Here is a 57,671-nt window from a genome sequence, read left to right as displayed (position 1 = left end):
CGATCAGGGATTTGGCGGCGGCCAGCAGCAGTTGCCGGTTGCGTGCGGCGTCGGCCCGTTCGGGCCCCGCGGCGGCATCCGGCACGATCTGCAGCGCCAGGATGGGTCCGCGGTCGGAAGTCATGGCCCGAGGATATCCCGACCGGGCGGGTGACCGGACTCACCGTCGCGGCGGGACGACTTCGCGTCGCGGTTTTGTTGTAGGGGGGTCATCGTGTTCGCACGATCGCTGTTCTGCGATCTGTGCATCGCGCCCCTTCGCAACTCTCGAGGAGTTCCCGCATGTCCCTTACCTCCCGCACCGTCGTCGTTCTGGTCGGCAGCCTTCGTCGCGACTCGATCAACCGGCGCATCGCCCGCCTCGTCGCCGAGCAGGCCGGGGAAGGGGTGGACGTGCAGATCGTGGAGGGCCTGGACACGCTGCCGTTCTACAACGAAGACCTCGACGTGGACGGTGTGCGCGGCGCGGCCGTCGACGCGCTGCGCGCACAGGTCGGTGCCGCCGACGCGGTGCTGATGGTGACCCCGGAGTACAACGGCGGGCTGCCCGCGGTCCTCAAGAACGCCATCGACTGGCTGTCGCGCCCGTTCGGCGAGTGCGCGCTGAGCAGCCGGCAGGTCGCCGTGATCGGCTCGGCCCTCGGTCGCTACGCCGGGACGTGGGCCCGCGAGGATGCCCGCAAGGCCGTCGGCATCGCCGGCGCCACCGTGATCGAGACCGTCGAACTCGGCATCCTCGCCGGCGAGGTCCTGGGCGGCGCGGAGGGCGACGAGCTGCTGGCCCAGCAGGTCGCCGGTGTGCTCGACGGACTGCTCGGGGAGCTCGTCGGCGCGGTCTGATCGACGCCGCCGGCGCGGCGCGGTCGGGCGGGTGTGGGCGACACGCCCAACACGCCGAGACACGCCGGGAGGGGCTGTGGATTACTCGTCGTCGACCTGGGTCTTTCACGATTGTTATTCACAAGTTCTTGTGGTGTGAGGAAATGTCGGACACAAGGGGTAGTGTTCTGGTTGTCCGACGGGGGGAACAGCCCGCAGTGCGGATCAGGTGCGCGGAGCACCTGAAACCACACGGTGGTCATTCTTCATGGAGAAGCCGCCGGACGACCTGTCAGTTTCCGCGTTCGAACTGTTTGCGAGGAGTCCGCAATGGCTATCACCGTCTACACCAAGCCGGCCTGTGTGCAGTGCAATGCCACCTACAAGGCGCTCGACAAGCACGGTCTGTCCTACGACGTCGTCGACATCAGCCTCGACGACGAAGCCCGCGACTACGTGATGGCCCTCGGCTACCTGCAGGCGCCCGTCGTCGTCGTCGACGACGAGCACTGGTCGGGCTTCCGCCCGGAACGCATCAAGGCCGTCGCCGCTCGCGCAGCGTAAGGAGGCGATCGTCGTGTCCGTCGTCGCCTCTGCACGGGATTCCGTGCATACCGGCTCATCGAGCCGGGGAGTCGGTGGTGCGGAGAACGCTTCCGGACCGGGAGATGCGATCGGCGGCGCACTGCCGCTGATCGTCTACTTCTCCTCGGTCTCGGAGAACACCCGGAGGTTCGTCGATAAACTCGGCGGTCGGTCGCGGCGGATCCCGCTGCACGACCCCGAGGGTGCCTTCGAAGTCGACGAGCCCTACGTGTTGATCAGCCCGACCTACGGCGGCGGCAAGTCCATCGCCATGGGACGCCGGGCCGGATCCGACACGGGCAAGAGCGGTGGTCACGTGCCCAAGCAGGTGATCCGCTTCCTCAACAATCCCCGCAACCGGTCCTTCATCCGCGGGGTCCTGGCCGCAGGCAACACCAACTTCGGCGAGGACTTCTGCGTGGCCGGTGACATCATCGCCGCCAAATGCGATGTGCCCTACCTGTACCGCTTCGAATTGATGGGCACCGCCGAGGACGTCGAACGCGTCCGCGCCGGTCTCACCGCGTTCGCCGTCGGCCCCGCGTTCAGTCGCTGACCGCTCGCGGTCGTCCAGCTTCAGTCGTCAACTCGCAATATCCCTTCATGCAACATCCAGGAGTCCTCGTGTCGCCTTCCGCAGTTCCCGTGTCCGATCTTCCCGACGTCGAGCCCACCGTGTCGGCCAGCGTCTCCGGCGTGCACGCCGGTCCGGCCGGGCACGCCCCGGGTGACCTCGACTATCACGCGCTCAACGCGATGCTGAACCTGTACGACGCCGACGGGAACATTCAGTTCGAGAAGGACCAGCAGGCCGTCCGCCAGTACTTCCTGCAGCACGTCAACCAGAACACGGTGTTCTTCCACGACCTCGACGAGAAGCTCGACTACCTCGTCGAGGAGAACTACTACGAGCCCGAGGTCCTCGACCAGTACGACCGTGAGTTCGTGAAGCTGCTGTTCGGCCACGCCTACGCCAAGAAGTTCCGCTTCCCGACCTTCCTCGGTGCGTTCAAGTACTACACCAGCTACACGCTGAAGACCTTCGACGGCAAGCGCTACCTGGAGCGTTTCGAGGACCGCGTGTGCATGGTGGCGCTGACCCTGGCCGCCGGGGACACCGCGCTGGCCCGCAATCTGGTCGACGAGATCATCTCCGGTCGCTTCCAGCCGGCCACCCCGACCTTCCTGAACTCGGGCAAGAAGCAGCGCGGTGAGCCCGTGTCCTGCTTCCTGCTGCGCATCGAAGACAACATGGAGTCGATCGGCCGCTCCATCAACTCGGCGCTGCAGCTGTCCAAGCGCGGCGGTGGGGTGGCGCTGCTGCTGAGCAATGTTCGCGAGCATGGCGCCCCGATCAAGCAGATCGAGAACCAGAGCTCGGGCGTCATCCCGATCATGAAGCTGCTCGAGGACTCGTTCAGCTACGCCAATCAGCTCGGTGCGCGGCAGGGCGCCGGTGCGGTGTACCTGCACGCCCACCACCCGGACATCTACCGCTTCCTGGACACCAAGCGGGAGAACGCGGACGAGAAGATCCGCATCAAGACGCTCAGCCTGGGCGTGGTGATCCCCGACATCACTTTCGAGCTGGCCAAGAACAACGACGACATGTACCTGTTCAGCCCGTACGACGTCGAACGTATCTACGGGGTGCCGTTCGCCGACGTCGACGTGAGCGAGAAGTACCACGAGATGGTGGAGGACAAGCGCATCCGCAAGTCCAAGATCAAGGCGCGCGAGTTCTTCCAGACCCTCGCCGAGCTGCAGTTCGAGTCGGGTTACCCGTACATCATGTTCGAGGACACGGTGAACCGGGCCAATCCGATCGACGGCAAGATCACCCACTCGAATCTGTGCTCGGAGATCCTCCAGGTGTCGACGCCGTCGACGTTCAACGACGACCTGTCCTACAGCCACGTCGGCCGCGACATCTCCTGCAACCTTGGCTCGATGAACATCGCCAAGGCGATGGACTCGCCGGATCTGGGCGCCACCATCGAGACCGCGATCCGCGGCCTGACCGCCGTGGCCGACCAGACCTCGATCGACTCGGTGCCGTCGATCCGCCGGGCCAACGAGGAGGGCCACGCGATCGGCCTGGGCCAGATGAACCTGCACGGCTACCTGGCCCGCGAGCGCGTCTTCTACGGCAGCGAGGAGGGCATCGACTTCACCAACATGTATTTCTATACGGTGCTGTACCACGCGCTGCGGGCGTCGAACAAGATCGCCAAGGAGCAGGGCCGTCCGTTCGTGGGCTTTGAGAAGAGCACCTACGCCTCCGGCGAGTTCTTTGACAAGTACATCGATCAGGTGTGGGAGCCCAAGACCGCCAAGGTGCGCGAGATGTTCGCCACTGCCGGTGCGAAGGAGGGCGAGGACGGTCTGTTCGCCACCGCCGGAGTGGCCATCCCGACCCAGGACGACTGGCGTGAGCTGAAGGCCGCCGTGCAGCAGCACGGTATCTACAACCAGAACCTGCAGGCCGTCCCGCCGACCGGTTCGATCAGCTACATCAACCATTCGACCAGCTCGATCCACCCGGTCGCGGCGAAGATCGAGATCCGCAAGGAAGGCAAGATCGGCCGCGTCTACTACCCGGCGCCGTACCTGACCAACGACAACCTGGAGTACTACCAGGACGCTTACGAGATCGGCTACGAGAAGATCATCGACACCTATGCTGCCGCCACCCAGCACGTCGACCAGGGTCTGAGCCTGACGCTGTTCTTCAAGGACACCGCCACCACCCGCGATGTGAACCGCGCACAGATCTACGCCTGGCGCAAGGGAATTAAGACGCTCTACTACATCCGGCTTCGTCAGATGGCTCTGGAAGGCACGGAAGTGGAAGGCTGCGTCAGCTGCATGCTCTAGGCCTCAGGTGGCCGTGAAGCGGCCTCGGGCACCGTTGTTCGCGCGTGGTGCCCCGATGGCCGCTTCGTGCTATTCCGGGCAGCTTCCCGCAATTCGGACGCAGTTCTGTAACTATGAGACCGAGGGACTGTCGGGACTGCTGCACGGATAGGTGACATTTGATCTGGCTTGCCCGGGAGGGCCGGCCTGGAACGATGTTGCTGTGCCTAAGCCCTATCCGAGTGAGTTTCGAGATGACGTTGTGCGCGCTGCTCGGAACCGTGAGGCCGGAGTGACGATCGAACAGATCGCGAGAGACTTCGGTGTCCATCCGATGACGCTGCAGAAGTGGCTGCGTCGCGCTGACATCGACCAGGGCGCGGGGCCCGGCCAGTCGCGCACCGAGTCGGCCGAGGTCCGCGAGCTGTGTAAGCGGAACCGGCTGCTGGAGCAGGAGAACGAGGTGCTGCGTCGGGCGGCGGCGTACCTGTCGCAGGCGAACTTGCCGGGAAAAGGCTCTACCCGCTCGTGGCTGAGATCGCCGAAGCAGGGATCCCTGTCACGTTGACGTGCCGGGTGCTCAAGCTCTCCCGCCAGCCCTACTACCGGTGGCTGGCCGCCCCCATCACCCCGAGCGAGGTCGTGGAGGCCTATCGCGCGAACGGCCTGTTCGACGCCCACCAGGACGACCCCGAGTTCGGGTACCGGTTACTGGCCGACGAGGCCCGCGACAACGGCTAAGCGATGGCGGACCGGACCGCGTGGCGCATCGCGTCGGCGAACGGCTGGTTCAGCGCGTTCGGCAAGCCCAAGCGTGGCAAACACCGCAAGCCCGGCCCACCCGTCCACGACGACCTCTGCTCGGTTGTCGACGAGCATGGCCAGACACCGCACGTGTTCGACGCGGACGAACCGAACCAGCTGTGGCTGACCGGCATCACCGAGCACCCGACCGCGGAGGGAAAGCTCTACCTCTGCGCGATCAAGGACGCATTCAGTGGCCGGATCGTCGGGTACTCGATCGACTCGCGAATGAAGTCCCATCTGGCCGTCCGGGCGCTCGAGAACGCTGCCGCGCTGCGTGGCGACGTCGCCGGCTGCGTGGTGCATTCGGACAGAGGATCTCAGTTCCGAAGTCGGAAGTTCCGGCGCGCTCTCACAGGTCACCGCATGGTCGGATCCATGGGAAGATTCGGGTCGAGCGGAGACAACGCCGCCATGGAATCGTTCTTCGCACTCCTGCAGAAGAACGTCCTCGACCGCCGCTCCTGGACCACCCGGGAGCAGCTGGGCATCGCGATGGTCACCTGGATCGAGCGGACCTACCACCGCCGACGCCGGCAGGCCCGTCTGGGCCGTTTGACGCCCATCGAGTTCGAGACCATCATGACCAACAACGTCGCTCTCGCGGCGTGACTACAACCTGTCACCAATCCGTGCAGCAGTCCCGTCCCGTGACCGAGATAACACGAGGCCTGATTGTGGCGAAACACACCTTTCATGAGGTTATGTCGGTCTTGGATCCGGTGTTCAGGGCTACTCGCTGGTAGGGGCCTCGGCAACGAAGGCGGAGGCCAAGTCCGGATCAGCTCGCGGGCGATTGCGCAGGCGCAGCGGTTGTGAAACGTAACGATTTCATTAAGCATGGACGATGTTGTTGGGGAGACGGAATCCGCGCGAGATTCGGGGGGAAGGCAGACATGCGTGTTGAAGCTCGAGAGGTTGAGCCCGTTGTGGCGGAATCGCCGATGGGCGAGCGGGTCGTGACGTCTGCAGCGAACGTCGAACCTTCCACGCGCGCTGCCGAGCAGGAACCTCAACGCGATTCGTGGTTGGACAGGTATCGGTGGGGTGTCACGATCACGGACTTCGTCGTCATCGCCGCGGCGGTGTTCATCGGGCAGGGGCTGCGTTACGGATTTGGGCGGGGACTCACCGACATCCCGCCCGGCTTCCATCTGCCGGTGTACGCGGTGACCATCGCCTTCATCGTCGGTTGGTTGCTGGCCCTCCGCATCGCCGGGGCTTCGGACCGGCAAGTGCTTGCTGCTGGCCCGACCGAATTCAACCGGGTGATCGCCGCATGCTTCGCGTTCTTCGGCTTCTGTGCGATCCTGGCGATCAGTTTCAAACTCATGGTGCCGCGTGGCTTGTTCGCCATCGTCTTCCCGCTGGGGACGCTGGTGCTGCTGGGCTCCCGATTGCTGTGGCGGCGAGCCATCGACCGCCGCCGATCCGAGGGCAGGTGCATGCACTCGGTGCTCGTGGTCGGTGATCAGGCTTCGACCTGCTCGCTCGTCGAACGGCTGGCGGGGTCGCCGGAGCTCGGTTATCGGGTCGTCGGTGTGTGTACACCCAATCTGATCGACAGTAAGGAAATCGAAGCGCATCTCGCGTGTTCGGCACTGGGTCGGTTCCCCGTCTATACCGGGCTGGAGGCGCTGGGCGACGCCGTGCGCGAGACCGGCGCGGACGCGGTGGCCGTCGCGGGGACCGGTGTGCTGCACGAGTCGTCCGTGCGCGAGCTCGCCTGGACGCTGGATGCCGAGGACGTCGAGTTGCTGATCGCGCCCGGCCTGGCCGGCATCTCCGGTCCGCGGATCACGGTCCGGCCGGAGGCGGGACTGCCGCTGCTCCATGTCGAGGGCCCGCAGCACGCGCAGGCGAACCGGGCCAACAAGGTCGTCTTCGACAAGGTGATGGCCTCCCTGGCGCTACTCGCCGTCAGCCCGCTCATGATGCTGATCGCCCTCGCGGTCAAGCTGGACAGCCGTGGACCGGTGTTCTACCGCGGGGAGCGGGTCGGTGCAGATCTCGAGCCCTTCCCGATGTGGAAGTTCCGCACCATGGTCGACGGTGCGGACCGGATGCGCTCCGAACTGGCGACGCAGGACGAGGGCAACGGCGTCCTGTTCAAGATTCGTGACGATCCCCGTGTGACTCGCGTGGGCCGGTTCTTGCGCCGGTACAGCCTCGATGAACTGCCCCAACTGTTCAACGTGGTGCGGGGAGAGATGAGCATGGTCGGTCCGCGACCGCCGCTTCGTGAAGAGGTCGAGCGGTATGAAGGACCGGTCATCCGCCGCATGCTGGTCCGTCCCGGCATGACCGGGATGTGGCAGGTGTCCGGCCGGAGTGATCTCTCCTGGGACGACTCGGTTCAGCTCGATCTCCTCTATGTGGAGAACTGGTCGATGGCGGGCGATCTGATGATCCTCGCGCAGACGGCCCGGGCTGTACTGGCGAAAGACGGTGCATACTAGAGTGCGCCGATGGCGAGCGAATGCCGGGCTCTGACGGTGTCGACTCGGCAGCCGTCCGCGGACGGCGCGATCGTATGCGGAAGTTCTTCGTGACTCTGGCGGTCGGGCTGGCCTCGGCCATGTGTCTGTTCATCGCGGCCGGATACCAGGTCTGCGTACGCGACCACAGTGATCCGCTGCGGCGCGTCGATGCGATCGTGGTGCTGGGTGGCGAGCACGACGGCCGGGAGGCCTATGCGCTCCGTCTGGCGAGAGAAGGCTATGCCGACACGGTGGTGGTGTCCGACCCGTACTGGCCCCGAGAACCGGATGACGAGTACCTGGATGGTCTCTGCGCCGGGGCGGAGCCTGCGGTGGAAATCGTGTGCTTCCGGCCGGAGCCGTCGTCGACGCGGGGTGAAGCGCGATTCATCGCCGCCCTGGCTGATGAGCGTGGCTGGTCCTCGCTGATCGTCGTCAGTTGGGGCCATCACCTGGTGCGGGCGCGGTACATCCTGAGTCGTTGCTTCGACGGCCAAACGGTGATGCGCGCCATGCCCAGACAGGGTGGCTACGGCCCGGTGCGCTGGGCGCGGATATTCAATCATCAGCTCGGCGGATTCGTCGAGGCGCGAGTGAAAGGCTGCTGACATCGCTACCCAACAACGGCTCCAGTGGGTCGATGCGTTACGCGGACTGTGCGTCCTCGGTGTGGTTCTCTACCATGTGACGCTCTGGGACTTCGTTCCTGCGGTCGGTGCCGATGGTGTGGGCACCGACGCCCTGATCTCGGAGGTCTGGGACCGCGGAAACCGTTTCCTGGGCGTCGTGCGGATGCCGGTGCTCTTGGCGATCTCCGGCTACCTGGTGAGCAACCGCCTCCTGCAGGGCCGGCGCAGCCCTGCGCCTTTCGTTCGAGGGGCGAACTCCTACTACCTGTACCTGGTGTGGACCGCCGTGCTGGCGGTCTTCTACCTGGTGATGGCCCGCCCGGATCTGCCGCACGAATTCTCCGGGGTGTCCGCGACTGCCTTGGAACTGGTGATGCCGACCACGCCGCTGTGGTTCATCTTCGCGCTGGCGGTCTACGCGGTGACCTTCCCCTTTCTGGCGGGAATTCGCCCGTGGATCGTGGTCGCCGGTCTCGGCCTCGCTTCGTGGGCCGCGCTCATCATGGGCGAACAGGTGATGCCGCTGAAGGTGGTTAGCGGTGCGGTGTTCTTCGGGATCGGCGTGTTTCTCGCGCCCCAACTCACGGCACTGACCGAGCGGACCTCGCTTCGGCGTGCGATCCTGTTCGGCCTGGGGGTCATGGTGACCTACGGGATCACCGGCCTGAGTCTTCCGGCGCCCGTCGATCGGCTGGCTTCGCTGCTCGTGGCCGTGCTCGCGGTCTGTTTCGCCTTCACAGTGATCGGACCCGTGGTGCGACGGTTCCGTCGGACCGGAGTGGGTGCGGCGTGGATCGGCCGCCGAACGCTCGAGGTCTATGTTCTGCACGTCCCGATGGTGCTCGTGATCCACGTGTTCGCAGATCAGGTGGCGCAGGGTTTTCACGCGGTGCATCTGATCGTGATCGAACCGCTGGTGACCACCGCTGCGGTGGTGGCCGCAGCCCTGCTCCTGCGCAAGGGGGCTTCGGTCCTCCGGCTGAATTGGATGTTCGTTCCGCCGATCGCCCTCGGCGCGCTGGTCACGAGTGCGCACAAGCGGATCACCGCATCGATCCGGCCGGCTTCGAACGAGGACCCGGCGTCGGCCGGCACGCGGAATTCGGTCTGACCCGGCACTCGGTCTGCCCCGGCACTCGGGTTGAGGCAGGGCGCCGGGAGCGTGGTCAGCCCGCCGTGGAGACCCAGTCCTGCAGGCGATCGATGAAGTTTCCGGTCGAATACATTTGCGCAGCTGCGACGCCGTCGGGTGACGCACGGCCAGCGACGCTGCGCACCGCGGCGGCGATGTCGTCGAGGTTGCTCATGTCGGCAGTCGCGCCCATGCTCGTACCGGACTCGAGAACGGCCTCTGCGGCACCGCCGAGTTCGTTGACGACGATGGGAGCCCCGGCCGCGAGTGCCTCGATCGGCATGATGCCGAAGTCCTCGACGGGTGGGAAGACATACGCCAGACAGCGCTGGTACAGCGCACGCAGCAGTTCGTCCGACACCGCCCCGGCGAAGATCACCGGGGTGTCCTTGGCCGCAGCCTGTACCCTCAGCTCGGATTCCTTGGGGCCGCTGCCGACGATCACCGCAGGAAGACGCATGTGGGCCGCCGTGTTGATCACGACATCCAGGCGCTTGTACGGGACGAGCCGAGACGCGCCGAGCAGGAAGTTGTCGGGCAGACCGTCCAGGAACGCGGCTTCGCGTTCATTCAGGGTCGACGACCAGTCGTCCACCGAGGTGATGATCTCGGTGGCGACCGGTGGGTGGATGACCACGGCGTCGCGATGCCAGAAGCGCTGGATACGCTCGGCGACATAGTTGCTGTTGGCGGCCATCGCCGTCGCCTCCTGCGCCCGCCGGCGGTCGATGCCGCGGAAGAGGGGTAGCAGGGGGCGGGCGAACGCGGCGCGCCGATCGACGTCCGGCTCCCAGATGTACCGAGCGGGGGAGTGGACGTAGACGAACTTGGGGACTTCGGACTGGTTCGCCGCGGGTGGAACCCGGACGTGATGGGCGAAGCAGTGCGAACTGACCAGCGTCCAGTCGTATTCGCCGTCGATCCCGGTCCGCCAACGCAGGGGCATCGCGGGCAGCCGCAGCGCCTTGTTGGGCTCGCGCCGGCCAGCCGGCCACAGCTCACGGATTCGTGCGGCCGGATAACGGTCGGTATCTGTGTTCCACAGGCAGAGGATGTCGGCGTCGGGATAGGCCTCCGCCATCGCATCCAGCACCCGTTCGGCGCCGCCGTGCGGTTCGATCCACTCGTGGACTATCAAGCCCCCCATGTCGACCGGACCTTCCTAGAGGACGGGGACACGAGGCCTCACACCAGGCTGTCGGCGACGTACTTCGGTGCGGAACCGACCACCGACCCGAGTACGACGGCGTCGACCTGCTCGGCGACCGACACGGCAGCATCCAGGCTCGCCAGCGGCGTGCGCCGGTACTGGACGAGCGGCACGACGTGCGTCGTGCGGGTATCGAGCATCGAATCGGCGGGGGACCGTGCCGGATCTCCCACCACGGTCACCGACACCGGTGTCGCGAGGGCTTCGAACCCGCCAGTGGCGTGGCGACCTTCGAAGGTCGCTCCGGCCGTCGCGTGGACGCCGACCTGTCGCAGCTCGTGCAGAAGGGCTTCCACGAAGGGCGGCGTCAGGTGTCCGTCGGTGAGATCCACCAGTGCGATCGACGGTTCGGCGGTAGCCGCGGTGGCGTAGACGATGCGATTCCGTACGGCGGCGGCGGCGGACTGAAGCTGCGCCTGGTCCGGCTTGGCCGGGATGGTGCTGAGGACCGGTCCGGCGCCGGCTTCGGTGACCTTACCGATCGAACGGATACGGGAACTGGTCATGAAGCGGAGGATCGCCGCCAGCATTCCCAGGATCAGACCGAGGCCGGCGCCGATCGCCGTTCCCCGGAGGATCGACACCCCGGTGCGTGATTCCGGTTCCGGAGCGCGCGAGATGATCGTCGCGATGACCGCCGCCCCGGAGTCGGGAACGATCGGCTCGAGCTTGGGGATCTCGTTCGCGAGTTGCTGAGTGACCTCGTTGGCGATCCGACGGGCCTCGGCAGGATCGTCGTCGGAGACCGCGATCGAAAGGATCGTCGTGTTGGGAATGGGGCTCGCGGTGATCTTTCCGGCCAGTTCCTGCTGCGACATGTCGAGACCGAGTGCTTTGATCGTGTTCGACGTCACCGTCTGAGCGGTGGCGATCTTCGCATAGGAGAACAGGCGCCGTTCGGCGAACTGGCTGCCGCCCTGGAAGTCGAAGCCGCTCGCGCCGGCCGTCGACACGAACAACTGGCTGGTGGCAACATAGTCCCGGGCGAGTTGGCTGCTGATGCCGGCGCCGAGGAGAGCACCAATGATCACGGTGGTGAGCAGAAGCACCCATCCGTCGCGCAGCGCATGGATATAGGCCTTGAAATCCATCAGGCGTACTTCCTCGTCTTCGTTCGGTCGATCCGGGCCGGTGCGGCCGATAGGCGCGACCCGGCGGGAGAGCTCTCCACGGTGTCGTGTCTGGGCGCATCACCGCCGCGCCATCGTACCCGGCGTCCTCCAAGCGGACAAAACGAAGGACTCCGGGGCCACCCGATCCACCGCAGATGCGAAGTGGCGAGGAGTCCCGATGGCCTAGTACAGTGCAGGCATCCGCCACCCGGGCGGGCTACGTTCAGGAGGCGCCATGCGCACGACACCGGTCGTCTCGGGCCCCCGCAATGGGCGGCCACGAGGCGCGGTCCTGCTCGCCGCGGTGCTGGTCGCGGTACTCTCCGCCTGCGCGGGTGAGGCCGCTGAAGACGAGGCTCCACCTGCGGAGACGACGCACTACGAAGGGGCGGGACCGGGGTCGCTGGTCAGCTCGGAGAGCTTCCTTCAACTGGACGGATCATTGCGCTCGGATCGCTACCTCAGCAGGCGCGCCTGGTATCGCTCCACGAACAGCGCCTCGCAGGCGCCGACAGAGGTCAGCGGCTCGTTCTTCGCGCCAGCCGGGAAGCCCCCGAACGGGGGCTTTCCAGTGATCGTCATCGCACCCGGTACCACGGGTGCGATGAGCGGGTGCGGCCCGAGCAATTTCCCCGACCTGCGCGGCTACGGGGCCGGGGTTCTGCGGTACCTCAAACTCGGCTACGCAGTGGCGGTGCCCGACTATCAGGGACTCGGACCCGGGGATCCGGGGAAGCATCCGTATCTGGAGGCCGATACCGCGGGTTACAATGTGATCGACGCGGTACGCGCGCTCCGGCAGCTGTACCCGCAGGCGTCCGCCCGCTGGGTGGCAACCGGCGGTTCGGCTGGCGGGCAGGCGACGTGGGCGGCGAACGAACTCGCCGCCCGATACGCACCTGAGCTGAAACTGCTCGGCACGGCGAGCATTTCGCCCCCGGTCGATCTCACGAGTCTCGGCGCGGGACTCGAGAGCACGAAGGCGTCAGCCCGGCAGCGCGCATACCTACCGATGCTCGCGATCAGCATCAGCTCGTCACATCCGGATAAGGCGAAGCTCGAGGACTATCTGAGTCCGCGGGCCATCGATTCTCTGAGTGTCCTGGCGGGATGCGCGGATCCGCAGGGCGCGGCCAAGGATGCCCTGCTGGCAGCCCTGTCAGCGGACGACCTGGGGCCGCGCACGAGGGAGAGTGCGATCGTTCTGCAAGACTGGCTGGCCTCCACCCGGCTGCCGCAGCACAAAGCGTCGGCGCCGATGCTCATCGGCTGGGGTGGTGCGGACCCGATCGTCCCGCCGGCTTCGGTGGAGAAGGCGGTACGGGAGGCGTGTGCCCTCGGATCGACGGTGAGCACCATCTACGCCGCGGATGCCGGCCACGACATGAAGGGCGTCGATCGACAGGTTCAGCGGTGGCTGCGGAATCGGGTCGACGGTGATCCGGCCCCCGATGACTGCCGCGCTCACGAGAACTGATGGTTGTACGAGGAGGAGACGTGGAGTCGAAGGTCGCTTATCTGAAGCAGAAGGGCCGCAAAGGCGTCCTGCGCATCGGCCAGCAGGGATACAACCTGCTCATCACCTACTTCCCGTCGCATCACGTCCGGCTGAATTGGCTGCGATTCTGGGGTGCCAGCATCGGTGCCGGTTCTGCGGTCATGCGCGGCTGCACGGTCCTCGACATCCGTTCGCTCACCATCGGCGATTCAGTGTCGATCGGATCCCGCTGCCTTCTCGATGCGCGTGGCGGCTTGACCATCGAGGACGCGGTCGTGATCGCCAGCGACGTCCATCTCATCGGGGCCTACCATGTGATCGATTCCGATGACTTCGAGTCGGTCGAGAAGCCGATCCACATCGGTGATCATGCGTGGATCGCGAGCCGTGCCACGGTGTTGTGCGGGGTGACCATCGGCCGCGGTGCGGTCGTCGGTGCGTGCTCCCTGGTGCGTCAGGACGTCGGCGAACTCGAGATCGTCGCGGGTGTGCCGGCCAAGCATCGCGGGATGCGGAGGTCGAACCTGACCTACGACCCGAAGTACCGTCCCGTTCTCTACTGAGCGCACTTGCCAGGAATCCACGTGAACCATGACCTGCTGGCGCACAAGCGCCTGATCTACGTCGCCGCCGAGTCGGGGGTGAGCGGTATCGGCGACTTCGCAGACGAATTCCTCGGTGCAGTCGCCCCGTACTTCGGGACGGTGGAAACGCTGCGCCACGGGCCGCCCGGGGAGTCCACGGCACACGATATCCGGCAGGGGAGGTTGGCACTGGCGCAGTTGGTCGGTGCCGGGCCCAGCGGCTCGACGGTGGTGCACTTCGAGCTCAGCGGAGGGGCCGTGGTCCCCTTTTGGACGGTTCCGTCGGCACGTCCGGCACCGGTCACCGGCACCGTGCACGATGCGCCGTGGCCGGTGTGGTGGCCGTTGCGCACCAGGGGAGTGGCGAACCGGACCCTGCTGCATCACGGACTGCACTACCCGGTGCAGCCGGTCATGGCGGCGGTGCAGCGGCGGGTGATCGGCGATTCGAGCCTGTTCGTGATGACCGGTGCCGGTGCGCGGGAGACCCGCCGCCGCTTTCCGCGGGCGCGGATCATCGAGACCGAGCACCACGTTCCCGAGCGGCCGCCGATCCCGGCGCCGGCGGAACGTCCGCTCGCCGTCGGCCTGTTCGGTCACGTCTACAAGGGCAAGGGTTTTGACCAGCTCGTGGCATTGCGGGAGACACTCGACCCGAGCATCGCCATCCGGGTGGCCGGGCGCGGTACGGAGAATCTCGCCCCGGTCGACGGTGTCGAGATCCTGGGACCCGTCGACGGTGCGGCCGAAGATGCCTTCTTCTCGTCGATCCGGGCGATGCTGCTGCCCTACGACAAGCGCAGCCATTACGGCACCGTCTACCCGGCCTCCGGCGTGCTGATGCGCGCGATCGCGTACCGTACGCCGGTTGTCTGCAGCGGCTACGGCGCGCTGGCCGATTATCCGGAGACAGACGGGATCATCCCGGTTCGCGGCGAGATCGGCGACCTGGCCGCGGTGGCCGCGGACGTCATCGGTGATGGGGTGCGACTGCGTGCGCTGACCGCCGGCGTCAGCGGATTCGCCGAGCGTGCCGGCATCGACCAGACCGTCCAGCCGTATCTGGCGGAGTGGGTTCGCCTGCTCTCGTCCGGCACCCGATGAAGCTTCGGATCGATTCCTCCCTCCTCCGCGCCGCGCTGGCCGCGCTGTGGGTGTACGGAGGGCGTGGAATCGGTCTGCTCTGGATCGCGGCGCTGAACTACCGGCTCGGTGTCTCCCAATACGGTCTGTACGCCATGGCGGTGGCCATCGCGCCGCTGATCGCCACTCCGCTGGAGAGCCCGTTCATCGTCCGATCCATCCGGGTCGACGACGACACCTTCCGGGCCGAGCGCTTCACCCGGGTCATCACCGGTACGGCGATCGCCGTGGTCGGCTATCTGCTCGTCTCGGTGTCGTTCATCGCGGGATACGCCCTGATCGTCGCGGGTGGAGAGATCACCTTCAACGCGCTCAAGGCGTACCGACTCCGCAAGGGCCACCCTCATCTGGTGAACCGGATGGACACGGTGCGGCAGGTGTCCAGCGTCGTCACCGGTGGTGCGGTCCTGTTCCTGGTGCAGGATCCCTCGATCACTCTCGTCGCCGCGTCCTACTCGATCCCCTGGGCGATCGTCATCGCGGTCTCTTGGTTCACCCTGCCGGCGGCGCGCCCCCGGTTCCCGGGAGGGCTCAAGGAGTCGTCACTCCTGGCCGGTGAAGCCCTGGTCAACGCCGCGAACATGCAGGGTGACCTGTTGTTGCTCGGCATGCTGACGAACAGCACCGTTGCCGGCTACTACTCCCTGGCTTCGGTGACCGCGTGGGCGCTGGTCGTCCCGGCGCAGGCCTACGGCCAGACCTTCCATGAGCGGTTGCGCTTCGCCGACGGAGTCCGGGGTTCCTGGCCGCCGATGCGGCGGGTCGCGGCGATCTCATTGGCCTCTGCGGCGCTTCTCGCCGCTGTCGGCGCCGCAGTGGTCCTGTCGCCGTTGCCGTCTCCGACGGGATGGGCGATGCTCGCACTCAGTCCCTTCGTGTTCGGCCGTTCGATGACGAGCGTGCTCGCGATCATCATGTACGCACAGCGCCGGGATGTGGAGCGGTTCACCTGGGCGCTTCCGATCCTGCCGCTCAAACTCGGGCTAGTCGGTGTGGCCGTCGCACTGGGCTGGAACGCCACCGGCGCCGGTATCGCCTGCTCCGTGGCGGAGCTCACGCTCCTCGCTGCGTATCTTCGGCTCATGCGGCGGTCGGCTACAATTGTCGCCGACCCGCGGGGCGGGGTTGAATCATCTCCTGCGGATCGGAAGGTGGGGACGGCGGAGTGACACTGTTGAAGAGTACTGTCTTCTTGCTGTCCAAGGACCCGGTGCACGACGCAGGCGGAGACGTCACGATGACCCGATTGGTGATGAATCTGGCGCGCGAGAGCCGGCCGGTGCGCGCCATCGCCTTGTCGACGAAAGGCGTTTCGGACGGGGACGTCATCAGGGTCCCGAAGCCGCCCGTCTCGCGATTCAGCCTGCTTACGTCGAGTCTGCGCTCCGGTCGCAGTCTGGTGCACGCGCGGTTCGATTCGCCCGAACTGATCCGAGCGATCGAGAGCAGCGGATCGGCGGAGTTCGTCGCCGAGCACAGTTACATGGCAGAGTCGTTCTTGCGCTCGGCGGCCCGGCACAGTGCCCGCCTGCACGTGAACACTCACGTCTCCGAATCTCTGGTGTGGCGATCGACCAGATCCCGGCTTCTGAGGTCCGAGGCGCGGCGGATCGACCGCGATGAGTACCGGGTGGCGCAGAGTGCGGACTCGGTGGCGACCTTCGACAAGGCCGACCGCGATCGGTACCGGGCCGCCGGTGTCGGGCAGGTGCACTGGCTGCCGTTGACACTGCCGCCGGCCGACCGGATCGACGTCGCGGACGGGGGGCCGAACCTGGTCTTTCTCGGCGACCGGACCTGGCCACCGAATGCCGAGGCTGCGCAACGACTGCTGCGGCTGTGGCCGCGTGTCCGGGCCGCGGTCCCCGACGCTCGGCTCTACCTGGTCGGCAAGGGCTCCGACACGCTCGACGAGACGCCCGAGGGCGTCGTCGTGACGGGTTTCGTGCCGGACCTCGCAGCGCTCCTGGCGGACTGCCGCGCGATGATCGCGCCGATCGCCACTGGTGGCGGGGTGCGGGTCAAGCTGCTAGAGGCGGCCTCACGCGGGCTTCCCTTCCTGGGCACGGCGGAGGCCCTCGGTGACCACGGGGAGGTACTCGGCGTGGAAGCAGCCGAAACCGACGACGAACTCGTCGAGCGGGCCAGCGAGTATCTGCAGGACGCGGCGGCGGCGGATCGCGAATCGCGCCGACTCTACGAGGCCAATCGCGCCCGCTGGGACGACGGCGAACCCCATCGAATCGTGGAGGCATGGCTCGACTCGGGTCGGGTGGAGGTGGGCATGTGACGGCAACGCTTCCAGAGAACCGGGCTGCGGAGATCCCGCAGGCCCGTCGTCGGCGTATCGCCGGGAATGCGCACTGGATCGGTTTGGCGGTTCTCTTCGCGGCGGTGGCGCTGATCGCCGCATGGGGCCTGGTCGAGGGCTACCGAGAAGTGGTGGTTCTGACGGCTGGCGCGGTCGTCGGGCTCACCGGCTGCATCCTGTTCAGCCGGTGGATTCCGTACGCCTTCGCCTTCGTCTTGGGCGGCTTCCCGTTTATGCAGTTTCCGGGTCTTCCACTGCCGGTGGTCTTCATCCTGGGCGCCGCCGTGTACGTTGCTGCCTTCCTGATCCCGCATGCGGTGTCGGCGATCTCCGGGCTGGAGGTCGCCTACTCGGCCTTCGTCGCACTGTCGATCGTGTCGGCGGTCGCCACCAACTCACACGCGCTCGACATCACGACCCTCATCCGCTGGGTGTTCGCGGCGGCGATCGTGATTCCGCTGGTCCGATTGCCCCGAGATGTCTTCCTGCTGACCGTCCGATGGTTCGGGATCGGGGTGACGGCCGGGGCGGCGATCGCGATCCTCAGTTTTCAGGACCTGGGCGGCGACAAGATCATGGCTCGCATGGGCTATCGGGTGACTGACGAGACGACCCGCTATTTCGTCGAGAACGGTCAACGCGGTGCAGTCCGGTTGGCCGGCACCTACATCGAACCGAATATCGCCGGTCTGTTCCTGGTGATCGGGTTGATCGCGGTCGTCTACACCTTCCGGACGTCGTTCGCCGTCCTGTGTGCGGCGATCATCGGTACCGCGATCGCGCTCACCCTCAGCCGGTCGGCCATGTTCACGGTGATTGCGGGCCTGTTGCTGTTGTTGGTGCTCAGCAAGCTGCCCGTCGGCGCGCGAATCCTCGCCTTCGGGACGATGGCCGTCGGCCTACTCGTCCTTCTCAGTGACGACACGATCGCTCGGCGCCTGCTCGACACCGGTTCGGCGCAGGACTCCGGCGCCTTCGAGCGCATGAACGCCTACGAACGGTTCACCGGCTACATGGACGGACACTGGATCTTCGGCGTCGGCTGGGGGCGGCCGGAGTTCTTCAGCCAGGAGTGGGGCTACACCGTCAACTTCGTGGCCAATACCCCGCTGCTCACCTTCTACCGCGGCGGACTTCTGGTCTTCTTGGCCTTCGTGGCGGTCATCCTGGGCGGACTGGTGCTCAGCTTCCGGATGCTCCGCGCGGACAGCTTCCGTCTCGCCGCGGTCGGGGCCGGCTTCGCCGCGCTCAACGGCATCGCGATCCAGCTCGACTTCCCGATCGTGATCGTACCGATGGTCACTCTCGTCTACAGCTTCCTAGTCGCGATCCTGATCCAGGCGGCCAGAGATCCGGCGATGAAAGCCCGAACCAGCAATCCGACGGACGATCCCGAAAAGCGGGGGACGTCGACGACGCAGGGAGTCGCATGAGCACTCAGATCATCGAACGGGCCAAGGCCATCCACGACGTCCTGGTTCCGGGTGCGAAGGACAGCGACAAGCGGATCCCCGGCGTCGAAGGCCTTCGGGGTCTTGGTTGCATGGGTGTCGCCTTCGGCCATGTGGCGCAGATGAATGCGCCGATCACCGGTACCGAGCTCCGGCTCTGGCCGCTGGGGCTGGCGCTCAACCTGTTCTTCGCCGCCTCAGGCTTCCTACTCTACCTTCAGTTCGCCGCTCGCTTCATGACACACAAGCCGATGCCCGATATGAAGAGGTACGCCAATCGGCGGTTCTTCCGGATCTTCCCGGGCTACATCGTCATCTTCCTGTTGGTGAATTTCCTGTTTCAGGCCAGTTATCTGGAGAATCAGCTGATCGCCACGGCGCAGCAGAAGGCCACCGGGGACTTCGGACTCGGTGTCGGCATGATCACCGATCCGCCGATGCTCCTGAGCCAGCTCAGTCTCACCGCGTCACTGTTCCCGCAGTACATGCAGACCGGGATCAGCCCGGCGTGGTCGTTGACGCTCGAGCTGAGCTTCTATCTGTCGCTGCCCATCTCCGGCTGGCTGCTGTGGATGCTCGCCCGCCGGACCTCGATGCCCAAGGCGTGGATCGTCCTCGTTCCGCCGATTCTCCTCATCGCATTGAGCTCGGTCGGCAAGTACGTCGCCGACCGGCTGTCCGCGGCGCACGGCGGTATCGGTGCCGTCGAGAACGGCTTCGGACCGACCTGGATCGCGGTATTGAGCCGCAGCTTCCTGGTGCTTGCCGACACCTTCGCTTTTGGCATGCTCGCTTCGGTGGTCTTCCTGGCGATCAGTGCCGGCAAGCCCGGGCGTAAGACGATCGGCTGGTTGCGGGTTGGTGCCGTCGTTATGATGATCGGCCTGGTCCCGGTGCTGCTGACACTGCGTGACCTGCACACCAGATTCGACAACATGGCGCTGTCGGCGCTGTCGATGGGCATCATCATTTTCATCACTAGCCCCTTCGCCGCCGGTCGGACTTCGTGGCTGTCGAACGCCATCGACTCTCGATACTTCTATCGGCTGGGTACCATCTCGCTCAGCATCTACCTCTGGCACTACCCGGTCCTGTTGTTCACCCGGCGGATGGGCTGGTATGGCGACGACTCGATCTCCGGTCTCGCCATTAGTGCGGCAATCGTCCTCATTCCGACAATTCTGCTCAGTGAAGTCACGTATCGTCTGGTGGAAGCGCCAGCTCTACGCTGTGAGTTCAAGCGCAGGCCGAATGGATGGCCGACGATCGTGAGGAGTTGAGTGCGTACATCAGCGATTATCAGCGTGCTGAGTGTCTGCGTCGTTCTCGGTGCAGGCCTCGTCGGAACGGCGGTGGAGGCGCCGCGGTCGGCGGCATCGCCTGGCTCAGCGGTATTGGAGGACTCTCGGCAACTCGGCGTGTCCACCGGCGCGGAGGTGCTCGACTACTCCGCTGACAAGGTGAACCGGGTTTTCGCTGAGATGAAGAGTCTAGGGCTGCAGTCGGTCCGGATCGATCTGCCGTGGCCCATGGTGGAGCCGAAACAGGGATCGTTCGACTGGACGAAGACCGACCGGGTGGTGAACAGCGCGCGTGCCCACGGATTGGCTGTCCTGGGCATCCTCGACTACACACCGAAATGGGCTGGCGGGGCCGGGTATTCTAACCTGATGTCCGCCCCGGCGAGACCAGCCGACTTCGGAGCCTACGCCCGCGCTGTCGCCGCACATTACGGGGACCGTGTCGCCGGGTACGAGATCTGGAACGAACCCAACGCCGCGATGTTCTTCAAACCACCGAACGCCAGCGTGTACACGGCACTGCTGAAGGCCGCCTACCCGCAGATCAAGGCGGCGGCGCCGGAGGCGGCCGTTGTCGCCGGCGCCGTGGCATTCGTGGCGAACACGAACGGCACGATCGACCCCGTCACCTTCGTCCAGGGCATCTACGATAACGGCGGGCGGGCGTACTTCGATGCCTTGTCCATTCACCCCTACAGTTACCCGACGGCGTTTACCGACGACGGCGGCTGGCCGCAACGGCCGACCCAGTACCTGGCCAGTATCCGGCGGATGATGGTCGAACGCGGCGATGCGGCGAAGAAGGTCCTGGTGACCGAGTTCGGTGCCCCGACGAAGCAGGGCAAGTCGGAGGACCAACAGCAGCGGATCATCCTGGACATGATCGGGGCCTGGCGTTCTCTGCCGTGGGCCGGGCAACTGTATCTCTTCTCGGCGATCGACAAGAGGACCGGTTCGGCGAACGCGGAGGATAGTTTCGGCCTCCTGCGCTCGGACTTCGGACGCAAACCCGCCGCGACCGCTGTCGCCGAACTGGTCCGGAGCGGTCTCCCGGCCGCCGCTATCGAATCGCGGTTCACGGCGTTCCCGGCGCAAGACGCCTTGACGCCCGCGTACAGCCTCACCCAGAACTGCACCTCCAAGGAGTACTTGGAGGGCGCCGGGTTTCATTCGGCGAAGGGAACATTCTGGTCTCCGCGTCCGGTCGGCGATTACCTGCGACGTGGCCTGGCGTGTGCGGCGGGTCCCTTCGCCAACGGCCAGCAGCGTGCCGGACCCAATGGCGAAGCGCTGGTCTTCTGGTCCGCCGCTACCGGCGCGCACGCGGTGTTCGGCGGCATTCTGCAGGTGTACGATGCTGCGCTGGGTTTCCCGACGTCGGACGAGTATGCCAGTGGATTCGGACGCCGGCAGGACTTCCAGAACGGATACATCACCTGGAACATTCTGGCCGGCGCGAAGGTCTACAAGCGCTGAGAGGCCGGCCCGATCGTCGACTCCGGTGGCTCATCGCTCAGGATTCAGCGCCGGGAGTCGAGGCGGTCACGCAGCAGCGGCATGACGTCCTCCAATGAACGGAGCATCGCCTCCAGGCGAGACACCGGATCGGGTGCGCTGAGGCGGGCAGCTGGCAGCCCGCTCTGGTCGGACCCCGGCGTGGGATAGGGATCGTCGAGGAATCAGCGGGTCACGCGCAACCGCTCCAGTCCGCGGCAGGCCAGCCTGATCTGCCCCGCCGCCCACCTCGCTGCCGCGAGTGATCAAAACGGTGCCGAACCTGCCGTGGTGCTCGTCGTCCGTGGCCGCCAGCACGTCGGCGACGAGTTTGCCGGTACCGGGGCTCGAAGACGGTGAGCGTCAGCGGCTTCGGTCGGCGTATCGCAGCGCCGATCAGCCGCCCAGTCGCCAGGCGCAACCAGCCCAGCAGCAGGCCGGCGAGCATGGTGAACGCGACCGCAGGCAGTGCACCCAGCGGGAGGGCGGCCAGCCCCGCGCCGATCACGACGGCGACCGCGGCGACGATGATCCCGGCCCAGCCGGCGCTGTGCCGCAGGCTCTTCCGGGAGAAGCGGGGATCGTCGTGGCGCCCGCTCCGGTTTCCGGGGTCGGCGCCGCATTCTGCCTGCGGATGCGGATGCGGATGCGGATGCGGTCAGTCGCAGCGTCCGCGGGGGAGCGCTTCGAGGTTCTCCTGCAGCCACTGCGCCACCCGATCGAGTTCGGCGATGCCCTCACCCGTCGTCTCGCCCTCGCGGGAGCTGAGCATCGCCACCGCCAGCTGCCTGCCGTCCGGCCAGGTGATCAGGCCGAGCTGGCGGACCTCGTCGGCCTCGCCCCAGCCGCCCTTCATCGCGGTGTGCACGCCGGGCGCGCTGATCGAGTGCAGGCCCCACTCCTGCTCCGCTGAGACCTCGCCCATGAAGCCCAGGATCTGCTGGCTCCCGGGCATGCACGGCAGCCGCGCGGCGAACCGGGCGCTCCCGGCCAGCGGCCACCGGGTGAGACCGAAGATGTCCTCCGGATCGTCGATCGGGGCGAGCTGCACATCGCCGTCACCGCCTTCGCGCAGCACCGCGGTCACCCGGGCGCGGGCCTGGTCCGGGGTGCCCAGAGACTCCCGGAGGGCCAGGGCGGCGTCGTTGTCGGAGTCGACGATCGCCGATTCGATCGCCGCGTCGATATCCGCCCGCACGTCGGCGGACTCCCCGGCGGCGTGCCGCTGGGCGGCCAGGGCGAGGGGCACCTTGATCGTCGACCACGCGTATTCGGAGGTCTGATCGCCGAAGGTCAGCACCTGAGTGCCGCCGAGCGGAAGCAGTGCGACACCGACGCCGGCGGGCAGTTGTGCGGCGGCGTAGCTCTCCTGCAGGCTTGCGCCGTGGCCGATCGCCGGCTGGCCGTCCACCTGGCAGCCGGCGGCGCCGACGGTCAGGGCGCCGATCGTGGCGAGCGCGGTGATCAGGCGGGCGGGGCTGCGGCGGTTTCTCACGCGCCGAGACGGTCGCGCAACAGCGGGAGGACGTCGTCGACGGCGCGGATCATCGTGTCGAGGCGCTCGGCCGGACCGGGTGCCCGCAGCACGGCGTACCGGTCGGCCGCACCGAGGGGAAGGTTGGCCGCGGTGACGAAGGTGTACTCCGAGGGCGGAAGGTGGTCGGGGGCGCCCAGCGCCAGACTCGGGCGGCCGCTGGCGGCGGCGAGGTCGTCGTACAGGGCCTGGGCCTCGCCGAGGATGGAGAGGAACGGCGCGGATCCGCTGCCACCGGTCGGGCGCGAAATCGACCGGATCGTCGGGCCAGAGCTCGATCTCGGCGCGCGGATAGGGATCGTCGTCGAGCCAGCGGGTCACCCGCAGCCGCTCGACTCCGCGGCAGGCCAACTGAATCTGCCCGCTGGCCCGCAACCGGTGACCGACGATCTGCGCGGTGGTGCCGACATCGAAGCGTTCGTCGCCGCCACCCACCTCGCTGCCCCGCGCGATGAGCACCACGCCGAATCGGCTGTCGGCACTGAGCGCATCGGCGACCAGCTTCCGGTACCGCGGCTCGAAGACATTGAGCGGCATGGCCTCGCCGGGCAGCAGCGGATGCTCGAGCGGGAACATCGGCAAGACGGTCATGCCATAAGAATGGAAGCCCAGCAGCGGAATTGCGATGCGGCGCGCCGAACGGAGTCGCACCGGTGCCGCGCGGCATCGGGCGGCCGCACCGTCGACACGCCCGGAGAGCCGAAAAGCGCGACACGCCGAGCTGGGCCGAGACACACCATCTTGTGGTCGCCGTGGCGCGTCGGCGCAAGGGGTAGTGTTATGCGCACCTGCTTCACCCCCCCATCTACGAACGCCGAGGTGCCATGACTGCGTCCGCTCACAGCCCAGCCGAAGGCGCGCCGATCAAGCTGGTCGACCGCGTCAGCGCTATCAACTGGAACCGTGTTCCGGACGAGAAGGACGCCGAGGTCTGGGACCGCCTGACCGGCAATTTCTGGCTCCCGGAGAAGGTGCCGGTGTCCAACGACATCCAGTCGTGGGCCACCTTGACCGACTACGAGAAGACCATGACGATGCGGGTCTTCACCGGCCTCACCCTCCTGGACACCATCCAGGGCACCGTCGGCGCGATCTCGCTGATCCCGGATGCGCAGACCCCGCACGAGGAAGCGGTGCTCACCAACATCGCCTTCATGGAGTCGGTGCACGCCAAGAGTTACAGCCAGATCTTCTCGACGCTGTGCTCCACCCGTGAGATCGACGAGGCCTTCCGCTGGTCGGAAGAGAACGTGCACCTGCAGCGCAAGGCGCACATCATCATGGAGTACTACCGCGGCGACGACCCGCTCAAGCGCAAGGTCGCTTCGACGCTGCTCGAGTCGTTCCTCTTCTACTCCGGCTTCTACCTGCCGATGTACTGGTCCTCGCGCGCCAAGCTCACCAACACCGCCGACATGATCCGCCTGATCATCCGCGACGAGGCCGTGCACGGCTACTACATCGGCTACAAGTACCAGCGTGCGCTGGAGACCGAGAGCGCCGAGCGTCGCGCCGAGCTCAAGGAGTACACCTTCGAGCTGCTGTTCGACCTGTACGACAACGAGTCCGACTACACCGAAGCGCTGTACGACGACGTGGGTCTGTCCGAGGACGTCAAGAAGTTCCTGCGCTACAACGCCAACAAGGCCCTGATGAACCTGGGCTACGAGGCGATGTTCCCGAAGGACGAGACCGACGTGAACCCGGCGATCCTGTCGGCGCTGTCGCCGAACGCCGACGAGAACCACGACTTCTTCTCCGGCTCGGGCAGCTCGTACGTCATCGGCAAGGCCATCAACACCGAAGACGAGGACTGGGACTTCTAAGAAGCGGTATGTCCCGTCGGCGCCGGCCGGCGGTCACGCGCGGGCGAGTTCCTCAGTGAGGACCAGCTTCGCGAACTCGACCCGATTGCGGGTCTTCGTGACCGCCAGCACGGCGCTGACGTGCTTTTTCACCGTGTCCAGACCGATGCAGAGGGTTGCGGCGATCTCCTCGTTGGTCTGACCGTCGGCCACCAATTCGCCGATCTGCGCCTGCCGCGGAGTCAGCGCCGACCGCCACGACGGCGCGTCGTGCCCGGGCAACGTCTGCGCGAAGGTGGAGAGCTGCCGGGCGAGCAGGCCCAGCCCGGCGAGGCGCTCGGGCGGCACGCTCTTGTCCTCGTCGTCGAAGATCCCCACCATCGCGTGACTGCGCCCGGCCAGTGCCAGGTGCAGCACCGAGGCGCTCTTGAGCCGATGTCGGTACAGGAAGCGGTCGAGGTAGGTGACCGCTTCGGTGGGCAGCTCGCGGAGACTGGTGTGGCAGATCGCTCGGTTGCGCGCGAGTGCCGCGTACGACTGCGGGGTGGCGAACATGTCGTCGGCGTACCACCCGGCGGTGTACTCGTCGATGATCGGCGTGATCCGGCCGGTAGTCACCGGGTGCGGATCCCGGAAGGCGCCTCGGAAGGTCGCGCCGGTCAGGAACGTCGTGTTCGGGAACCGGTAGCGCCGGTGCAGGGCGTCCATCAGCAGGTTCTTGAACTCCGGGAGCGAAGCAGCCTGCGCGCAGTCGTCCAGGACGGCGAAGATCGCGTCGTACTCGCGGCTGGGCAGGGTCGACGACTCGGATCGCTGCACGGGGTCCTCCTGTTCGGGTGGGCTGCCGACGTTGCGTCGATTGTGGGCGTTCGTGCGCTGTGGTGCAAGACACCACTTTGGTGCACTGTGCGTGCAATCACAACGATCTTACGGTGGGGTGACCGTCGAGCAGAACCGGCTCGACGCCGATCACCAACCGAGGAGAATCTCATGTCACGACTGCGTTTCGGCTACTTCATGGCACCGTTTCACCCGGCCGGGCAGAACCCGTCGATGCTGATGGAACGCGACCTGCGGTTCGTCGAACACCTCGACGGCCTCGGCTACGACGAGATCTGGTTCGGCGAGCACCACTCCGCAGGCTCGGAGATCTTCGCCTCGCCGGAGATCATGATCGCCGCGGCTGCCTCGCGCGCCCCGAACATCACCTTCGGCACCGGTGTGACGTCGCTGTCGTACCACAACCCGCTGTGGGCGGCCGACCGCATGATCCAGCTCGACCACCTCACCCGCGGCCGCGTCATCTTCGGCGTCGGCCCCGGTTCGCTGCCTACCGACTCGATGATGATCGGCCTCGACCCGATCGACACCCGCGAACTCCTGCAGGAGAACGTTGACATCATCGTGCGACTGCTCAACGGTGAAGCGGTCACCGCCAAGACCCGCACCCACGAACTGATCGACGCGCGCCTGCAACTGGCGCCGTACCGCCCGACCGGTCTGCCGGTGTCGGTGGCCGCGGTCGCCTCGCCCACCGGGCCGCGTTTGGCCGGCACGCACGGCCTCGGGTTGCTGTCCATCGGTGCGACGCTCTCGGCCGACGGCTTCGACGCCCTCGCCCACCACTGGAACATCATGGAAGAGCGGGCGCAGGAGCACGGCAAGACGGTGAATCGCGACGAGTGGAGCCTGGTCGGCATCTTCCACATCGCCGAGACCGAGGACGAGGCCCGTCGCCAGGTGCGGCACGGCATCGAGCAGTGGTTCGACTACTTCCAGCGGGTGGCCGCGTTCCCGCAGATGGGAGTCTCCGGCGACAAGCTCGACGAGATGATCGACTTCGTGAAGGACTCCGGCATCGGCGTCATCGGTACCCCGGAGCAGGCCCGCAACCAGGTCCAGCGGCTGTGGGACCAGTCCGGCGGCTTCGGTTCCATGCTGCAGATGGCCACCGACTGGGCCACCCCGCGCGACACCCGGCGCTCGGCGGAGCTGTTCGCCGAACAGGTCTTCCCGTACTTCCAGGGGCAGGCGCAGCCGACTCTCGACGCCGCTGAGCGGGCCCGTGCGGTCCAGAGCGGCTACGCCGACAAGCAGATGGCCGCCGTCGACCACATGACCAAGAAGTACGAGCAGGAGCTGGCCGCGAAGGCCTGAGACGACGATGGCCGACACAGCTGTGACTCTCTCGCTGCAATCCCGCTTCCGGGACGCCATGGCCGGTGTGTGCAGTCCGGTCGCCGTCGTGACTTCGCGCGACGGCGACCGGCCGCACGGCACCACGGTCTCGGCGTTCATGTCCCTGTCCATGGAGCCGCCGATGATCGCGGTGGCCCTCGATCACGGCTCCGACCTCCTCGCCGCGGTCCGCGCGCACGGTCGCTTCGGCGTCAATGTGCTCGCCGCGCCGCAGCACGACCTCGCCGGGGCCTTCGCTCGCAAGGGCGCCGCCAAGTTCGACGGCGTGTCCTGGTCGGATTCGCACGGCGTCCCGAAACTGGCCGACGTGGCCGGCTGGGTGGCCTGCGAGGCGACCGAGTTCGTGGTCGGCGGCGACCACACGGTGCTGTTCGGCACCGTCGTCGAGGCCGACGTCGGCGTCGATCGTCCGCTGACGTACTTCGCGCGCACCTTCGGCACCCACCTGCCGCACGAGGTGCCGCTCCCGCAGGGAGCGGTCGGATGAGCCTCCCGCGCCACCTGCTGTCGACGGTCGCCGACGCCGCGGCGACCGTCGCCGCCGGCGGCATGGTGGTGGTGCTCGACGACGCCGACCGGGAGAACGAAGCCGACCTGGTGATGGCCGCCGAGTTCGCCGACACCGACGCGATGGCCTTCTTCATCGAGCACACCTCGGGTCTGCCGGTGATCACCGTCGGGCAGCTGCAGGAGCACCTGAAGGTGGTGCCGACCGGTAATGCGCCGGTGCCCACCGACCGCGGTCGGGCGCACGCGTACGCCTATCGGAGCGGCGGGGTGGAACACCTGGCGATGGTCTACGGCGACATCGCCGAGCGGGCCGAGGTGCTGGTGCGGGTGCACAGCGAATGCATGACCGGCGACCTGTTCGGTTCGGCGAAATGCGACTGCGGGCAGCAGTTGTCGGCCTCGGTCGACGCGATCGTCGCCGCCGGCGGGGGAGTGGTGGTCTACCTGACCGGGCACGAGGGCCGCGGTATCGGGTTGGGGCGCAAACTCCGGGCCTACCGGCGGCAGGCCGAGGGGCTCGACACCGTCGACGCCAATGTGGCGGTCGGTGCGCCGGTGGACGCGCGCGACTACGGTGTGGCCGCGCAGATCCTGGCGCACCTGGGGGTGGAGGAGGTCGCCCTGCTCACCAACAATCCGGACAAGGTGGATCGGCTGACCGACTTCGGCATTCCGGTCGGCCGCCGGATCCCGGTGGAGGTGGCCGCCGGCGCGGAGAACATCCGCTACCTGCAGACCAAGCGGGACCGGATGGGCCACCTGCTCGGTCAGTTCACCGGCTGAGTCGGGCCGGTTCGGTGTCGGGGCTCCAAGGCGGGGCCCCGACACCGGCGATCCGGACGGTCCCCCACGGGGTGAGGTCGGTGAGTCGAGCGTCGACCGGCGCGCCGTCGCGGATGCGAACCTGCACCCGGCCGCGGCCGTCCGGGGCGGCGGCGCGGGCGGCCGCGCCGTACAGGATGCCGGCCCAGCGGAAGCGTCCCTCCGCGCCGTCGGTGCGGCCGCGGGCGCGCAGACGGGCGGTGAACTCCGCGTCGTCGAGCACCACGTGCACCTCGTCGTCGAATACGCCCGCCTCGACGTCCTCGACACCTGACCAGTCGAAATGGGTCGCGTCGAAGTGCTCGAGCGGCCGGAACGCCCGCCGCCACCAGTGCGGGCGCGGTGCTCGATCCGGCCGAGCCTGCACGGACGGGCGCACCCGGACGCCGTGCGCGCCGACCAGGTGCGCCTCGGTGAGCGCGGCCACCACGTAGTCGACCGAGGCGGGGCGGCAATAGAAGACGTCGGGGGTGGCGGCGGCCGCCACCGTCAGGAAGTTCGGTACCGGCGCCGGCTGATCGGTCACCACCAGGTCGGTCTGCGCCGGGTCGTCGACCAGGTCGAACGCCAGCGGAGACCGCTGCAGCCGACGTCGGACCTCGGCGATCGACGGGCCGCGGTCCACCAGCGCGATCGTGGTCACGGCAGGAATCCGGCCCGGTGCCACCGACGCTCGGCGAACGACCCCATGAGTCCGGTCTTGCGGAAGAACGCCGCCAGCGGCGCGAACGAGGTGATCTGCGAGGCGTGGAAGTGCGGATTGGCGCGCGCGATCGCGGCCACCTCGCGCGGGTTCGGCAGTCCTGCCCGCTGGTACATCTCCGGATTGGTGAACAGGAGACGGAAGATGGGCGCGGCCAGGCCGTGCAGATTCGCGGCGAGCACCGTCTCGGTGCGCGAGCGGATCGGCATGCGGCGCACGATGCCGTCGCGCGCGAACCCGATGTGCCGGGACTCCTCGGTCACATGGATCTGCATGAGGCGGGCGACGATCGGCTGCAGCTCGGGATCGTCCTTGATCTGCCGCTGGAGGGCGTCGAACAGTTCCTCGCCGACCAGGGTGATGACCCACAGGAGCGTGCCGCGCATGGCGAACGGGAGCAGGTGCATGACGCCCCGCTCCCAACTCCGCATCGGGTAGGCGCGGGCGCCGACGTGCTCGATCACCTTGCCGAACATCGTCATGTGGCGGCACTCGTCGCCCATCTCGGTGAGCGCGTAGTGGGTGGTGGAGGCGGCCGGGTCCTGCCGCATCAGACGGACCAGCAGCGCGCGGTTGAGCAGGTTCTCGAACCAGATGCCGACCGACAGGATGTTGGCCAACTCCTGCCGGGACACCTCGATCTGCTGCTGCGTGGTCAGCGACTCCCACAGCTCGGTGCCGTAGATGCTGACCACGCGGGGCGGCAGGAAGAACTTGTCCGACGGCAACGGCGCGTCGAAGTCGAGTTCGATGATCGGATCGTAGGAGCGCTGCGCCGATCCCTTGAGCAGTCTGCGCGCCACCACGGCGCGTGCGTCGTAGTCGTACTCGGTGGCGGTTTCGGGGTTGTTTGCGATGGTCACAGGACTACCTCCGGTTATGTCCTGGACCCTATGACGACTCGTGAAAGGTGTCAATGGCCAATGACACGGTTTCCGATGGCGAAGTCGGTGCTCGGCGCTCGGCGGTGCTCACCGATCCCGGAGCGCCGCGTACAGCTCGGCGAGGTCGTCGAGGGCTTCGCCCAGTTCGGTCGCGCCGATACCGGAGGCGCGCAGGGCCGCGCGCAGCGCACCCAGGTCCAACTCGGTGAGCGGATCCATCGGTGCGGCGGTGGGCAGCGCGGGGATGGGGGCCTGATCGCCGTAGTACGTCGCGGCGATCTGCTCGGGCGTCGCGGTGGGGGCGTTCCCCGCGTTCTGGATCGGGGACGCCTCGTCCCGATCGGGCTCGCGGTCGCGGGCCAGTGCCAGCAGGTCGGGGAGATCGGTGCCCAGCACCCGCAGCAGGACGGTCGGGTGGCGGTCGATCTGCGCGGACACCTCGAAGGCGGTGGCCAGCACGTGGATGCAGCGGGGCGCCTCGTCGGGACAGGTGCACGCCGAGGCCACGTCGGCCGATTCGGTGGGCGCGATGAGTTCGCCCAGTGCGGGAGGCTGTTCGCCGCGGGCCAGGGCGAGCAGCGCATCGGTCTCGCCGGCCGCGCGCAGCAGCGTCACCACCGTCGCCGGGTCGATGGGGCGCGGCGTGAGGACCACGTCGAAGGGATCGAGTTGGCTGCCGCGCACCGCGGCGGTGATCTCGCCGGGCGCCACGACGAGGTCGTCGACGTGGTGGTCGCGGAAGTAGCGGCGCGCGCCGGTGAGATGTCGATGGTCGGCGCCGGTCTCGACGACGGCGGCGAAGGCGCGACCCCACGGCGTGAGACCGTAGCCGCGCACCGGCGGCCGAGAACCCTTGCGGCGCGCGCTCATTCGCCCACCGCCCTCATTCGCCGACCGCCTCATCGCGGAGGGAAAGGAGATCGAGAAGTGCGTCGTCGCCGAGATCGGCTAGCCAGCTCTCCCCGGTCGCGACGGTCAGTGCGGAGAGCTCGCGCTTGGCGGCGATCAGTTCGTCGATGCGTTCCTCCAGGGTGCCGACGCAGACGAACTTGCGCACCTGCACCGCTCGGGTCTGCCCGATCCGGTAGGCGCGGTCGGTGGCCTGTTCCTCGACGGCCGGATTCCACCACCGGTCGGCGTGGATCACCTGGTTGGCGGCCACCAGATTCAGTCCGGTGCCACCGGCCTTGAGGGTGGCGAGCATGATCGGCGGGCCGTCGTCGCGCGCGAAGTCGGCGACCAGTTCGTCGCGCCGCGTGCGGGGGAGCCCGCCGTGCAGCACCGGGACGTCGCGGCCGAGGATCGGGCCCAGCCACTGGCTGAGCAGGTCGGCGAAGGCAGCGAACTGGGTGAAGATCAGGCCGCGGTCGCCCTCGTCCACCAGGGTGGTCGCGATGTCGGTCAGCAGTTCCACCTTGCCCGAGCGGTGTCGGCCCTGACGCAGCATGGGGGAGCCGTCGCCCAGGTAGTGCGCCGGGTGGTTGCACACCTGCTTGAGTCGGGTCAGGGCGGCCAGTACGGTCTGGCGTCGTGCGCCGAGGTAGGCACGGTCGTCGAGCGCCTCGTGCAGGTCGTCGAGGATCGCCTGGTAGAGCCCGGCCTGCTCGGCGGTCAGGTTGGTGCGCACCGTCAGCTCGGTCTTCTCCGGCAGGTCGGCGGCGATCGCCGGATCGGTCTTGAGGCGCCGCAGCACGAAGGGCCGGGTGATCGCGTTGAGCCGGTCCAGCGCGCGCGGATCACGTTCGCGCTCAATGGGTTCGGCGAACCGCGAGCGGAACGACGACGCGGTCCCCAGCAGTCCCGGGTTCACCAGGTCGATCACCGACCGGAGGTCTTCCAGACGATTCTCCACCGGTGTACCGGTCAGGGCGATGCGCCGCCGAATATCCAGTGCGCGAAGGGATCTCGCGGCTGCGGTCCGTGAGTTCTTCACGTGCTGGGCCTCGTCGACCACCAGCAGGTCCCAGCCCAGCGCGATGAAAGCCTCCCGATCCCGGGTCAGGGTGGCGAAGGTCGTCAACACCACATCGGTGGCGGCGCTGGACAATTGCGCGTGATCGCGGCGCGGTCCGTGGTGCACCACCACGCCCAGCTCCGGCGCGAACCGTTCCAGTTCGCGCTGCCAGTTGCCGATCACCGACATCGGGCAGACCACCAGTGCCGGCGGCGCGCCGGGTTCTTCGTCGCGGCGGCAGGTGATCAGCGCGATCACCTGCACGGTCTTGCCCAGCCCCATGTCGTCGGCGAGGACTCCGCCCGCGCCGATGCGGCCCAGCGCGTGCAGCCATTCCAGTCCGCGCTGCTGGTAGGGCCGCAGGGCGGCGTGCAGCGTCGGCGGCGGCGTCACCGGCTCGGGCACCAGCGTGCCGCCGGTGGCCACGTCGTCGAGCCAGCCGAGTCCCTGGACGCTGCTCACCGGGACCGGCAGGCGGGACTCGTCACCGGTGATGAGGCGCATCACCTCGGCCAATTCGAGGTCGGTGCCGACGGACTTCCCGGCGGCGAGGAACGCGGCGGCGCGGCTGAGCGCGGCGCCCTCCGCGCGCACCCAGCGGCCGCGGACCCGCACCAGGTCGCCGTGCTGGCGGGCGAGCTCGTCGAGATCGTCCTGGCCGAGGGCGGCACCGCCGTCGCCGAGCGCCAGCCGCCATTCGAAGTCGGAGATCTCGTCGAGTCCCACCAACCCCGGACGGGCCCGCCGCCGGGCACCGCGCTGCCGCGCATCTGCAGCGTGGGCGTCACGGTGGCCACCGTGTGCGGTAGGAGGACGGTGATCCCGGCGGCGCCGACCGCGGCCGCGCCGGTGGCGAAGAAGTCGGCGACCGTCGCGGTGTCGAGCAGGAAGTCGAGCGTGTGCGGGTCGGTGTCGGCGCGGGACAGTCGACCGAACGCGGCGACGGCGGCGGCCAGCTCGGTGGTGAGGTCGTCGAGTTCGTGCGGACCCAGCCGGTGCGGCACCACCGGGGTCACCGCGCCGTCGGGGGAGCGGCGGCACACTTCCAGACGCCAGCGCTCCTGCTCGGGCGGTAGTACGGGGGCGGCCGGATCGTCGTCCGGCTGGTGCAGGCGCAGCACCAGGCTCGGCCCGGGCGGAGCGCCGGTGCTCTGCCAGCCCTGCCACGCGGCGGTCGCGCTCGCCCCGGCGGGCAGGGGCATCGGCGCGGCCTGGGTGAGGCCGTCGACGAGGGGCACCCGGGACCGGCCGCGTTCGTCGATCAGCGCCCGCCGCGTCTCGGCATCGAGTACCTCGGCGACGAAGTCCAGCAGCGCGCCGGTGTCGCCGTTGGCGATCAATGCGGGCGGGGCACTGGCGGCGATGACCGTCTGCCAGCCCAGCCAAGCCGGGCTGGGCAGCAACTCCCACCGCACCTCGTCCTGGCCCGGCCGCACGCCGGGCGCCACCGCGCCCGCATCGCGCAGCCGCCGCGCTCCGGCCAGGAGATAACAGTAGAAGGCGACGTCACCGCCGACCCTCAGGTGCGCGCACCGGTCCAGGAGTTCGACGGCGGTGGGGACACCGAGGGTCACGGCCGGCCGCAGCGCGCGGGTGCCGTCGGGGCCGACGTGATCCACGGTGTGCCGGAGTCTCCGCCGTGACACCAGGTCGGCGACGGCGTCGGGCACCTCGGTCAGATCCCCGAGCGGCAGGGACTTCTCGGCGGCGACCGGTGCGCCGTCCGGCCACAGGGCCAGACCCAGGCCCGGCCGCCAGAGGGCGCGCAGTCCGAGCGTCGGGCCGCGAGACAAGCGGGCGCCGACCTACTCGCCAGCGGAGCTCGAGTTCAGCGAGCTCTTGACGTCGTTGAGGACCAGCCAGGCCGCCGCCAGGCCGGACGAGCGGTACCAGACGTCGTCGTTGATCCAGAGAACGCGCTGCCAGCTCGGTGCGCCCATCTCCTTCCAGCGGTCGCTGTCCAGCACCGAGGTCGCGCGGTTCATGCCCGCCTCGCCTTCGGCGCTGACGTAAATGAGGTCGGCGTCGGCCTCGGTGAAGTTGGCGTCGGTCACCACGACCGGATCCGCACCGCGCTGGCCGGCCGGTCGCTGCACCCCGACTTCGGCGAGGATGGAGGCGCCGAAGCTGTCGGTGCCTTCCAGCAGTTCGTCGTCGGGGGTGAACCGGACCAGTGAGACCTGGCTGTGTGCGGCATCCATCACGGTGCCGATGCGCTTGACTTCGGCGTCGAACTCGCCGAGCCGCTCGGTGGCGGCCGCGGATCGATTCATCGCGTCGGCGACGGCGGTGAACAGGCTGCGCCAATCCTTGCCCGGCTGCACCGTCGCGACGCGCGCGGTACCCAGGGCGCCCGTCTTGCGCAGAGCCGACAGCTCGGCGGCCGTGTTCGGGGTGGCGAGCACCAACTGGGGGTCGGCCTCGCGCACCGCGTCGGCGGTCGGATCGTCACCGAGCGTGGGGACGGCGCCGAGCTCGGGACCGAGATAGGCGGGGATGCTGCCGGGGGCGGCGGTCACCGCGCGCACCCTACTACCGATGCCCAGTGCGCAGAAGGCGTCGAGCAGGCTCGGATCGGTGACGATCACCCGGACCGTGTCACTGCGACCGGGATCCGTGGCGGTGGGCGCCAGACAGGTCTTGGCGTAGTCGCGGTCGGCGTTGACGATGTTCACGCCCGCGATCCGCGAGGTGACCGTGGAAATCACCTTGCCGTCCGGGGTCCGCAACGTGGTGTCGGAATCGCCGCACGCGGTCAGACCGAGGGTCGCGACGGTGGACAGTGCGACCAGGGCGCTGATGCCACGGGAGCGGGCGCGTCCCGGTCCGCGGCGCGGGGAGTTAGCGAGCACCCGACCACGCTAGCAGAGCGCAGCGGCGTCACGGCGACGGGCGAGTCGCTCCGATGGCGGCCCCGACCTGCGAAAACTCGGGGTGGTTAGAATCGAATACGACAGATCGTAGGACCCGTGCGGTGCGCGGCCTACGTCTGGTTTACGATCAGAGGACAGCGCAGGCGGCGGCGTGCCGTTTCGCGCCTTAGATGGTTAGAGTCCAGGCGCCGGTCGGGCGCCCAGGAGGAGGATCTGTGACCGCCCTAGACCAACCGACGACCGAGGTGACTCCGGTTCGTCCGTATCCCGAGCGCTATCAGCGCAAGGGGTCGTTCTTCTACAAGATGATCACCACGACCGATCACAAGCTGATCGGTCAGATGTACATGGTGGCGTCGTTCGCGTTCTTCCTGGTGGGCGGCTTGATGGCCCTCCTGATGCGCGCCGAGCTGACCCACCCGGGACTGCAGTTCCTGTCGAACGAGCAGTTCAACCAGCTGTTCACCATGCACGGCACCGTCATGCTGCTGATGTACGCGACCCCGATTGTGATCGGTTTCGCGAACTTCGTGCTGCCGCTGCAGATCGGCGCGCCGGACGTCGCGTTCCCGCGTCTGAACGCGATGGGCTTCTGGCTCTTCCTGTTCGGCAACCTGGTCGCGCTGGGCGGCTTCCTGACCCCCGCCGGTGCCGCTGACTTCGGTTGGACCGCCTACGCGCCGCTGAGCGACGCCGTGCACGCGCCGGGCTTCGGCGCCGACCTGTGGATCATGGGTCTCGGCGTGGCCGGCCTGGGCACCATCCTCGGCGCGGTCAACATGATCACCACCGTGGTGTGCCTGCGCGCCCCCGGTATGACCATGTTCCGCATGCCGATCTTCACCTGGAACATCCTGGTGACCAGCGTCCTGATCCTGCTGATCTTCCCGCTGCTGACCGCAGCCCTGCTGGGCCTGGAGGTGGACCGCCAGTTCGGTGCCCACATCTACGACCCGGCCAACGGCGGCGTCATCCTCTGGCAGCACCTGTTCTGGTTCTTCGGTCACCCTGAGGTCTACGTGATCGCGCTGCCGTTCTTCGGCATCGTCTCGGAGGTCTTCCCGATCTTCGCCCGCAAGCCGCTGTTCGGCTACTCGGGTCTGGTCTACGCCACCCTGTCGATCGCCGCGCTGTCGGTGGCCGTCTGGGCGCACCACATGTACGTGACCGGCGCGGTCCTGCTGCCGTTCTTCTCGTTCATGACGTTCCTGATCGCGGTGCCCACCGGCGTGAAGTTCTTCAACTGGATCGGAACCATGTGGAAGGGTCGAATGACGTTCGAGACTCCCATGCTGTTCTCGATCGGTTTCATCGTGACCTTCCTGTTCGGTGGTCTGACCGGTGTGCTGATGGCCAGCCCGCCGATCGACTTCCACATCTCGGACACGTACTTCATCGTCGCGCACTTCCACTACGTCCTCTTCGGCACCATCGTGTTCGCGACCTACGCGGGCATCTACCTGTGGTTCCCGAAGATGACCGGGCGCATGCTCGACGAGCGCCTCGGCAAGTGGCACTTCTGGCTCACCTTCGTCGGCTTCCACCTCACCTTCCTGGTGCAGCACTGGCTCGGCAACGAGGGCATGCCCCGCCGTTACGCGGACTACCTGCCGACCGACGGATTCACGGCGTTGAACGTGATCTCCACGATGGGCGCCTTCACGCTGGGTCTGTCGATGATTCCGTTCCTGTGGAACGTTTTCAAGAGCTACCGCTACGGCGAGGTCGTCACGGTCGACGACCCGTGGGGCTTCGGCAATTCGCTCGAGTGGGCCACCAGCTGCCCGCCGCCGCGCCACAACTTCACGGAGCTGCCGCGCATCCGCTCCGAGCGCCCTGCGTTCGAGCTGCACTACCCGCACATGGTCGATCGCATGCGGGACGAAGCGCATGTCGGCTGGGGTAGCGACAAGCACGTCGAAGCGAAGTGATCGCGGCGGGGTGAGACCCCGCACGACAACCACCAGGCCCGCCCGAGTCCTCCTCGGGCGGGCCTGGTGCATCCCGGATTACCGCCACGGCAGGTCGGGCACCATAATCAAGGTGTGGCTAGCGCAGAGATGGATTCGTCGGTACTTCTAACGGTGAGCGGGCCGGACAAGCCCGGTGTGACGTCGTCGCTGATGACCGTCCTGACCGCATGCGGGGTGGACCTGCTCGACGTGGAGCAGGTGGTGATCCACGATCACCTCACCCTCGGGGTGCTCGTCGCCACCGACCTGTCCGCCGAGGCCTTGCGCGCGAGCGTGTCGGCGGCGTTGGCCGAGCACGGCATGGACGTGGTGGCGGCCCAGAACGACGGAGCGGCCGTCCGCGGACCGTCGAGCCACGCGGTGGTGATCCTGGGCAGCCCGATCGCGGCCGAGGCCTTCGCGGCCGTGGCCGCCGCCCTCGCCGAACGCGGCGGCAACATCGACGCCATCCGGGGCGTCGCCGACTATCCGCTCACCGGCCTGGAACTGCTCGTCACCGTCGACGACGGCGACGACGCCGCACTGCGAAAGGCCCTCGGCGCCGTCGCCAGCCGCTATCCGATCGACCTGGCCGTGGAACGGTCCGGACTGGCCCGGCGCGCCAAGCGCGTCATCGTGTTCGACGTCGACTCCACGCTGATCCAAGGCGAAGTGATCGAGATGCTGGCCGCCGAAGCCGGCCGGGAAGCCGAGGTCGCCGCCGTCACCGAGGCCGCCATGCGCGGCGAACTCGACTTCGCGCAGTCGCTGCACCAGCGGGTGCTGGCCCTGGAGGGCCTCGACGCCGAGGTGATCGATCGGGTGGCGCAGTCCATCGAACTGACGCCCGGCGCACGCACCACCATCCGTACCCTCAACCGGCTGGGCTACCACTGTGGTGTGGTGTCCGGTGGCTTCCGCCAGGTGATCGAACCGCTGGCCGCGCAGCTGGAACTGGATTTCGTCCGCGCCAACACCCTCGAGGTGGTCGACGGCAAACTCACCGGCCGGGTGATCGGCGAGGTGGTCGATCGGCCGGGCAAGGCGCGCGCGCTCGCCGCCTTCGCCGCCGAGATGGGCGTCCCGATGGAACAGACGGTGGCCGTCGGCGACGGCGCCAACGACATCGACATGCTGACCGCGGCCGGCCTGGGTATCGCGTTCAACGCCAAGCCCGCCCTGCGCGAAGTGGCCGATGCGACGCTGGATCACCCGTTCCTGGACGCCGTGCTGTACATGCTCGGCGTGACGCGCGACGAGATCGAGGCCGCCGACGCCGTCGACGGCGGGGTGCGCCGGGTGCCGCTCGCCTGATCAGCGCTTGCCGTCGACCGCCACCGCGGGCAGCTTCTGCAGATCGGCGAGGACCTGTGGATCCTGCAGCTCCATCCAGGCGATCACGTCCTGGTAGGTGGCGCAGATGGTCTCGGCTTTGGTGCAGGTTTCGCGCATGAAGTCGGCGGTGGCCGGATTGAAGGCGTTACCGTTCCACTCGTTGAAGTGGTTCGCGATGACCAGCGGAGCACGGTTGCCCTCGTAGGCGCGTCGGTACATGTAGTCGTACGTGGACTTCACCGCCCGGCGGATCTTCGGGGCATCCTTCGGACGATTCACCGCGCCGTTGTACGTGTACCAGAAGTTGTAGTCCAACGCGGTCTGCCGGTGCTTGAGCGCCGGCGAATAGACGTAGGGGATGGGGAACTCCCAGATACCCCGTTCCTTGGCGGGCCAGAACAGCCCGGGCTGCACGGCTGCCATCGACGAGTCCCACGTCATGTCGTGCTTCCGGAGTGCGGGGAACAGCGCCTTCGGGTTGCCCTCCAGGCACTGGGTGCGGCCGCCCTTGACCACCTCCGGGCCGAAGGCCAGGTCGGGACCGGTGGTGATGCCGTTGTTGGTTCGCCAGTTCACCATCAGGGAGAAGAACTGATTGAGCTCGTGGTTCCAGTCGGCGGTGGTCCAGTCCTTGCCCGGATACTTGGTGCCCGCGCAGAAGTGGCTCACGAAGTGCGTACCCATCTCGTGGCCGTCGTACCAGGTCCGGTTGAGGTACTCGATCTCCTCGATCACCTCGGCCTTGGTGCCGCCGAAGGCGATCGCGGCCTCGCCCGCCTTGTGCCCGGGGGCGCGGTACTTCTTTCGCGCCGCGTCGGTGAGGAAGTACAGACCGGTCATCAGCGCGGTGAACCGGGCATTGGTCTCTTTCGCCGTCTCCAGGAACATGTCCCAGTTCGGTCCGACGCCCACGCCGTCGAACGAGAAGAGGATGAACTGCGGCGGCTTCGCGCCCGGGGCGAGCTTGGTCATCGGCACGTTCGACGCCGCGCGGACCGGCTCGGTGGGCGTCGACTCGGCCGGGACCGGCCACCGCACGCCCCGGCCGGTGGTGTCGCTGGAACACGCAGCGGTCCCGACGAACAGGGTGACGGCCACGGTCGTGGCGGCCGCGCGGGCCGCCCATCGGCGCGTGCTCGTCGGCATCGGGTCCCCTGAGTGTGCAAGCGCAGCAGACACGAGTCGAGGACACCGCCTGCGTTACGGTGTCCTCGATGGCACTATCTCAGAATCTTGCCCGGCTTACCCACTATTCGCCCCGTGGCGTCGACCCCGACGACCCGGCGCTGGTGCTCGCCATGCCGCTGGTGCTGCAGATCGAGAAGGCGACCCCGCCCGCGCGGGCCGACCTACTGGCGGCCGCCGCACAGGCGACCGCGCTCGCCTGCCTGGATCCGCGATCGGAACCGGGAGCCCCGTGGGCGGCCGAGTTCGACGCGTGGTGCGCCGGCCGGATCCGCAAGATCGCGCGACGCGCGCGCGGCGCCCAGTGGACGGCGGTCCAGGATCTGCCCGGCGTGACCGCGCAGGTGGGACAGGCCCAGGCCAGGGCCTTCGTGCCCGGCCCGGTGGGGGCCACCGACCGGCGGCTCACCAAGCTGCAGATCGAGGGCACCGACGTGGAGGGCGACCTCCCGGCCGCGCCGATCGTCGACGGCCGCGGTGCCCGCCTGTGCCTGTGGGTGGCGCCGGACCTGCCGATGACCGTCGGGAAGCTGGCCGCGCAGGTCGCGCACGCCTCGATGCTCGGCGCGGTGCTGGTGCCTGCCGATCAGGTGCAGCGCTGGTACGACGATGGCTGCCCGGTGCAGGTGTGCCAGGCCGATCGACGACGCTGGGCGGAACTTCTCGAAGGCGAGACGCGCGGCGCGGCGATCGTGGTCAGGGATGCCGGGTACACCGAGATCGCACCCGGCTCGGCGACGGTCATCGCCGCCCCGCTGCCCGCGGGCTGAACCGCGGGTCCAGTCAGAGTGCGGGGGCCAGCGCCCGCACGGTACCCAGCCACACGCCGCGGTCCGGGGCCATCGGCGCGAGGATGAGCTCGTCCGCGTCCGCGTGCACGGCGAAACGGACCAGCTGGTCGGACACCTGCTGCGGGGTGCCGACGGCGGTGTGGCGCAGCATCTCGTTCACCTGGCGCCCCACCGGCCCGTCGAGGAGCACGTCGGCCTCCTCGTCGGACAGCGACGTGTCGCGCGCGAACAGGAACTTGGCGCGGTGGCGCCGGGTGGCGTCGAACTGTGCGGTGGCGCGGTCCGCGTCGTCGTCCGCGATCACCCCGGCCGCGGCGATCACGTACGGCTCCGTCAAACCGCCGAACTCGGCCTGCAGGGGACGGAACTCGCTGCGGTACACGGCGACCGCCTGCTCCAACGCGGCAGGTGCGAAATGCGAGGCGAACGCGTACGGCAGACCGAGGTAGGCGGCGAGCTGCGCGCCGAACAGCGAGGAACCCAGAATGTAGAGCGGCACGTCGGTGCCCGCGCCGGGGGTGGCCACCACTCCGGACTGCTGCGGCTGCCCGCGCAGGTACTTCTGCAGTTCCACGACGTCGGCCGGGAACTGCTCGGAGGCGGCCGGGCTACGGCGCAGCGCCGCGAAGGTCGCCTGGTCGCCGCCGGGCGCACGGCCCAGGCCCAGATCGATCCGGTCCGGATACAGCTCGGCGAGGGTGCCGAACTGCTCGGCGATGGCCAGCGGCGAATGGTTGGGCAGCATCACGCCGCCGGCGCCCAGACGGATGCGTCGGGTCGCTGCGCCCATGCGCGCGATCAGCACCGCGGGGGCGGCCGAGGCGATGGCCGACATGTTGTGGTGCTCGGCGTACCAGAGGCGACGGTAGCCGGTGGTGTCGGCGAACTCCGCCAGGGCCAGGGAGTGATCCAGTGATTCGCGGACCGTCTCGCCGGGGCCCACCTGGGCCAGATCGAGCAGGGACAGGGGGATCTCGGACAGGCTCACGTTGTAGTTCAAGTCGGCCGCCGCGACAGATATTCCAGTGGGCCTCCCGCACTCGGGCCGCGGAGTGCTCCATCATGGTGGGGTGACTGACGTGCAGACCGATCCGGACCTGATCCTCGATTTCTCCGACGTGCGCCTCGTGCGCGGCGGTAAGACCCTGGTGGGGCCGATCGACTGGAAGGTGGAGCTCGACGAACGCTGGGTGATCATCGGCCCGAACGGGGCGGGTAAGACCTCGCTGCTGCGGATGGCCGGCGCCGTGGAGCATCCGAGCTCCGGCACCGCCTTCGTGCTCGGAGAACAGTTGGGGCGCACTGACACTCGGGATCTGACGACGCGGGTGGGCCTGGTGAGTTCGGCGACCGCCGGCCGGATCCCGGGCGGCGAAGTGGTGTCGGATCTGGTGATCTCGGCCGGCTACGCCGTGCTCGGGCGCTGGCGGGAGGAGTACGACGAGTTCGATCGCGAGCGGGCCGCCGACGTGCTGGAGTCGATGGGCGCCGAACACCTCGCCGACCGCACCTTCGGCACCCTCTCCGAAGGCGAACGCAAGCGGGTGCTGATCGCGCGCGGCCTGATGACCGATCCGGAGCTGCTGCTGCTCGACGAACCGGCGGCCGGCCTCGACCTCGGCGGCCGCGAGGAGCTCGTCGACCGACTCAGCCGATTGGCGCAGGATCCGGACGCGCCGGCGATGGTGCTGATCACTCATCACGTGGAGGAGATCCCGCCCGGCTTCACCAACCTCATCATGCTGTCCGAGGGCGAGGTGACCGCCCAGGGGCCGCTCACCGAGACCCTGACCGCGGAGAATCTCACCACGACGTTCCGGCAGAACATCGCTCTGACGCAGGAGGACGGGCGCTACTTCGCCCGCCGTGCGCGTCGCGCGGGTGGGCACCGACGCGCCGCCGAGGGCTGAGCGATACAGTCGAGAGACGACCACAAGTGAGCGCTTGCTCACACCGGCTGAGCAGGAGGCCGAATCCATGAGTGCTGCCGACAACCCGCAACAGATCGCGCCGCTGCGCGATGCATCGACCGTCGTGCTGGTGCGCGACGGCGCCGACGGCATCGAGGTGTTTCTGCAGCATCGCGTGCAGCAGATGGCCTTCGCCGGCGGCATGACCGTGTTTCCCGGCGGCGGCGTCGACGATCGGGACCGCGATGCGCAGATCCAGTGGGTGGGTCCCGAGGTCGGCTGGTGGGCCGAGCAGTTCTCCGCCGACGAGGCCACCGCGCGTGCCCTCGTCTCGGCCGCCGTGCGGGAGACTTTCGAGGAGTGCGGCGTCCTGCTCGCCGGCACCGAGACGCAGGTGTGCGCCGACCCGACGATCTTCGCCGCCGAACGCGCCGCGCTGGTCAGCAAGGAACTCTCCTTCGCCCAGTTCCTGGCCGATCACGACCTGATGCTCCGCTCCGATCTCCTGACCCCGCTGGCGCACTGGATCACGCCGAAGAACGAACGCCGTCGCTACGACACCCGCTTCTTCCTCGCCCAGGTGCCCGCCGGGCACGACGCCGACGGCGCCACCACCGAGGCCGAGGCCACCGAATGGCGCACGGCCGCCGCGGCGCTGGCCGACTGGCAGGACGGACGCCGTTTCCTGCTGCCGCCCACCTGGACGCAACTGCGGCACCTCGGCGAGTTCGCGACGGTCGCCGACGCGGTAGCCCACCCGCGCGTGCTGGAGACCATCGAACCGGTCGTCTCGGACGGTCAGGGCATCCTGGGCCTCGGATTCGACGACTCCGCCGACTACTTCGCGGCGATGGCGGACGGCCGGCTGGACCGGTTGCGCGACGTGGCCGAGTAGCGCGTTCACCGACCGGTCTCAGTAACTCGGGGGATCGACGACGTCGTCGGCCGCTTCGTCGCGTTCGGCCCACTCGAGCAGGGTGTCCAGTCGGTGCGCGACGAGTTCGATAGGCGCGAACAGGTCGCCGCGGCGGGCGAAGCGTTCAGGCATGGTGGCGACGGTGAAGTCGTCGGGCTCGGCGTCGTCGACCTCGGACCAGTCCAGCGGTGCGCTCACCGTGGCGCGCGGTGTGGACCGCACCGAGTAGGCGGCGGCCATCGTGTGATCGCGCGCATTCTGATTGAAGTCGACGAAGACCTTCGACGGGTCACGGTCCTTGCGCCACCACACGACGGTTGCGTCGTCGGGCACCCGGCGCGTCAGTTCGCGTCCGAAAGCGCGGGCGGCGCGGCGGACGTCGGCGAAACCCCACTCCGCAACGATCCGCACGTAGATGTGCAGGCCGTGACCGCCGGAGGTCTTCGGGAAACCCCGAATGCCCAACTCCGCCAACAGGTCCTGGGCGGCGCGCGCCACGCGGCGGGTGCGGGGGAGGTCGCAGTGCGGCATGGGATCGAGGTCGATCCGCCATTCGTCGGGGAACTCCACCGCGGAGCGCCGCGAGTTCCACGGGTGGAACTCCACGGTGGACATCTGCACCGCCCACAGCACCGCGCCCAGTTCGGTGACGCAGAGCTCGTCGACGATGCGCTCGTAGCGTGGAAAGTAGATACCGACCGTCTCGATCCAGACGGGCGCGCCCGCGGGCAGCTTCTTCTGGTGCACCTTGGGGCCGGCCAGGCCCTTGGGGAAGCGGTGCAGCATGGTGGGGCGATGGTCGAGGGCCGCGGTGATGCCGGGGCCGACCGCGCGGTAGTACTCGGCGAGATCGAGTTTGGTGAGGCCGGTGCCGCGGGGGCCGGGCGCGTCCGGGAAGTAGAGGCGATCAGGGTTGCTGAGTCGGATGGTGCGCGCGGTATCGGTGCCGTCGTCGCCGGGCGGTCCCGGGACGACGAGTTCGACGGCGTCGCCACTCATGCCCGCACTCTACCGACGAGTACATCGCGCCGGGTGCGGTTGGGAGGACGTGACAGTTACCCGGTAACGTGCCTGCCATGGCTGAGTTCGTGACCTTCGAAACCGCTCCCGACCACCCGGGTGTGGGCATCATCGAGCTGCGTCGACCGCCGATGAACGCACTGAACCGACAGGTCCAGGACGAGCTCCTCGCGGCCGCCGCGGAGGCGAATGCCCGCGACGACATCAAGGCCGTGGTGGTCTACGGCGGACCCAAGGTGTTCGCCGCCGGCGCCGACATCAAAGAGATGATCGACATCACCCCCGCCGAGATGACCAAGGTGGCCCGTCGGCTGCAGCGCGGCCTGGGTGCGATCTCCGAGATCACCAAGCCGACCGTCGCCGCGATCACCGGCTACGCACTCGGCGGCGGTCTGGAAGTGGCGCTGGGCGCGGATCGTCGGATCGCCGGCGACAACGCGAAGCTGGGCGTCCCCGAGGTGCTCCTCGGCGTGATCCCCGGCGGCGGCGGCACCCAGCGACTGGCCCGTCTCATCGGACCGTCGCGCGCCAAGGACATGGTGTTCACGGGTCGTTTCGTCGACGCCGAGGAGGCGCTGGCGATCGGTCTGGTCGACGAGGTCGTCGCCCCCGACGACGTCTACACCGCGGCGGTCACCTGGGCCGCCCGCTTCGTCGGCAGTGCGTCGGCGGCTCTGGCCGCGGCCAAGGCCGCGATCGACGAGGGTCTCGACACCGACCTGGAAACCGGGTTGAAGATCGAAGCACATCTGTTCGCTTCGCTCTTCGCCACCGACGACCGTGCGATCGGCATGGCGTCGTTCATCGAGAACGGCCCCGGCAAGGCCGACTTCACCGGAAAGTAGCACCACCTTCATGACGACGATCGACGATCCGAAGCCGAACCCGCACGCCACCGCCGAGCAGGTCGAGGCCGCGCTGACCGACACCAAGCTCGCCCAGGTCCTGTACCACGACTGGGAGGCCGAGAGCTACGACGACAAGTGGTCGATCTCGTTCGACGAGCGCTGCATCGACTACGCGCGCGGCCGCCTCGACCGCATCGTGCCCGACGCCGAGCTGCCCTACGGGCACGCCATGGAGCTGGGCTGCGGCACCGGCTTCTTCCTGCTGAACCTGATGCAGTCGGGCGTGGCCACCAAGGGCTCGGTCACCGACCTGTCGCCGGGCATGGTGAAGGTGGCGCTGCGCAACGCGGAGGGCCTCGGGCTCGACGTGGACGGCCGCGTGGCCGACGCCGAGAAGATCCCGTACGACGACAACACCTTCGACCTCGTGGTGGGACATGCTGTGCTGCACCACATTCCGGACGTCGAGCAGTCGCTGCGTGAGGTGCTGCGCGTGCTCAAGCCGGGCGGCCGCTTCGTCTTCGCCGGTGAGCCGTCGACCCTCGGCGACTTCTACGCGCGCTGGATGAGCCGGGCCACCTGGTGGGCCACCACCACGATGACCAAGTTCGGTCCGCTGCAGTCGTGGCGCCGTCCGCAGGAGGAGCTCGACGAGTCCTCGCGCGCCGCGGCGCTGGAGGCCGTCGTGGACATCCACACCTTCTCCCCGCAGGACCTCGAGGACCTCGCGACCGCCGCCGGCGCCGTGCAGGTGGAGTCGGCCAGCGAGGAGCTCGCCGCGGCCATGCTGGGCTGGCCGGTCCGTACGTTCGAGGCGGCCGTGCCCGCCGACAAGCTCGGCTGGGGCTGGGCGCGTTTCGCGTTCGGCGGCTGGAAGCGGATGACCTGGCTCGACGACAACGTCCTGTCCAAGATCGTTCCGCCGCAGTACTTCTACAACGTGCTGATCACCGGTGTGAAGCCGACCCCGTAGGGGCGTCGACGCACCTGGACGCCGCGACCCATGACCGTCAGTGACGACGACGTCGTCTTCCTGCGTTCCCGGTACGGAAGCAAGGCGTTGGACGTCGCTGCGGAGTTTCCGCTGACCTCGGCGTCGCTGCTGGGCGACCTGACGAAGCTGCGTTCGCGGTACCCGGAGCACGCCGCCGCCCTGGTGGAGACGGTCCGGGCACGACGCCGCGCGGCGGGGAAGCTGGCCTACGCCGACGCGCTGCTGGCCGACGACAACGCCGTCCAGCAGGCCACAGCGACCCCGGTGGCCGCGCTGCGCGCCGCCGAGATCGCCCGCCGGCATCCCGGTGCGCTGGTGCACGACCTCACCTGCTCGATCGGTGCGGAACTGACGACACTGGTCGCCGCGCCCGGGATCGGCGCGGTGATCGGCTCGGACCTGGATCCGGTGCGGTTGGCCATGGCGCAGCACAATCTGGGCCTGGTCGGCGGTACCGCGCCGACGCTGCTGCGCGCCGACGCCCTGACCCCGACGTCGACGGCGGAGGTGTTCATCGCCGACCCCGGACGCCGCAACAGCGGCGGCCGGGTCTTCGGCATCGATCAGCTCGACCCGCCGCTGCTGGAACTGCTCGCCGTGTACGCCGGGCGGCCGATGGCCGTCAAATGCTCACCGGGCCTGGACTATCAGCACCTGCGCACCCGCTTCGGCTTCGAGGGGCAGGTGCAGATCGTCTCGCTCGACGGTGGTGTCCGCGAGGCCTGCCTGTGGACCGACGCCGCCGGACAGCCGGCCAATCGCGCCAGCGTGCTGCGCAGCCGCCCGGACGGCACCACGTCGCTGTACGAGGTGACCTCCGACGACCCGGACGACCTGGGCGCGCCCGGGGTGGGCGAGTGGATCGTCGACCCCGACGGTGCGGTGGTGCGGGCCGGGCTGGTGCGTCAGTACGGGCACCGGCACGGGCTGGTGCAGTTGGATCCGCAGATCGCCTACCTGACCGGTGGCGCGGTGCCCGCGGGCGAACGCGGCTTCCGGGTGATCGAGCAGCTGCCGGTGAACGAGAAGGCGCTCCGCAGTGCGCTCGCCGCCCGCGGCTGCGGCAGCCTGGAGGTCCTGGTGCGCGGCCTCGACGTGGACCCGGACCGGCTGCGGAAACGGTTGAAGCTCAAGGGTTCCGAGCCCTACGCGCTGATCCTCACGCGGATCGGCCGCCAGGGCGTCGCCTTCCTGTGCGAGCCCGGCGTCCGCGCCGCTAGCTGCGACTGACTACTCCCGGCTGACGACGCCCGGCGGAACTACTTCGGAGCGAAGTAGAAGACCTCGCCGGCGTGGGTGGCCACGGCGACGCTGCCCCAGGCCGAGACCGCGACGCCGGTGGTGAATCCGGCGGCCTTCGGCAGTTCCAGGGAGCGCTGGGTGGCGCCGTCGGCGGTGGAGATCTCGGTCAGCATGAGCTTCTGGTCGGCACCGGTGCGCACCACGGTCCAGGCGCGGTCGCCGCCGGTGATGGTCGACAGGCTGACGGTCTGCAGGTCGGTGCGCGTGGCGACCACCTCGGCGCTCGTGCCGGCGTCCTTCAGGATGGTCAGCGGCGCACCGACGGTGCCGGTGGGGATGAGGATGCCGTCGGGCGAGACGGCGAGGGTCGCGAAGCCGAAGCCGCCGAGGTCGTGATTCCAGCGCGGCGTACCGTCGGCGGTGTCGTAGGCGTACAGGCGGCCGTCGCGGCCGAAGGCGTAGACAGTCCCGCCGTCGGCCGACAGCGTCGGCGGGCCCACCATGCCGCCGGGCACCTCGACGTGCCAGCGCTGGACGATGTCGTTGTCGCTGTAGGTCAGCGCGCTCAGCTGCGACTGCTCGGTGCCCTCGGGATGGAAGTTGAGGTAGAAACGCTCGTGTGCCGCGTCGACGGCCGGGGGAGCGGAGACCGCGCAGAGCGGGCCGCCGGTGACGCAGTCGCCGAGGCCGAACAGCGGCTCGTCGGGCCGGGCGTCCGGACGCAGCCGGATCTCGGGTGCCTCGAAGACGTTGGTCTGGGCGTTGATGAGCAGGATCTGGCCCTGCGTGGTGACCATCAGGACGCGGCCCGGGCCGGCGAACTTCGCCGACAGTGGCACACCGATGGCCGGCATCCGCCAGCGGATCGAGCCGCCGCCGTTGAAGGCCAGGAAGGTGCCCGACTCACCGAGGTACGGCTGATTGTTCTGGTCGAAGGCCATGGCGTTGAGCTCGACGCCGGAGGCCATGCGCTTGCAGAAGTTCTTCCGGCCGGCGGCGCGGTCGAAGACGAACGTGTTGCAGCCGTTGGCGGTGTTCGCGGTGACGCCGATGTCGCCGAGGGCGTTCATCGTCAACGGGGCGCTGATCGGTCCGCCGGTGGGGCGAGTCCACGCCAGGGCGAGGTTGTCGGGTGCGGTGACCGGGGTGTAGTTCGCGTTGGCGCCGTCGCCCCCGAACGTGGGCCACCCGGCCGCCGGGATCGCGCGGACCTCCGTGTGCCCGTCGGAGCAGGCGGTCATCACGAGGCCGAGGACGGCGGCGAAGACCACCGACGCAAAGATACGACCCTGCCGCCGACGTCGTCCGACTGACTGCTGCATCCCTGGGGGTACCTTCCTTCGACTGCCCCGACCGCGGCGGTGTCGCGCGTGCGGGCCGTTCGGGCAAGACTCTATCGTGTCCGAAAATCGCGTCGATTAGGGTTTGTCCCCATGACCACCATGTGGAACGCCTCGTACCGTTCGCGCTGGCGTGCCGGGCTGCGCAGCCGCGACCCCCAGCAGGCCCGTTTTCTGACGCTGGACTCGCTCCGCTGGATCAAGAAGAACAAGGCCTGGACGCCCTGGTACCTGGTGCGCTACTACCGGCTGGCGCGGTTCCGCCTGGCCAACCCGCATATCGTGCTGCGCGGCATGGTCTTCCTGGGTAAGAACGTCGAGATCCATGCGACGCCGGAACTGTCGCGCATGGAGATCGGCCGGTGGGTGCACATCGGCGACGGCAACTCCATCCGTTGCCACGAGGGCAGCCTCCGAATCGGCGACAAGACCGTCTTCGGCTGCAACAACGTGGTCAACGCCTACCTGGACATCGAGATCGGCGGCTCCACGCTGATCGCCGACTGGTGCTACATCTGCGACTTCGACCACGTGACCGACCACATCGGGATCCCGATCAAGGACCAGGGCATCGTCAAGGGGCCGCTGCGGATCGGCGCCGACACCTGGATCGCCACCAAGGTCACCGTGCTGCGCAACACCATCGTCGGCCGCGGCTGCGTCCTCGGCGCCCACGCCGTCGCCCGCGGCGTGATCCCCGACTACTCGATCGCGGTCGGCTCCCCGGCCCGCGTGGTGAAGAACCGCATGGAGGCGTGGGAGGCCGGCGCCGAGCAGCGCGCTGAGTACGAGCGTGCGCTCGCCGACATCGAACGGAAGAAGGCGCAGGCCCGGGCAGAGGCGACTGAAGCGGGCTGACCCGCCCCGCCCGCTCACCGTGTGCGCTCACCCTATGCGGGTTCGCGGAGGACGCCGAAGTGCCGTGCGGTGCCGGAGATTCCCGGCAGTTCCTTCGGCGGCGTCCACGTCTTCATGCCGTCGCTGCTGTCGGAATAGAGGTACTTGCCGGCCTTGTAGGCGTCGAAGTAGAGCCGCCAGTCGCCGTTCGGCAGCTGCGTCACGGTGGGGCCCTCCACCAGCGTGCCCCACTCGCCCGGCGGCACGAACGTGTACGGGCCGCGCAGGGCGGGGGCGACGGCGTGCTCGAGCACCTTCTTGGTCTCGTTCTTGGTGAACGCGTGATAGGTCGATCCGGCCTTGACGACGGTGGTGTCGATCCGGTCGGCGTTCAGGCCGTCGAGCGGCACCGGCCAACTCCACCGGGTGAGCGTCGCATCGAGAGCGGTCAGCAGGTAAGGGACGAAGCCGCCGCCGGTCGACATCGACATGATGATGTGCACCCGGCCGTCGTCGATGAACCACTCCGGCGCCCACGCCTTGGTGGTGAACGGCGACAGCGACGGCCCGTCGCGGAAGCCCGCCGAGCCGGTGATACCGAACGGATTCACCGGGCCCTTGCCGTCGCCGGTGCCCGGGAGGAGGGCGCAGCACAGCGGGACCGGCCAGCTCTTCATCGGCGTCCAGGTGATGCGGTCGCTGCTGCGGGCGAAGCCGATGTTCGCGCCGTCGGCCGTGGTGTGGGTGAGGTAGTACTGCCCGTCGGTGTGCCGGAAGATGCTCGGATCCCGGACGAATCCCGCGGGCGGGCGATACGCCGACAGCTTGAGCGGCTGGAAGTCGGTGCCGTCGCTCGACTCGTAGACGTCCAGGTCGCGGGCGCTGGCGTTGCTGAACGCGACCATGGTGTACCGCGCGGCGGCGGGTTCGGCGGCGCTGCCGCCCGGGGTCGTGGCCAGCAGCGCGGCGAGGGCGATCGCGATGCCCGTGACGACCGTGCGGCTGCCTCTCCGGATGACTCTCACCAGACGAGTATCGATGACCACGTGCGCACCATCAATCACTGTGGCCACATGGGCGCCGAGTTGTTACACCGCGGCCACGCGGCTACCAGCGGTTGTGGACGTGTTCGGCGAATCCGACCAGTCCGCTGAACTCGATCACGTCGAGGCCGGTGTCGAAGGTGCCCGACCAGGTACCGAAGCACTGGTCCGTGTTGCCGGCGAGGACGCCGAAGTTCATCCGGCTCCGCTTGTCGTGGAAGGGCACCAGCTCGGCGTCCAAGCCACCGCCGGACACCCGCCAGGGGGCCAGGAAGTCGTCGGTCGAATACTCCCAGCGCAGTTCGGTACTGATCTTGTGCAGGCGACCGTCGATCACCACGCCGTTCTCGGTGACGCCGGTGCCCGCGGTCCACTTGCCGCCCACCTGGAGTCCGATGGTGTGCCCGTGCGATCGGCCCGAACCCGCGCCCCAGTTCCAGGTGATGTCGTACGGCCACCGGCCGCGGCCGTGATCGAGCACCGCCCACGATTCGCCCTCGGGGAGCACGTGCTCGACGCCATCGATGATCAGTGAGCCGGACGCGGGCAGCGCGACGTCCTTCACCGTGTACTGGAAGCGCGTGTCGCTCCACGGCACCACCACGGCGAGGCAGTCGTGGGCCGGCGGGCGCTGGACCACGACGTCGATCACGCCGCCGGGGATGAGAGCGCGCAGTCGGGTGGCGTCGTTCGGCAGCGGGGTGATGTCGATCGCGAGGTCTTTGGCGCGGCCGCTGACGATGCCGCCACCGAGCGAGGCGGGCAGCTCCACGTGGCGCGGGGGGATGACGGTGGCGGCCTTGCCGACCTCCTCGCCGGTGGCCCGATCGAACAGCCACACCTCGTGGACGCCGGCGTAATCGATCGACGAGACCGTGAGCGCCGCGATGTGGGTGGGCGTGATGACGCTCCAGTACTCCCACCGCTTGTTGCGGCCGACGGCCCGGAGTCCGCGACCGATGCCGGAGGTGTCGACGAGGGGCCAGCGCGCGAAGCCGACCGCTTCCCGGTTCAACTGCCCGTCGGGCAGGGTCAGCGAGATGCGTTCGGTGAGCTCGCGCTCGTGCGATGCGTCGGAGTTCATGCCGACGAGCCTACGGACGACGCCGTCGGGCACAAAGAACGCCCTCCACCGTGGAAATCCGCCGTGGAGGGCGTTCTTTCGTGTCTCCCCGAGAGGAGCGGGCTACAACTAGCCCAGGCTGACAGCGGGCTCCGGGGAAGAGGGCGCGCTCTCTGCCGCGGGGGCGTCCACCACCGGATCGGCAGCGGGCTGCTCCACTGCGGGAGCCTCCACTGCGGGCTGCCGCACCGCAGCGTCGTCCGTCTCGGCCGCCGGGGTTTCGGCGGTGGTGTCCGCGACCTCCAGGGGAGCTTCCGAGGTGCTGTCGATCAGCGGGGCGTCCAGTTGCACCGTGACGTCCTGGGTAGCCGGGGTGGTGAGGCCGCCGAAGATGCCGTCGGTGCTCCAGCCCGGGATGTCCAGGCCCGGAATCGGGGTCTGGAACTCGCCGACGCTCAGGCTCGGGATGATGGAGGTGATGTCGTCGAACTGGCCGAAGTTCGAGAAGTCGAAGTTCGGCAGGCCCACGTAGTTGATCTTGCCGTCGCTAGTGACCGGGAACAGCGTCATCGTGCCGCCGAGCCACCCGACCTGGATGGCGCCCGGAACCTGCTTGCCGATCGGCAGGAAGCCGTAGGAGCTGGTGACCTTGAAGGTGTCGGCGCCACCGAAGGTGGCGCGGGCGAAGTCGGCAGTCAGCAGCTCCGACAGGCTGGTGTCGCCGGTGATGGCACCGATGATCTCGCTCGCGTCGATCCCATCGGTGAGCAGGGCGATCGGGTTGGTGAGCGCCAGGGAGAACTCGCCCTTGTCCTTGTCGTTCTTCATGTCGAAGACACCCAGCACGTTGAGGCAGAAGCCCTCGGTCGACGACTGGGCGAAGGTCAGTGCACCCAGGCAGGCGAGCTGCCCGGTCGGCACGTCGATGAAGCCGAGGAGCTTGAAGTCGGTCGAGGCCACCGCGATGCCGAGCAGCGAGAATGCCGTAGCGCTCTCGCCCTTGTCGGCGTACGCCGCAGCGAAGCCCGGAAGGATCGCCGTGGCCGACGTGGTGCCCAGCTGGGTCTTGGCGACACGCCATGCCGCATCACCGATGAGCGGGATGCCCTTGATGATCCCCTCCGGGTCGATGGCGACGCCGCCGGCGACACTGGTGGAAGCCATCAGCGCCGGGTCGGCCGAGACGGTGGTCTCGGGAACGACGGAGGTGGTGGCGACGCCGATCGCGGCGGCGGCGGTGAGTGCGACGGAGGCGGTGATTCCTGCGCGCAGGGGAATGGACGTCTTCTTCAAGGCGGCTCTCCTGTTACGGGGTGAAGGTGCAAGTCACAGCTATTCCTGAGATGAGATGTTCAGGCCGGCTCCCCCGAGACCCTGCGACTCGCAAGGATCGTAGCGGTCTTTGCATGTGAAATGGTATTTGCTACGCATACCGCCCAGGGCGAGGCGACGCGAGACCCGAAGACGACTGAGCCGTGATAACTCGTTGGCCAGATCCGGCGGCGACCCGCAGAATGGCAGCCATGGACGATCTACTCATCACGCCGGGACCGGGGGCGCCGCGCGGCCTCCGGATTCCGGCGTCGGAGTTGATCGAACAGTTCTCCCGCTCGTCGGGGCCGGGCGGCCAGGGCGTGAACACCACCGACTCGAGGGTGCAGCTGAGCCTGGATCTCGCGGCGACCACGGCGCTCGACGACGCCCAGCGCGCCCGCGTGCTGCGCACCCTCGCGCCGCGGCTCAGTGGCGGTGTCCTGACGATCGCCGCCTCGGAAGAGCGGGCTCAGCGACGCAACCGGACCCTGGCCCGGCAACGGCTCGCCGACCTGCTGCGCGAGGCGGTGGCCCCGGAGGTACCGCGCCGTCCCACGCGCCGGACCAAGGGTTCCCAGCGTCGACGGCTCGACGCCAAGACGCGCCGCGGCGCGCTCAAGGTGAACCGCCGACGACCTGCCGCCGACTAGGGATCACTGCGCAGCCTCGCGGGCGTCAGTCGTCAGGCGTCGACGTACACCGTCACCGCGGACACCGCGCGCCCGGCGAACTCCACCAGCGCCACCCCGTGGGCCTGGCCGTCGGTCAGGGTCACCGACACGGTCCGGCCGGCGGCCAGCGTCTTGCCGACCCGCCATCCGGCGAGCTGTCGACCGAGTTCGGCGGGCGACGGCACCGGCCGTCCACCGAACCGGAGGGCAGTCGCGGCGGTGCGCGCCCGCTCGGCGGCGTGCACGTCGCCGTCGCCTAATGCCTGGAGCAGGGCGATCGCCTGCCGCTTCGCGCGGGCGCCGACGCCGACGAAGCCCCGGGCGAAGCCCCGCGCGCCGCCGAGGCGCTGGTTGCGCAGGAGGCCCGCCGAGAGTCGGCCCGCCACGGGCGCGGCGGCCGACCCGTTGCCGAGCAGCTGGCCGATCATCGGACCCAGCTCCCAGTGGGCGGCGAGCGCGTCGATGCGCGCATCGTCGGTCATCGCATAGCGCAGATGGGCGGGCACCCGGAGCGTCACGCGGTCGCTCATCTCGATGACGATGGTGACGTCGCGGAGCACCTCGCGGCCGCAGACCACGTCGTGGGCCACCTCGAAGCGGATGCGGTTCGGGGCGATGAAGGTGTCGTAGAAACGCGCGAGCTGCTCGGAGCCGCGGTGCGGCGCCGAGCCGACCGGATCGTTGACCACCGCGCACGGGTTGAACAACGACAGCCAACGCTGCTTGTCGTGCGCGGCGACGGCGGCCGGCGAGGCGGCGTCCGTCGCGAGCAATGCACGGGGTCAGGTTGGCCGACCAGCACACCGCGGCCTGCGGGTCGACACAGGTCGGCTGCCGGGAGCAGTCGAGGATCATCGGCGGACCGTCGCTGGTGACGCCGACCACGCCCTGCCCGGACAGCGTCAGATTGAACAGGCCGCCGGCCATGATGCCCGCGTTGCCGATGGACGTGATCTTCCAGGCGAGCGAGTCGTCGAAGGCGAGCAGGCTGGAGGTGTTGACCGTGATCGCGTCCTGCGGGCCTTCCAACTGGAGGGTGAAGACGTCCTCGGCGCGGCGGGCGAAGAAGACCTCGCCCTGGCCGTTGACCCGCATCAGATGACCGCCCTCATTGCTGATGGCCTTCTTCAGAAAGTTGCTGACCGAACCGGAACCTTCATGTTTGAAGTCGAAGACGCCCTGGTAGGCCACCATGGCGCCCTTTGCGGCGAGCGCGCCGGGACCGAAGGCGACGCGCAGCATCTTGTTCGACTGCAGCGTCCAGCGCTGATTGGTCTCCTACTCGCGGTTGTTCTGGTCGAACAGGGCACTGCGCATGTCGTTGTCTCGGTCCTCGACCGTCCTGCGACGGCCGACTCAGTTCTCGTGATCGCGCTCCGGGAGGGGACGCAACGGGATCTCCGGCCGCGCGAGGCGGCGCCGGGGATGTCGGGTGGCCACCTGGTAGACGGCCGCCGTGCGTTCGGCGACCACCGGCCAGGTGAATTCCTCGGTCAGCACCGCGCGGGCACGATGCGCCCACACGGCGGCGGACTCCGGTTCGGCCAGCGTCCGGCACACGGCGTCGACCAGCGCGGGAACATCGGCAGGGGCGAAGGTGGCGCCGGTGGCACCGTCGACGACGGCCTCGCCGAGCCCGCCCGCGGTGGAGGTGACCAGCGGAATGCCCGACGCCGCCGCTTCCAGGGCGACGATGCCGAACGGCTCGTAGCGGCTGGGCAGCACGATCGCCGCGCACCGCTGCATCAGGGTCACCAGACCATCATGGTCTTGGCGGCCGGCGAAGACCACCGACTCGGCGACGCCGTGCTGGTGAGCGAGTTCGGTGAGCCAGGTCAGCTGGGTGCCCTCGCCCGCGACGGTCAGGGTGGTGCCGGGGTAAACGCGCTGTACGGCGGGCAGGGCGGCGAGCAGATCCTGCACGCCCTTCTCATATTCGAGGCGACCGGCGAACAGCAGCTCGGCGGGGCCGTCGGCGGGCGGGCGTTCAGCGAAGGCCCACGCGGTCAGATCGATGCCGTTGTGGATCACGGTGATCGGCGCCAGCTCGGGGCCGAAGAGCGCGGTCACCTCCTCGCGCATCGACGACGAGCAGGTGATCAACGCATCGGCGGAGTTGGCGAGCCACCACTCGACCGAGTGGACCTGCCGGTTGACGTGTCCGGCCACCCACCCCGAGTGCCGACCGGCCTCGGTGGCGTGCAGGGTGGCGACCAGCGGCACGTCGAAGAACTCGGCGAGCGCGATCGACGGATGGGCGACGAGCCAGTCGTGCGCGTGCACCACGTCGGGCGTCCAGTCCCGGCCGAGGTGCGCGAGCGCAGCGCGGATGAAGCTGTGCCCCATCGACAGCGTCCACGACATCATGTCGACGCCGAAGTCGAACTCCGTCGGGTCTTCGGCAGCGGCCACCACGCGGACGCCGTTCACCACGGTGTCGGTGGTGGGATGCGTCGACGCATCGGTGCCGGACGGCTGCCGAGTCAGGACGGTCACCTCGAGCCCCTGTGCGGCAAGGGCTTCGGCCAGATAGTGCACGTGTCGACCGAGGCCGCCGACGACGACCGGCGGGTACTCCCACGACACCATCAAGACTTTGCGTCGCATCAGCGGAGACTCCCGTCGCGTGAAGGCAGACGGCGGGCGTCGAGCGCGCCGAACAGATTGTCGGCCCGGCGCCAGCCGGCGGCCAGGCGGGCCGCGTGCTCGGAGCGTCCGGCCGCGGCGGCGGCACAGATCTCCCGCGTGGCGTGCGCGTGCTTGTACGCGCGGTCCTCGGCGTACCCGGCCGCGGTGTCCTTGGAGACCATGAACGGCCAGTCCGACTGCAACGTCATCAGGGTCTCGCGGAGGATCTGGTCGGCGGTGGTGTCCCGGGCGTGGCCGCCTTCGAGTAGCTTGTCCAGGACGTCGAGGGCGGTCTCGGAGACTTCGGCGTTCAACTGCACCAGGTGCGCGACCTGCGGGCCCTCCCAGACGCGCCAATCCTTACCCGAGCCCCAGGAGGAGTCGGCGAGTTCCACCGGCTCGCCGACGAAGCCGTTGCGGCGGGCGCCGGCGAGCGTCCCGACGGTGACGCCGACCTCGGGCAGGCGGCGCAGCACCCGTTCGAGCCAGATCGGCCCCTCGTGCCACCAGTGGCCGTACAGCTCGGTGTCGAAGGCCGCCACGACGAGCGCCGGGCGACCGAGGCGGGCGGACTCGTCGATCATGCGCGTTCGCACGGCGTCGACGAAGTCCTCCACGTGGGCGTCGATCACGGCGTCGACCAAGGCCGGGTCGTACGGCTTCTTCGCGTCGCCCGGGACGTTCTTGCCGGTCACCCGGAACGGCTTGAAGCCGGTCTTGTGGTCGTACGTGTGGAAGTCGCGGTACGCGCTGTGTCCGGGGTAGCCGGATTTGGGTGACCACACGCGGTAGCTGACGGTCAGGTCGCGGCCGAAGGCCACCACGTCGGTCTGGCCCACCGGTCGGCCGAGAGCGGTGTCGCCGCGCAGGGTGGGGCCGTCGACCATGAAGTGCCCGACGCCGGCGTCGTCGTACTCGCGTTCCATGCCCGGGGTGTACGCGCATTCGGGGGCCCAGATCCCGACCGGCTGTGTGCCCCACCGCAAATGGGCGTCGGCCAGGCCTTCGGTGAGGGACAGTCGGCGCAGACGTTCGTCGAGCAACGGCTGAAACGGATGCGCCAACGGGCCGCCCAGCAGTTCGAGGACGCCGGAAGACACGAGGCTGCGGATCTGCGGGCTGCCGCCGTGCCGCCAGTGCTGCTCGAAGTCGGCGAGCGCCGCGGCGGCCTCCCGGTACTCGCGGTGGCCGCTGGCGCGGCGGTCCGGATCGTCGTCGACCGCCGCCTCCATGGCGCGCAACTGCCAGTCGGCGAGCCACTCGTACATCGACGCCGCCGCGTGCGGGTCGTCGAGCTGCGCGGCCAGGACCGGGGTGATGCCGAGCGAGAGCTGATCGGTGAAGCCGTCGGCGGCCAGTCGGCGCAGCATGCCGTAGAGCGGCAGGTAGCAGTGCGCCCACGACTGATACAGCCATTCCTCGCCCACCGGCCAGCGGCCGTGGTTGACGAGCCAGGGCAGATGCGAATGCAGGACCAGTGTGAACTGGCCCGGCACCGGATCGACGTCGGTCACGAGTCGGCCCGGCGGGTGGCGATCGCCAACAGGTCGAGGCTGGTGTCGATGTCGCGCTCGCGGGCGTCGACGATCTCGAAGTCGGCGGCGGTGATGCCCGCGACGTCGGCGACCAACTCGGTCGGCCATTCCTCGCCGGCCAGCGCGCGCTCGATCTGGGCGTCGATCAGCGAGCCGCCCCACTTCGCGTCGAGCTCGCGCAGACGCGGTCCGTGGAAGACGCCGAGCATGGCCTGCACGTCGAAACCGTCGTCGGTCAGCAGCTCGGTCAGCTCGGCGGCGTGCAGCTCGCGGGTGTGGAACGGGTTGAGCGGCGTGTCCAGGCCGGGGGAGAAGGTGATGCGGTTCGGGGTGCTCATCAGCAGTTCGCCGTCG

At 68.4% G+C, this 57,671-nt stretch carries 49 protein-coding genes and 4 pseudogenes (2 of these 53 only partly in view); 30 read left to right on the top strand and 23 right to left on the bottom strand.

Annotated elements, in window-relative coordinates; translation table 11 throughout:
• On the bottom strand, positions 1-124 hold the beginning of the coding sequence (locus tag MUG78_RS01080; RefSeq protein WP_246991390.1) for a TetR/AcrR family transcriptional regulator. Its footprint begins 512 nt before the window's first position; only the first 124 of its 636 coding nucleotides appear in the window; the start codon lies at positions 122-124; its stop codon lies beyond the left edge, outside the window.
• Positions 125-282: 158 nt separating this feature from the next.
• On the opposite strand from MUG78_RS01080, the gene MUG78_RS01075 reads away from it, so the two are divergent.
• The 8 genes and pseudogenes from MUG78_RS01075 to MUG78_RS01040 all read left to right on the top strand — a co-directional run bounded on the left by MUG78_RS01075 (position 283) and on the right by MUG78_RS01040 (position 9,284).
• The gene (locus MUG78_RS01075) at positions 283-840 is read left to right on the top strand and encodes an NAD(P)H-dependent oxidoreductase (RefSeq protein ID WP_246991389.1); all 558 of its coding nucleotides are present in this window, start codon (positions 283-285) and stop codon (positions 838-840) included.
• A 309-nt stretch (positions 841-1,149) separates the two neighbouring features.
• Complete coding sequence (gene nrdH / locus MUG78_RS01070) at positions 1,150-1,383, top strand: glutaredoxin-like protein NrdH (RefSeq protein ID WP_246991388.1); 234 nt, start codon at positions 1,150-1,152, stop codon at positions 1,381-1,383.
• 109 nt (positions 1,384-1,492) lie between these two features.
• A complete protein-coding gene (gene nrdI, locus MUG78_RS01065; RefSeq protein ID WP_246996731.1) occupies positions 1,493-1,960 on the top strand; it encodes a class Ib ribonucleoside-diphosphate reductase assembly flavoprotein NrdI in 468 nt (155 codons plus the stop codon).
• A 68-nt stretch (positions 1,961-2,028) separates the two neighbouring features.
• The gene (gene nrdE / locus MUG78_RS01060; RefSeq protein WP_246991387.1) at positions 2,029-4,281 is read left to right on the top strand and encodes a class 1b ribonucleoside-diphosphate reductase subunit alpha; all 2,253 of its coding nucleotides are present in this window, start codon (positions 2,029-2,031) and stop codon (positions 4,279-4,281) included.
• 202 nt (positions 4,282-4,483) lie between these two features.
• Positions 4,484-5,676, top strand: a pseudogene (locus tag MUG78_RS01055) (IS3 family transposase).
• Positions 5,677-5,879: 203 nt separating this feature from the next.
• Positions 5,880-7,523 (top strand): sugar transferase, encoded by a 1,644-nt coding sequence (locus MUG78_RS01050; protein ID WP_246991385.1) that lies wholly within the window; start codon positions 5,880-5,882, stop codon positions 7,521-7,523.
• Between the two features lie 74 nt (positions 7,524-7,597).
• Entirely contained in the window at positions 7,598-8,152 is a 555-nt protein-coding gene (locus MUG78_RS01045; RefSeq protein WP_246991383.1) for a YdcF family protein, read from the top strand.
• A gap of 1 nt (position 8,153) precedes the next feature.
• Positions 8,154-9,284: an acyltransferase family protein gene (locus MUG78_RS01040; RefSeq protein ID WP_308221390.1), complete on the top strand. Its 1,131-nt coding sequence runs from the start codon at positions 8,154-8,156 to the stop codon at positions 9,282-9,284.
• A gap of 55 nt (positions 9,285-9,339) precedes the next feature.
• Here the strand turns inward: MUG78_RS01040 and MUG78_RS01035 are convergent, their stop codons facing one another.
• Both MUG78_RS01035 and MUG78_RS01030 read right to left on the bottom strand, forming a co-directional pair.
• A complete protein-coding gene (locus MUG78_RS01035) occupies positions 9,340-10,452 on the bottom strand; it encodes a glycosyltransferase (RefSeq protein WP_246991379.1) in 1,113 nt (370 codons plus the stop codon).
• 38 nt (positions 10,453-10,490) lie between these two features.
• Positions 10,491-11,606, bottom strand: a complete 1,116-nt coding sequence (locus MUG78_RS01030) for a YveK family protein (protein WP_246991377.1) — start codon at positions 11,604-11,606, stop codon at positions 10,491-10,493.
• A gap of 256 nt (positions 11,607-11,862) precedes the next feature.
• Here MUG78_RS01030 and MUG78_RS01025 point away from each other — a divergent pair, with 256 nt between their 5' ends.
• From MUG78_RS01025 to MUG78_RS00990, 8 genes are read left to right on the top strand one after another with little or no spacing between them, the layout of a single operon-like run.
• Complete coding sequence (locus MUG78_RS01025) at positions 11,863-13,104, top strand: alpha/beta hydrolase family protein (RefSeq protein ID WP_246991376.1); 1,242 nt, start codon at positions 11,863-11,865, stop codon at positions 13,102-13,104.
• Positions 13,105-13,124: 20 nt separating this feature from the next.
• Positions 13,125-13,688, top strand: a complete 564-nt coding sequence (locus MUG78_RS01020) for an acyltransferase (protein ID WP_246991375.1) — start codon at positions 13,125-13,127, stop codon at positions 13,686-13,688.
• A 21-nt stretch (positions 13,689-13,709) separates the two neighbouring features.
• Entirely contained in the window at positions 13,710-14,813 is a 1,104-nt protein-coding gene (locus MUG78_RS01015; protein WP_246991374.1) for a glycosyltransferase family protein, read from the top strand.
• Positions 14,810-16,021 (top strand): lipopolysaccharide biosynthesis protein, encoded by a 1,212-nt coding sequence (locus MUG78_RS01010; RefSeq protein ID WP_246991373.1) that lies wholly within the window; start codon positions 14,810-14,812, stop codon positions 16,019-16,021. The genes MUG78_RS01015 and MUG78_RS01010 overlap by 4 nt, the downstream gene beginning before the upstream one ends.
• 5 nt (positions 16,022-16,026) lie before the next feature.
• Positions 16,027-17,142 carry a glycosyltransferase gene (locus MUG78_RS01005; protein ID WP_246991372.1) on the top strand — a complete coding sequence of 372 codons (1,116 nt, stop codon included), beginning with the start codon at positions 16,027-16,029 and terminating at the stop codon, positions 17,140-17,142.
• Positions 17,139-18,596 carry an O-antigen ligase family protein gene (locus MUG78_RS01000; RefSeq protein WP_246991371.1) on the top strand — a complete coding sequence of 486 codons (1,458 nt, stop codon included), beginning with the start codon at positions 17,139-17,141 and terminating at the stop codon, positions 18,594-18,596. The genes MUG78_RS01005 and MUG78_RS01000 overlap by 4 nt, the downstream gene beginning before the upstream one ends.
• A complete protein-coding gene (locus MUG78_RS00995) occupies positions 18,593-19,894 on the top strand; it encodes an acyltransferase family protein (protein ID WP_281499759.1) in 1,302 nt (433 codons plus the stop codon). Before MUG78_RS01000 ends, MUG78_RS00995 begins: the two co-directional genes overlap by 4 nt.
• Positions 19,895-21,391, top strand: coding sequence for a cellulase family glycosylhydrolase (locus tag MUG78_RS00990; protein WP_246991368.1), 1,497 nt, complete (start codon positions 19,895-19,897; stop codon positions 21,389-21,391). It abuts the gene before it with no gap.
• 676 nt (positions 21,392-22,067) lie between these two features.
• Here the strand turns inward: MUG78_RS00990 and MUG78_RS00985 are convergent.
• Positions 22,068-22,904, bottom strand: coding sequence for a serine hydrolase (locus MUG78_RS00985; protein ID WP_246997159.1), 837 nt, complete (start codon positions 22,902-22,904; stop codon positions 22,068-22,070).
• Positions 22,905-23,240: 336 nt separating this feature from the next.
• Positions 23,241-23,480: pseudogene (locus tag MUG78_RS00980) on the bottom strand (LON peptidase substrate-binding domain-containing protein); the annotation flags it as partial.
• Positions 23,481-23,767: 287 nt separating this feature from the next.
• Between MUG78_RS00980 and nrdF the strand changes: the two are divergent.
• Positions 23,768-24,769, top strand: coding sequence for a class 1b ribonucleoside-diphosphate reductase subunit beta (gene nrdF / locus MUG78_RS00975; RefSeq protein WP_246991367.1), 1,002 nt, complete (start codon positions 23,768-23,770; stop codon positions 24,767-24,769).
• Between the two features lie 33 nt (positions 24,770-24,802).
• Here nrdF and MUG78_RS00970 read toward each other — a convergent pair whose 3' ends face one another.
• Positions 24,803-25,567, bottom strand: coding sequence for a helix-turn-helix transcriptional regulator (locus MUG78_RS00970; RefSeq protein ID WP_246991366.1), 765 nt, complete (start codon positions 25,565-25,567; stop codon positions 24,803-24,805).
• A 171-nt stretch (positions 25,568-25,738) separates the two neighbouring features.
• Here MUG78_RS00970 and MUG78_RS00965 point away from each other — a divergent pair, with 171 nt between their 5' ends.
• The 3 genes from MUG78_RS00965 to ribA are packed head-to-tail and all read left to right on the top strand — an operon-like array spanning position 25,739 to position 28,240.
• A complete protein-coding gene (locus tag MUG78_RS00965; RefSeq protein WP_246991365.1) occupies positions 25,739-26,905 on the top strand; it encodes an LLM class flavin-dependent oxidoreductase in 1,167 nt (388 codons plus the stop codon).
• A gap of 7 nt (positions 26,906-26,912) precedes the next feature.
• A complete protein-coding gene (locus MUG78_RS00960) occupies positions 26,913-27,434 on the top strand; it encodes a flavin reductase family protein (protein WP_246991364.1) in 522 nt (173 codons plus the stop codon).
• On the top strand, positions 27,431-28,240 hold the full coding sequence (gene ribA / locus MUG78_RS00955) for a GTP cyclohydrolase II (RefSeq protein ID WP_246991363.1): 810 nt from the start codon (positions 27,431-27,433) through the stop codon (positions 28,238-28,240). Before MUG78_RS00960 ends, ribA begins: the two co-directional genes overlap by 4 nt.
• On the opposite strand, the gene MUG78_RS00950 is transcribed toward ribA, so the two are convergent.
• From MUG78_RS00950 to MUG78_RS00930, 5 genes and pseudogenes are all read right to left on the bottom strand, one after another.
• Entirely contained in the window at positions 28,230-28,922 is a 693-nt protein-coding gene (locus MUG78_RS00950) for a DUF4873 domain-containing protein (RefSeq protein ID WP_246991361.1), read from the bottom strand. The genes ribA and MUG78_RS00950 overlap by 11 nt on opposite strands.
• Positions 28,919-29,845 carry an AurF N-oxygenase family protein gene (locus tag MUG78_RS00945; protein WP_372493072.1) on the bottom strand — a complete coding sequence of 309 codons (927 nt, stop codon included), beginning with the start codon at positions 29,843-29,845 and terminating at the stop codon, positions 28,919-28,921. Before MUG78_RS00945 ends, MUG78_RS00950 begins: the two co-directional genes overlap by 4 nt.
• Positions 29,846-29,953: 108 nt before the next feature.
• Positions 29,954-30,736: an SWIM zinc finger family protein gene (locus tag MUG78_RS00940; protein WP_246991359.1), complete on the bottom strand. Its 783-nt coding sequence runs from the start codon at positions 30,734-30,736 to the stop codon at positions 29,954-29,956.
• Between the two features lie 13 nt (positions 30,737-30,749).
• Positions 30,750-33,613: pseudogene (locus tag MUG78_RS00935) on the bottom strand (DEAD/DEAH box helicase).
• 12 nt (positions 33,614-33,625) lie between these two features.
• Positions 33,626-34,672 carry an ABC transporter substrate-binding protein gene (locus tag MUG78_RS00930; RefSeq protein WP_372493071.1) on the bottom strand — a complete coding sequence of 349 codons (1,047 nt, stop codon included), beginning with the start codon at positions 34,670-34,672 and terminating at the stop codon, positions 33,626-33,628.
• Positions 34,673-34,908: 236 nt separating this feature from the next.
• Between MUG78_RS00930 and ctaD the strand changes: the two genes are divergently transcribed.
• Together ctaD and serB are read left to right on the top strand one after the other, a co-directional pair.
• Complete coding sequence (gene ctaD / locus MUG78_RS00925) at positions 34,909-36,624, top strand: aa3-type cytochrome oxidase subunit I (protein WP_246991357.1); 1,716 nt, start codon at positions 34,909-34,911, stop codon at positions 36,622-36,624.
• A gap of 129 nt (positions 36,625-36,753) precedes the next feature.
• Complete coding sequence (gene serB, locus MUG78_RS00920; protein WP_246996724.1) at positions 36,754-37,959, top strand: phosphoserine phosphatase SerB; 1,206 nt, start codon at positions 36,754-36,756, stop codon at positions 37,957-37,959.
• Here serB and MUG78_RS00915 read toward each other — a convergent pair whose 3' ends face one another.
• Positions 37,960-39,126 carry a polysaccharide deacetylase family protein gene (locus MUG78_RS00915; protein ID WP_246991355.1) on the bottom strand — a complete coding sequence of 389 codons (1,167 nt, stop codon included), beginning with the start codon at positions 39,124-39,126 and terminating at the stop codon, positions 37,960-37,962.
• Between the two features lie 68 nt (positions 39,127-39,194).
• Between MUG78_RS00915 and MUG78_RS00910 the strand changes: the two genes are divergently transcribed.
• Positions 39,195-39,935 carry a peptidyl-tRNA hydrolase gene (locus MUG78_RS00910; RefSeq protein ID WP_246991353.1) on the top strand — a complete coding sequence of 247 codons (741 nt, stop codon included), beginning with the start codon at positions 39,195-39,197 and terminating at the stop codon, positions 39,933-39,935.
• Positions 39,936-39,948: 13 nt separating this feature from the next.
• Here the strand turns inward: MUG78_RS00910 and MUG78_RS00905 are convergent, their stop codons facing one another.
• The gene (locus MUG78_RS00905; protein ID WP_246991351.1) at positions 39,949-40,956 is read right to left on the bottom strand and encodes an LLM class flavin-dependent oxidoreductase; all 1,008 of its coding nucleotides are present in this window, start codon (positions 40,954-40,956) and stop codon (positions 39,949-39,951) included.
• Positions 40,957-41,026: 70 nt separating this feature from the next.
• Here MUG78_RS00905 and MUG78_RS00900 point away from each other — a divergent pair, with 70 nt between their 5' ends.
• Positions 41,027-41,866, top strand: coding sequence for an ABC transporter ATP-binding protein (locus MUG78_RS00900; RefSeq protein WP_246991349.1), 840 nt, complete (start codon positions 41,027-41,029; stop codon positions 41,864-41,866).
• Positions 41,867-41,933: 67 nt separating this feature from the next.
• A complete protein-coding gene (locus MUG78_RS00895) occupies positions 41,934-42,761 on the top strand; it encodes an NUDIX hydrolase (protein WP_246991347.1) in 828 nt (275 codons plus the stop codon).
• An 18-nt stretch (positions 42,762-42,779) separates the two neighbouring features.
• Here the strand turns inward: MUG78_RS00895 and MUG78_RS00890 are convergent, their stop codons facing one another.
• A complete protein-coding gene (locus MUG78_RS00890) occupies positions 42,780-43,781 on the bottom strand; it encodes a DNA polymerase domain-containing protein (protein ID WP_246991345.1) in 1,002 nt (333 codons plus the stop codon).
• Positions 43,782-43,858: 77 nt separating this feature from the next.
• Here MUG78_RS00890 and MUG78_RS00885 point away from each other — a divergent pair, with 77 nt between their 5' ends.
• From MUG78_RS00885 to MUG78_RS00875, 3 genes are read left to right on the top strand one after another with little or no spacing between them, the layout of a single operon-like run.
• Positions 43,859-44,647 carry an enoyl-CoA hydratase/isomerase family protein gene (locus MUG78_RS00885; protein WP_246991344.1) on the top strand — a complete coding sequence of 263 codons (789 nt, stop codon included), beginning with the start codon at positions 43,859-43,861 and terminating at the stop codon, positions 44,645-44,647.
• Between the two features lie 10 nt (positions 44,648-44,657).
• Positions 44,658-45,623, top strand: a complete 966-nt coding sequence (locus MUG78_RS00880; protein ID WP_246991342.1) for a methyltransferase domain-containing protein — start codon at positions 44,658-44,660, stop codon at positions 45,621-45,623.
• 30 nt (positions 45,624-45,653) lie between these two features.
• A complete protein-coding gene (locus tag MUG78_RS00875; RefSeq protein ID WP_246991340.1) occupies positions 45,654-46,874 on the top strand; it encodes a class I SAM-dependent methyltransferase in 1,221 nt (406 codons plus the stop codon).
• A 29-nt stretch (positions 46,875-46,903) separates the two neighbouring features.
• Here the strand turns inward: MUG78_RS00875 and MUG78_RS00870 are convergent, their stop codons facing one another.
• A complete protein-coding gene (locus MUG78_RS00870) occupies positions 46,904-48,208 on the bottom strand; it encodes an outer membrane protein assembly factor BamB family protein (RefSeq protein WP_246991338.1) in 1,305 nt (434 codons plus the stop codon).
• 111 nt (positions 48,209-48,319) lie between these two features.
• Between MUG78_RS00870 and MUG78_RS00865 the strand changes: the two genes are divergently transcribed.
• A complete protein-coding gene (locus tag MUG78_RS00865; RefSeq protein ID WP_246991336.1) occupies positions 48,320-49,084 on the top strand; it encodes an acyltransferase in 765 nt (254 codons plus the stop codon).
• Between the two features lie 32 nt (positions 49,085-49,116).
• Here the strand turns inward: MUG78_RS00865 and MUG78_RS00860 are convergent, their stop codons facing one another.
• From MUG78_RS00860 to MUG78_RS00850, 3 genes are all read right to left on the bottom strand, one after another.
• Positions 49,117-50,046, bottom strand: coding sequence for a glycoside hydrolase family protein (locus tag MUG78_RS00860; RefSeq protein WP_372493275.1), 930 nt, complete (start codon positions 50,044-50,046; stop codon positions 49,117-49,119).
• A gap of 124 nt (positions 50,047-50,170) precedes the next feature.
• A complete protein-coding gene (locus MUG78_RS00855; RefSeq protein ID WP_246991332.1) occupies positions 50,171-51,190 on the bottom strand; it encodes a DUF2804 domain-containing protein in 1,020 nt (339 codons plus the stop codon).
• A gap of 108 nt (positions 51,191-51,298) precedes the next feature.
• Positions 51,299-52,462: a hypothetical protein gene (locus MUG78_RS00850; RefSeq protein WP_246991330.1), complete on the bottom strand. Its 1,164-nt coding sequence runs from the start codon at positions 52,460-52,462 to the stop codon at positions 51,299-51,301.
• Positions 52,463-52,692: 230 nt separating this feature from the next.
• Between MUG78_RS00850 and arfB the strand changes: the two genes are divergently transcribed.
• Positions 52,693-53,133 (top strand): alternative ribosome rescue aminoacyl-tRNA hydrolase ArfB, encoded by a 441-nt coding sequence (gene arfB / locus MUG78_RS00845; RefSeq protein ID WP_246991328.1) that lies wholly within the window; start codon positions 52,693-52,695, stop codon positions 53,131-53,133.
• A 32-nt stretch (positions 53,134-53,165) separates the two neighbouring features.
• Here arfB and MUG78_RS00840 read toward each other — a convergent pair whose 3' ends face one another.
• The 5 genes and pseudogenes from MUG78_RS00840 to MUG78_RS00820 form a co-directional block, all read right to left on the bottom strand.
• Positions 53,166-53,927 (bottom strand): nuclear transport factor 2 family protein, encoded by a 762-nt coding sequence (locus tag MUG78_RS00840; RefSeq protein WP_246991327.1) that lies wholly within the window; start codon positions 53,925-53,927, stop codon positions 53,166-53,168.
• Between the two features lie 49 nt (positions 53,928-53,976).
• Positions 53,977-54,348, bottom strand: a pseudogene (locus MUG78_RS00835) (AIM24 family protein); the annotation flags it as partial.
• Positions 54,349-54,510: 162 nt separating this feature from the next.
• Entirely contained in the window at positions 54,511-55,761 is a 1,251-nt protein-coding gene (locus tag MUG78_RS00830) for a glycosyltransferase family 4 protein (protein WP_246991325.1), read from the bottom strand.
• The gene (locus MUG78_RS00825) at positions 55,761-57,296 is read right to left on the bottom strand and encodes a 1,4-alpha-glucan branching protein domain-containing protein (protein ID WP_246991323.1); all 1,536 of its coding nucleotides are present in this window, start codon (positions 57,294-57,296) and stop codon (positions 55,761-55,763) included. The genes MUG78_RS00830 and MUG78_RS00825 overlap by 1 nt, the downstream gene beginning before the upstream one ends.
• Positions 57,293-57,671, bottom strand: the 3' portion of a protein-coding gene (locus tag MUG78_RS00820) for a class I SAM-dependent methyltransferase (protein ID WP_246991321.1). 422 nt of this gene lie beyond the right edge of the window; the window shows 379 of its 801 coding nt (coding positions 423-801); its start codon lies off the right edge, out of view — the gene reads right to left on this strand; the stop codon is at positions 57,293-57,295. Before MUG78_RS00820 ends, MUG78_RS00825 begins: the two co-directional genes overlap by 4 nt.

The sequence above is a fragment of the Gordonia alkaliphila genome (genome assembly GCF_023017165.1).
GTDB classification, from domain to species: Bacteria; Actinomycetota; Actinomycetes; order Mycobacteriales; family Mycobacteriaceae; genus Gordonia; species Gordonia alkaliphila.
Note: the sequence above shows the minus strand (reverse complement) of the source record. Positions and strands in the feature narration are given on the sequence as shown.

Excerpts from the sequence above, each read along its gene's own strand:
- MUG78_RS01030 (WP_246991377.1), bottom strand. The coding sequence starts at position 11,606 with ATGGATTTCAAGGCCTATATCCATGCGCTGCGCGACGGATGGGTGCTT.
- MUG78_RS00865 (WP_246991336.1), top strand. The coding sequence starts at position 48,320 with ATGACCACCATGTGGAACGCCTCGTACCGTTCGCGCTGGCGTGCCGGG.
- MUG78_RS00885 (WP_246991344.1), top strand. The coding sequence starts at position 43,859 with ATGGCTGAGTTCGTGACCTTCGAAACCGCTCCCGACCACCCGGGTGTG.
- MUG78_RS00940 (WP_246991359.1), bottom strand. The coding sequence starts at position 30,736 with ATGAGCGCGCGCCGCAAGGGTTCTCGGCCGCCGGTGCGCGGCTACGGT.
- MUG78_RS00995 (WP_281499759.1), top strand. The coding sequence starts at position 18,593 with ATGAGCACTCAGATCATCGAACGGGCCAAGGCCATCCACGACGTCCTG.
- MUG78_RS00870 (WP_246991338.1), bottom strand. The coding sequence starts at position 48,208 with ATGCAGCAGTCAGTCGGACGACGTCGGCGGCAGGGTCGTATCTTTGCG.
- MUG78_RS01075 (WP_246991389.1), top strand. The coding sequence starts at position 283 with ATGTCCCTTACCTCCCGCACCGTCGTCGTTCTGGTCGGCAGCCTTCGT.
- MUG78_RS00910 (WP_246991353.1), top strand. The coding sequence starts at position 39,195 with ATGGCACTATCTCAGAATCTTGCCCGGCTTACCCACTATTCGCCCCGT.
- MUG78_RS00875 (WP_246991340.1), top strand. The coding sequence starts at position 45,654 with ATGACCGTCAGTGACGACGACGTCGTCTTCCTGCGTTCCCGGTACGGA.
- nrdF (WP_246991367.1), top strand. The coding sequence starts at position 23,768 with ATGACTGCGTCCGCTCACAGCCCAGCCGAAGGCGCGCCGATCAAGCTG.
- MUG78_RS01035 (WP_246991379.1), bottom strand. The coding sequence starts at position 10,452 with ATGGGGGGCTTGATAGTCCACGAGTGGATCGAACCGCACGGCGGCGCC.
- arfB (WP_246991328.1), top strand. The coding sequence starts at position 52,693 with ATGGACGATCTACTCATCACGCCGGGACCGGGGGCGCCGCGCGGCCTC.
- serB (WP_246996724.1), top strand. The coding sequence starts at position 36,754 with ATGGATTCGTCGGTACTTCTAACGGTGAGCGGGCCGGACAAGCCCGGT.
- MUG78_RS00915 (WP_246991355.1), bottom strand. The coding sequence starts at position 39,126 with ATGCCGACGAGCACGCGCCGATGGGCGGCCCGCGCGGCCGCCACGACC.
- MUG78_RS00965 (WP_246991365.1), top strand. The coding sequence starts at position 25,739 with ATGTCACGACTGCGTTTCGGCTACTTCATGGCACCGTTTCACCCGGCC.
- MUG78_RS00895 (WP_246991347.1), top strand. The coding sequence starts at position 41,934 with ATGAGTGCTGCCGACAACCCGCAACAGATCGCGCCGCTGCGCGATGCA.
- MUG78_RS01045 (WP_246991383.1), top strand. The coding sequence starts at position 7,598 with ATGCGGAAGTTCTTCGTGACTCTGGCGGTCGGGCTGGCCTCGGCCATG.
- MUG78_RS00830 (WP_246991325.1), bottom strand. The coding sequence starts at position 55,761 with ATGCGACGCAAAGTCTTGATGGTGTCGTGGGAGTACCCGCCGGTCGTC.
- MUG78_RS01025 (WP_246991376.1), top strand. The coding sequence starts at position 11,863 with ATGCGCACGACACCGGTCGTCTCGGGCCCCCGCAATGGGCGGCCACGA.
- MUG78_RS00890 (WP_246991345.1), bottom strand. The coding sequence starts at position 43,781 with ATGAGTGGCGACGCCGTCGAACTCGTCGTCCCGGGACCGCCCGGCGAC.
- MUG78_RS00960 (WP_246991364.1), top strand. The coding sequence starts at position 26,913 with ATGGCCGACACAGCTGTGACTCTCTCGCTGCAATCCCGCTTCCGGGAC.
- MUG78_RS00880 (WP_246991342.1), top strand. The coding sequence starts at position 44,658 with ATGACGACGATCGACGATCCGAAGCCGAACCCGCACGCCACCGCCGAG.
- nrdH (WP_246991388.1), top strand. The coding sequence starts at position 1,150 with ATGGCTATCACCGTCTACACCAAGCCGGCCTGTGTGCAGTGCAATGCC.
- ribA (WP_246991363.1), top strand. The coding sequence starts at position 27,431 with ATGAGCCTCCCGCGCCACCTGCTGTCGACGGTCGCCGACGCCGCGGCG.
- MUG78_RS00855 (WP_246991332.1), bottom strand. The coding sequence starts at position 51,190 with ATGAACTCCGACGCATCGCACGAGCGCGAGCTCACCGAACGCATCTCG.
- MUG78_RS01010 (WP_246991373.1), top strand. The coding sequence starts at position 14,810 with ATGAAGCTTCGGATCGATTCCTCCCTCCTCCGCGCCGCGCTGGCCGCG.